The organism is Lysinibacillus sp. 10T31 (genome assembly GCF_056394365.1).
The window spans coordinates 1-57,671 of record NZ_JBFTHS010000024.1 but is presented as its reverse complement, the minus strand read 5'-3'; the positions used below and the strand labels follow the sequence as shown (position 1 = coordinate 57,671).

The window sequence follows — 57,671 nt, the reverse complement described above, 5'->3', positions numbered from 1 at the left end:
TTCCGTTCCGATTGGACGAAGTACTTGTGCTAAAAGGATGTTTTGTCAAGAAGGAGTGATCACAGGACGTGTTGCAACGTATTAAATGGCTAAGTTGTAACAAATATTAAAAAGAATAAATTAATGAAAGAATGAAAAGAAAAATGAAACTATTTTTCCATTTTACCGTATAATCATTATTAATGAGAGGATGTGGGTGTAATGTCAGTTGCGATAGCTGGGATTATTGCAGGAGTAGTTATTTGTTTAGCAGGTATTTTTACAGATACACATACAAAAAAACAAAAAATTAAATTGAAGGCTATTGAGAAGGAAGTGGAGCTAGAGAAGCTCAGATTAGAAACGTATACGATGGAAACAGAAAAATTACGTCTAGAATTAGAGCAATCCAAAGTGTTATTGTTAGAGGAAAAACAAAACTCAACCAAGTAACTTGGATTACATGTGAAAGACTATTTCAGAAATGGCACTTTTCCGCTATAATGGAAATACGTCGCTAGAGGGGAAGAAGACCGCATGTCTGATTATGAACAGTTTATAGAAGGTATAAAGCGCAAAACAGGAATAGATTTAGCGCTATATAAAGAAGCACAAATGAAAAGACGATTAACATCTCTGTATGAGAAAAAGGGACATCGTAATTTTGTGGACTTTCTAAAGGCACTTGAGCAAGATCGTGATTTAATGAATGAGTTTTTAGATCGTATGACAATCAATGTATCCGAATTTTATCGCAATGGGAAGCGCTGGGAAGTGTTGCAGAAAAAAATATTTCCGAGATTACTGCAATCTAATAAGCGTTTAAAAATTTGGAGTGCTGCTTGTTCAACAGGTGAAGAGCCCTATTCTTTAGTCATGGTATTATCTCAATTAGTGCCATTATCTCAAATTCAAATCATTGCTACTGATTTAGATGAGAATGTCATTCAAAAGGCGAAATTAGGTGTGTACCCAGAGCGCTCATTAGCAGAAGTGCCAAGTGATATTAAAGCCAAGTATTTTGAGCAAGAAGGTTCCTTTTATAGGGTTAAGGATGAGATTAAACGTTGTGTGACTTTTAAGAAGCATAATTTACTTAATGATCGTTACGATTCTAATTATGATTTAATTGTTTGCCGCAATGTGATGATTTATTTTACTGAAGAAGCGAAAGATCAGATTTATACTAATTTTAGTAAAGCATTACGCAAGGACGGGGTTTTATTTGTCGGCTCAACAGAGCAAATCTTTAACCCATCTCGTTATGAATTTGAAGTCGAGGATACATTCTTCTATAGACGAAACTAATTAATAATATGAGAAAAGCATTCGTACAAAGACAATATGAATGTCATGTACATATTTTCAAGGCTTTAGACATAATGAATCGTACGCTTTTCGCTTGTTATAAGCAAAAAGCGTATTTTTTATTAGCTATCTCGCATCAAGTTTATTTAGGCTCCAACCTAAAAAATTTAGCGGAAGCTTAGGTAGGGGATTAACTGATTGGTAAATACTAATAATAAATGGAGATGAAGAACCTATCTTTTTCTAAATGAATCGTTCAGAATATTCGAATTTAAAGAAGTGCTCTAAATTGACATTAAAAGTTCTTGAAAATAAAAGTTGTTGGAACAATTCGGAATTTACGAACAATTAAGACGAGTCTTGAAAGACATTTGCAAAAGGACTGTTTTTTTAGAGAATATATGTTATAGTGAAAAATACATACTTTAGCGAGTTGAAGGGAGAAAGCGTTTATGCGTTACTTAACAGCGGGAGAGTCACATGGACCCCAATTAACAACAATTATTGAGGGCCTACCATCGCTCTTACCAATTACAGCAGAAAAAATTAACCACGATTTAAAACGTCGTCAAGGAGGACATGGACGCGGCCGCCGTATGCAAATCGAAACGGATACAGTGGAAATAGTCGCTGGTGTTCGGCACGGACAAACACTTGGTTCTCCCGTAGCACTTGTAGTCACAAATGATGACTGGAAGCACTGGACAAAAATTATGGGAGCAGAACCGTTAGCAGAAGATATGAATCCTGAAGATATCAAACGTCAAATTTCACGTCCTCGTCCAGGGCATGCAGATTTAGTAGGTGGCATGAAATACGGACACCGTGATTTACGTAATGTGCTAGAGCGTTCCTCTGCGCGGGAGACAACTGTTCGTGTAGCAGTAGGTTCTGTTGCAAAAGCGCTATTAAATGAATTAGGCATTTCCATTGTGGCACATGTAACAGAAATCGTTGGTATTAAGGCAGACACTTCCTTAGTGGAAGGGAAATCTGTAGATGAAATTCGTGCAATTGTTGAAGCGGATCCTTGCTATTGCGTTGACCCAGAGGCTTCTGCAAAAATGGTGGAGGCAATTGATGAAGCGAAAAAAGCGGGTGACTCAATTGGTGGTGTTGTTGAAGTCATCGTTGAAGGGATGCCAGCTGGTGTCGGTTCATACGTTCATTATGACCGTAAGTTAGATTCGAAATTAGCAGCTGCCATGTTATCTATCAATGCATTTAAAGGTGTTGAATTTGGAATTGGCTTTGAAATGGCGCGCCGTAAAGGCTCTGAAGTACATGATGAAATCATTTGGTCAGAGGAAGAAGGCTATACACGTGCAACAAATCGACTTGGTGGTTTAGAAGGTGGAATGTCTACTGGAATGCCTATTGTTGTACGAGGTGTAATGAAACCAATTCCTACACTATATAAACCGTTGCAAAGTGTTGATATTGAAACGAAAGAGCCATTTAAAGCTAGTGTAGAGCGCTCGGATAGCTGTGCAGTACCTGCAGCGTCAGTTGTTGCTGAGCACGTTATTGCCTGGGAAATAGCTAATGCAATCTTGGAACAATTCCATAGCGATCAATTACCTCAACTAAAAGCTCAAATCGACGAACACCGTCGTTATACAAAGGGGTTCTAATATATGCGAGTACCAGTAGCGACGAAATCACATCAATATGAGGTTGTCCTTGGTCATAATTTTTTAGCAGAAGCAGTAAAAGCATTTGATAATAAGCTTCAAAAAGCTGATAAGCTCATCGTTTTTACGGATGCTAATGTGTGGGCGGCGCAAGGAGATTATTTCAAGGCCAATTTCCCTTATCATTTTGAGGTTTTCATCTTACCAGGTGGTGAGGCATGTAAAACTTTCGAACAATACAATGCAGCGCAAACATTTTTACTTGAACAAAAATGCTCACGTAAATCATTTGTTTTTGCATTTGGTGGTGGGGCTGTCGGTGATTTAACAGGCTTTGTTGCTGCCACTTATATGCGTGGGGTGCCGTTTATTCAAATCCCAACGACTATTTTAGCACATGACTCTGCGGTAGGCGGTAAAACAGCTATTAACCATCCACTAGGTAAGAATATGATTGGTGCGTTTTATCAACCTGAAGGAGTTATTTACGATACTTTATTTATCGAAAGCTTACCTGAGCGCGAGGTACGTTCAGGAACGGCAGAAGTGATCAAGCATGCGATGATTTCTAATGCAGCGTGGTTAAAGGAATTAATGGCTGCAGAGACAGTTATTCATTTCAACACAGAAGAATTAGCAAAGCAGCTTAGAAAAGGAATTGAAGTGAAAGCGCAAATAGTAGCAGAGGACGAAACCGAGCAATCCGTGCGAAAATATTTAAACTTAGGTCATACTTATGGGCATGCCATTGAAGCGGCCGCTGGTTATGGAAAAGTAGCGCACGGAGAGGCTGTCATGATTGGTCTCGTATATTGTTTATTATTAAGTGAACGATACGGTGAATTAGACCGTAACTTCACTACAGCATTTTTGCAGTTTGCGGTGAAGAATGGCTATCCATTTGAAGCTGTGAAAGAGTACTCCTTTGAACAGTTAACAGAGTATTTAATGAAAGATAAAAAAGCGGAGTATGGTATTTTACAATTTGTATTGTTGGATAAAATTGGTAAACCATTCATGCAACCAATTGATTTAGCGGAGTGCAGAGAAGTAGATGCCGAATTCCGACAGCTATTAGCGGAGGTGCTTGTATGATTCGTGGACTTAGAGGAGCAATTACAATTGAATCTGACAAGCCAGAGCTTGTATGGGATGAGACAGCAAGATTAGTGCGTGAAGTAGTAGTAGCCAATAATGTGGAAGTAGATGATATTGCTTCTATACTAATATCCACAACACCTGATATTACGTCAGCATTTCCGGCACGCGCTGTACGGTTAATGGACGGGTGGCAATATGTACCTGTCATGTGTACGCATGAAATGGACGTGCCGAACGCATTACCACTTTGTATTCGTGTATTAATACATGCGAATGTGGAAGTGGCACAGAAGGATGTAAAACACTTGTATCTCAATGATGCGGTGAAATTAAGACCAGATTTAGCCCAAGCTAAATAAATAGAGGAGATGTTTGAGATGAAATGGAAACAACAATTGGCCGGTATGCAAGCATATAAGCCTGGTAAACCAATTGAAGAAGTACAACGTGAATATGGCTTAAAAGAAGTCGTAAAATTAGCATCTAATGAAAACCCATTTGGATGCTCACCTAAGATAACTGCTTATTTACAAAATAATTCAGTAAATCATGCTATCTATCCAGACGGCTATGCGCAGAATTTACGTACAGCTGTTGCAAATCATCTAGGTGTCAAAGAAACACAGCTTCTTTTTGGTAACGGCTCGGACGATATCATTGCAATTATTACTCGTGCATTGTTGTATCCAGGTGTAAACACAGTGATGGCAGACCCATCCTTCTCCCAATACTGGCACAATGCTGAAATAGAAGGCGCAGAGGTACGCAAAATTCCTTGTATCGAAGGTGCACATGATCTAGATGCAATGGCAGCAGCAATTGATGATAATACATCGATCATTTGGGTTTGTAGTCCAAATAATCCAACAGGTGTGGTGATACCTGATGTTGAATTGCGTGCATTTTTAGCTAAGGTTCCAAGTGATGTGCTAGTAGTATTAGATGAAGCATATATCGAATACGTAACGCATCCTGGTCACAAAAATACTCTACCTTTAATAGACGAGTTTCCAAATGTACTATTAATGCGTACATTCTCAAAAGCATATGGTCTTGCTTCTTTCCGAGTTGGTTATGCAATTGGGCAACCAGAAGTAATTGCAAAGCTTGATCCAGTAAGAGCGCCATTTAATAATACAATTTTAGGTCAAGCAGTGGCGGCAATCGCTTTAAGCGATCAAGAATATGTAAATGCTTGCCGTGAAGCAAATGAAAAAGGTAAAAAACAATATATTGAATTCTGTGAGAAACATAATTTGAAATACTTCCCTTCTGATACGAACTTTATTTTCTTTAATACGAATGCTGATAGTGATGTTGTTTTCAATGAGCTAATGAAACGAGGCTTTATAGTCCGCAGTGGAAATGCGTTAGGATTACCTGGATTTCTCCGCGTGACAATCGGAACAGCAGCTCAAAACGAAGCGTTGTTAGGTCACCTTGAAAACGTCCTAAAAGAGCAAGGGGTTTTGGCATGACACGCAACGTGCTCGTTATTGGGCTAGGCCTAATTGGAGGCTCGATCGCCTTGGCATTGCAAAAGGCACCAGAAACAAAAATTATTGGTTATGATATGGATGCGAAAACTCGTGAACATGCGAAAACGTTAAATATAGTTCATGATATTGTGACAGATCCAATAGAAGTTGCGGCCGACGTAGATGTTATCATTTTTGGAACTCCCGTCAACGCAACGCTTGAATGGATGGAACAATTAAAAACATGGCCGTTAAAAAATAAAGTAATCGTAACAGATACAGGTAGTACAAAAAAGAAGATTATGCAAAAGGCTGGGGAACTACGTGAGCTAGGTATTACCTTTATTGGCGGACATCCAATGGCAGGCTCACATAAAAGCGGTGTTTTAGCTGCCAAGGCTCACCTTTTTGAAAATGCGTATTATATGCTAACACCGCTCGCCGGTGAAGAAATTGTCAATATGGCACAGCTTGAAAGTCTATTAAAATTTACTCATGCAAAGGTTGTTAGTGTATCTGCTCGTGAGCATGATCATATGACAGCTGTAGTTAGTCATTTTCCACATGTCGTTGCTGCTTCTCTTGTGCATCAATTGGGCGGAGAAAATGGTGAATATCCAATGACACGTTCACTTGCTGCAGGTGGCTTCCGTGATGTAACGCGTATTGCCTCGTCCAATCCGGTTTTATGGCGAGATATTACATTACAAAATCGAGATGAGCTTATTGCACAATTAGAAGGCTGGGAAAAGGAAATGAGTCGTGTTAAGGAGCTGCTTTTCAATGGTAGCTCGGATGACATAGAAACATACTTTGCGGTTGCTAAAGAGCTAAGAGATGAATTACCGATTAGTGCAGGAGCAATGTTCACATCATTTGACTTGTATGTTGATGTTCCTGACTATCCGGGGGTTATTTCTGAGGTGACAGGCTTACTTGCAGACGAAGCGATTAGTATTACAAATTTACGTATCGTAGAGTCACGAGAAGACGTTTTCGGGATACTTGTTATTAGCTTACAAAGTGAAAGTGACCGTGAACGTGCAGCAGCGTGTATACAAAAGCGTGCTAATTATGAAACATATATTTCATAGGAATGAATGCCTGTTTAAAAGAAAGCGTCGGAATTACGGCGCTTTCATCTTCATATTGGAGGGAAGAAAACGATGAGTGAAAAAGTATTACAATATGATAAACCTTCCTTACAAGGGACTTTAACGATTCCAGGTGATAAATCTATCTCTCACCGTTCCGTTATGTTTGGAGCTATTGCAACGGGTAAAACAACAGTTGACGGCTTTTTATTAGGTGAGGATTGTTTAAGTACAATTGATTGCTTCCGAAAGCTCGGTGTTAAAATTGACGTAGAAGGAACAAATGTATCCATTGACAGCCCAGGTATAGAGGGGTGGCAAGAGCCAACGGAGGTACTATACACAGGAAATTCTGGTACTACGACACGCTTAATGCTAGGGATTCTAGCTGGGTCTACTGTACATTCAGTAATAACAGGGGATGCGTCCATTGGAAAGCGACCGATGCGCCGCGTTATTGATCCGTTACGTCAAATGGGTGCACAAATTACTGGAAGGGCAGATGGGCAATATACGCCATTAGCCATTCAAGGAACGACAGTACAAGCTATTGATTACCACATGCCTGTTGCAAGTGCACAGGTAAAGTCAGCTATTTTACTTGCGGGTTTACGCGCTGAAGGGACTACAATTGTACGAGAAACTGAAATATCTCGAGATCATACCGAGAGAATGCTACGTCAATTTGGTGCGCAGGTTGATGAGGTAGAGGGTGTTATTTCATTAAAAGGAGGGCAAACTCTCACAGGGACGCATGTTTCTGTGCCAGGTGATATTTCATCTGCTGCCTTTTTCTTAGTAGCGGGAGCTATCTGTGAAGATAGTAAAATAACGTTAGAAAATGTAGGGATTAATCCTACACGAGATGGTATCATCGAAGTGCTTCATAATATGGGCGCATCAATAACAGTTATGCCGAATGAAGATAGCCAATCAGAGCCGACAGCAATAATTACAATCGAAACATCAACATTAGAAGGAACTACAATTGAGGGAGATATTATTCCTCGTCTAATCGATGAAATCCCGATCCTTGCTTTATTAGCAACGCAGGCAAACGGCAAAACTATTATTAAGGATGCCGAGGAGTTAAAAGTGAAGGAAACAGACCGGATAACGGCTGTAGTGGATGAATTGAAAAAACTAGGTGCTAATATTGAAGCGACTGAGGATGGAATGATTATTGAAGGGCCAACTCCATTACGTGGTGCTAGACTTCAAACCTATGGTGATCATCGTATAGGAATGATGGGCGCTGTTGCAGCACTTATAACAGATGGAGCTGTAATTTTAGATGACGCAGAATGTATTGCGGTATCTTACCCATCGTTTTTCGAGCATATAGAGGAAGTAAAGTAATGTCATATCTTCATTCAGTAGAAGAATATCACCTCTAGAGGTGGTATGATGAATGCTGTTGGGGTTCCTTTTAAGTGGATATTCCAAGCACCTACTGAAATAGAGGAACTCAGTCTAAGAACGCCACGTCCTGTGGCAATTTATCTGTGCGAAAGCGAAGCGGCAGCAACATGGTTTTATCTGTGCGAAAGCGAAGCGGCAGCAACATGGTTTTATCTGTGCGAAAGCGAAGCGGCAGCAACAACACACGACTGAGTGACCAACATCGTGTTGGCCTAAAGCCTCCGGCGGATGTCACGGATTTTCAAATGAATGAATTGTGCGGGCACAATTCAAAATCCGGACGCAATTTCGCCAAGGCGAAATTGATATTTGACTCTCCAAGTCTTTTGGGGAGTTTTTTCTTGTTTCGAGAGAAAATGTTTTGTAGCATAAAGATATTAATGAAAGAATAGGTGAATGACTGTGAACAATGCGATGACTGAAATGATGCAAGCACTTGAACAAGGGGACTTAGCATTAATTGAACAGCTACTTGAATCATTTTTAACGAAGGAGTTACCTGAGGACATTTATGCGCTAGCTGAAGTTTTTATGCAGTATGGATATATGAAGGAAGCTGACCGTGTACTGGAGCATTTACAATTTTTATTCCCAGAAGAAGCACAGTTGAAAATTGATCGTGCAAACGTCTTAATGGAACTTGGCGATGAAGATGAAGCGTTAGATTTTTTATTAGAAGTAGAGGAGTCAGCTCCAGAATATCCTCAAGCATTATTAGTATTAGCGGATTATTATCAAATGCAAGGATTATTTGAAGTAGCAGAAATGCGCATCAATGAGGCACTAACTATATTACCAGAGGAGCCATTATTACAATTTGCTAAAGCGGAGCTTTTATTTGAAACTGGTCGTTTTTTAGAGGCTTCGAGACTATATGAAGAATTGTATCAACAACAAGTTGAATTTGCTGGGGTAAGTCTTACTGAACGACTTGCTGAGGTGTATCGTGCAGGAGCTGCCTATGAAACGGCCTTAGATTACTATTTAAAAGCTTTGGAAGATGAAGTAAAGCCAGATGTTTTATTTGGTGCAGCGTATTCAGCCTTTCAATCACAAAAATATGAAATGGCCATTAAACAATTAGAGGAATTAAAAGAATTGGACCCAGATTATTTCTCTGCCTATTTATTGCTTGCTGAAAGCTATGCAATGACGGAGGACAATAAAAAAGCATACGCTGCCATTTTAGAAGGATTAAAGCGTGATGAATACGATAAGTCCTTATTCTTATTCGCTGGTAAAATGGCTTTGAAAACTGGTTTGCCAGCTGAGGGCGAGCAGCATCTACGTGAAGCCATTGCTTTAGATCCTGAATACATGGAGGCAGTATTAGCATTAATCTCTGTGTTGGACCAGCAAGAGCGTCATGAGGATGTAATAGAATTATTTGAAACGTTGCAAAAAAATGATTTTGAATGGAGCACCTTATACCCATTTGCTGCAGTTGCATATGAAAATTTAGAATTGTACGACCGTGCATACGAATTTTACCGTTTGGCATATAATGATTTTAAGGAAGACGCAGCATTTTTAGAAAAATATGTTTATTTCTTATTAGAGGAAGGAAAGCGTTCAGAAGCTAAAGAAGTACTCGGTCAATTAATAACTATTCAACCGGGTGAACTGGAGTGGCAAGAGAAGTTAGAAACCTTAGAATTTGAGTAAAGGAGGGAGTGGGTATGACTGCTTCTGTATCAGTTGTCGATAAAAAAGCATTTGTTAGATGGTTTTTAAAAAATTATCAATTGAAACGTCGTGAGTGTGTATGGATTTTGAATTACTTATTAAGTAACGATGAGTTATTAAAACGAATTCGATTTGTTGAAGAAGCTCACTATTGCCCTAGAGCAATGGTAATGTCAACAGTTGACTCAACAGGTGTGCCGTTTCGTTTTTACAAAGGCAATGTAATGACAGCGGACGCTGAGAAATCCTTCCATGATTTACGTTTACATGAGAATGAAGATATGTATATACAATTGAATTTTCCGAACATACCACCAAGTGCACAATACTTAGCAGTTCTTGAAGAAAACCCTTATATGCCAGAAGCACTGATTGTTAGTGAAAAAGATCGTTTGCTGGCAGAAGAGCTGCTATCCAACAGCTTACTCGTATTCCAAGAAGAAAAATTACTCGCGCAAATTGATGAAGCCCTCGATCAGGGAGATGAAGAGCGCTTTTATGAATTGTCTAATTTGTTACAAGCTTTAAAGGAAACGGCTAATTTACGTTAGTTATAAGTAAAAATTGAATGTCCTTTATCTACCTCAATATGATAACATAACAAGTGAATGATTGTTTTCACTTTTTATTGGCTATCCTATTGAAGAGTGGAGAAGGGCATTTTTTTTATCTACATTCAGTGGTACCAAACACCTACTGAACAAAGATAACAATTACGCCAAAGAGAAATTGATTTATGCAATATGAGGAGGTTTGTGAGATGTATTTTAATGCAAGCGATGTGACATCGTTTATGGCACAGAAGGAATTTATCGATACAGCAATTGTTCCACTCGTAACCGTCGATTTAACTCCTGAAAAAATGAAACAGAGTGGTACAGAAGCGGATTTTTTGTTATCGCTTACATCTTTTATCGAACAACAGTTTAAAGGTCGTCTATTACTGATGCCACCATTTTCGTATAGTGCAACCTTAAAAAGCGAAGATATGCCGAGGCAATTAGAGGCACAATTACATAATGCTGGTTTTAAGCATGTGTTCTTCATTACTTGTGACCATTTTTGGACAAATATTGGAGATGAAGTAAATGTTATTTGGCTACCAGCGATTCCGTTAGAAAGTATGGATAAAGGCGTGAAAAACTCCATTCTCGAAGATCAATTGCGACAAGTAATTCCGATATTTTCGACCAAATGGACACAGATTTAACAATTTGTTTCAATAATTGTTCACATTCTCCAGCTTTCCACAGAATGCTATATTGACCAAGCTATGGACTTGATATATCATAGATATGTCCTAGTATTACTATTTGTAAAAGTATGTCCGTTGGACTGACCTTTAAGTTAGAGGGGGGAAAAAAATGAGTAATAATCGAGTTTCGCGTCGTCAATTCCTAAGCTATACACTAACTGGTGTAGGTGGCTTTATGGCGGCAGGTATGCTGATGCCAATGCTTCGTTTTGCAATAGACCCAGTACTACAAAAACATGGTGGTGGGGACTTTATAAAAACAGAGCATAAAATCGCAGATATTACTGACAAACCTATTAAAGTTGACTTAAAATTTGAACAAGTTGATGCATGGTACAAATCAGAAGTAACAAACGTAGCATGGGTTTTCAAACAAGGCGATCAAATCGTTGCATTATCTCCTGTTTGTAAGCATTTAGGATGTATGGTGAACTGGGGAGAAAATTCAGAATACCCAGATCAATTCTTCTGTCCTTGTCATGGTGGCCGTTACGAGAAAAATGGTAAAAACATACCAGGAACACCACCAACAGGTCCGTTGGATGAATATGAAGTTAAAGAAGAAGCTGGTTACTTATTGCTTGGTCCAACTAAAGCAAATACTCTAGTTTAGTAAGGGGGTACAAAACAGTGCTAAATAAAATTTATGATTGGGTCGATGAACGCTTAGATATTACACCTATTTGGCGTGATATTGCCGACCACGAAGTGCCAGAGCACGTGAACCCTGCACATCATTTTTCAGCATTCGTTTACTGTTTTGGTGGATTAACTTTCTTCATCACAGTAATTCAAATACTATCAGGTATGTTCTTAACAATGTACTATGTACCAGACGTAGTGAATGCTTGGAAATCAGTTTATTATTTACAAAACGAAGTAGCATTCGGTGAAATCGTACGCGGTATGCACCACTGGGGAGCTTCATTAGTAATCGTAATGATGTTCTTACATACACTTCGTGTATTCTTTACAGGTTCTTATAAGAAACCTCGTGAATTAAACTGGATGGTTGGTGTAGGTATTTTTGGTGTAATGATGGGTCTTGGCTTTACAGGATACTTATTACCATGGGATATGAAAGCATTATTCGCTACAAAAGTAGGTATCGAAATTGCTGCATCTGTACCGTTTATCGGTGAATGGATTAAAATCTTATTAGCGGGTGACTCAACTATTCTTGGTGCTCAAACGTTAACACGATTCTTTGCGATTCATGTATTCTTCTTACCTGCAGTATTGTTTGGGTTACTTGCAGCACACTTTATCATGATTCGTCGTCAAGGAATTTCAGGGCCGTTGTAATAGTTCTTGACGGTTCGATGATTTTTTAAAGGAGGGGACATAATGCATCGCGGAAAAGGAATGAAATTTGTTGGTGATTCTCGTATTAAAGCAAATCACAGAATGCCGAACGTTCCAAAGGATTATTCCGAATATCCAGGTAAGACGGAAGCTTTCTGGCCAAACTTCTTACTTAAAGAATGGATGGTTGGTGCTGTATTTTTAATTGCTTATTTAATATTAACAGTTGCACATCCATCACCACTTGAAGGACCAGCTGATCCAACAAGAGCATACGTGCCATTACCGGACTGGTACTTCTTATTCATGTATCAATTATTAAAATATTCATATGCTTCAGGCCCATATAATGTTATTGGAGCAATTGTAATTCCAGGTCTTGCATTTGGAGCGCTATTATTAATGCCATTTTTAGATAAAAGTCCAGAACGTCGTCCATCTAAACGTCCGTTACCAACAGCGTTTATGTTATTGACATTGGCAGCTATGTTTTACTTAACATGGGAAGCAGTTGCTAACCATGACTGGGAAGCTCAAAAAGCAATGGGTGCAATTGAAACAGAAGTTAAAGTTAATATTGATGAATCACTACCAGGTTATGCAATTTGGAATGGTGACGCAGGTGAACAAGCTAAAACTTGTATCGGCTGTCACGCGGCTGACTTAAAAGGTGGCCCAGCTGCTCCAAAATTACTTGGTAATGAGTTAACAGCTGAACAAGTGGAAGATATTATCCATAATGGTCGTGGCAACATGCCACCTGGTCAATTCCATGGTACAGATGAAGAAGCTAAGCAATTAGCAGAATTTATTGCGAGCTTAAAAGCTGTAGAATAAGTATAGTTTAAAAGAGTCAGGAAACTGGCTCTTTTTTTCTTCTTGCTTAATAAAGTGACTGTTACACCTTCAAAAAAGTTCCCGTAAAATATTTTACTTCTATAATATTTATTAGGATATACAAGCATCGAGTGTGATAGCGCCTTTGTGACCAACATCCTTTTGGGCCTAGTGGCATATCGGACGCCCCAGGAAATCGCCCAGTTTGAACGGAAATCAACCCTACATTGTGGATATGGGCAATAAAATACTGCCAATATTCATTATCGATAATCTTTGGCAAATTAAAGACTAATTTATACATAATAACAGTTAAAAAAGGCATCTTAGTAAAGACAGAAGATAAAGGAGTTTTAATTATGCAAATTACACGTGCAAACATCTGGTATCTCCTTACGCATAAGTCATTTTTAATACTATTACTTATTATCAATCTAGTAGGAACTATTTACGGTTATTATTGGTATGGATGGCAGCTAGCCATCACGAAGCCAATTTTTTATATTTTTGTGCCGGATAGCCCGACAGCCAGCTTATTCTTTTGCTTTGTATTGTTAGCCTGGATAATGGGGAAAAAATGGCCGCTAATGGAAGTGCTAGCACTTGTTACAATGGTGAAGTATGGAATATGGGCTGATGTTATGAATATTTGGACGTTGATTGAAACTGGATCTATTGGTTGGCAAGGCTGGATGCTTGTGGGTTCGCATTTTGCAATGGCTGCCCAAGCAATTCTGTATCTTGGTAAATATGTTTTTTCATATTGGCATATTGCCGTGGCAGCGGTATGGACATTGCATAATGATGTGATTGATTATGTATTTGGCCAAATGCCGATGTATCGTGATTTAGCAGATTATACAAGCTATATTGGCTACTTTACTTTTTGGTTATCGATTTCATGCATTTTTCTAGCCATCTTCTCAATTAGGTGGCGCAAATATTTGCCGAATTAGGTAAATGATTATAGAATTATAGTATCGAGGTAGAAAGGGGTTAGAAAATTGTCAACAAGTATGTATATTGTTTATTTTGCAATAATAATGCTACTGCCGCTTTACGCACAGATGAAAGTAAAGGGTACGTATAATAAGTTTGCAAAAGAACGTACAATGAAGGGACAAACAGGTGCAGAGGTAGCGCGTGCGATTTTAGATGCGAACGGCTTATACGATGTACGAGTTGTTCCAACACAAGGTGTGTTGTCCGATCACTATAATCCGGCAACAAAAACCGTTGCTTTATCGGAAAGTAATTTCTACGAAGCGAGTATTGCAGGTGCAGCAGTTGCTGCCCACGAGGTTGGACATGCTATCCAGCATAAAGAAGCTTATTCTATGCTGACATTACGCAGTAAGCTAGTTCCAGTTGCAAATATTTCATCAAATATGTCTTGGATATTTGTAATGATTGGTATTTTTGCAAGTAGTTCGAATATGTTACTTTTAGGTATCGTATTATTGGCAGCAGGTGTGGCTTTCCAATTAGTAACGTTACCAGTAGAGTTTGATGCATCAAAGCGTGCTTTAGTGCAAATGAATTCCCTGGGGATTATTACAAATGAAGAAGAACGCCCAGCACGAAAAGTGTTAAGTGCTGCAGCATTAACATATGTTGCCGCAGCAGCGGTAGCAGTATTAGAATTATTACGTTTAGTATTAATTTTTACAAATATGCGAAATGACGATTAATTAAAAAACTTGTTGTAGTGGTATTTCACTATAGCAAGTTTTTTAATCCGTTGAACTTCTTTCAGCAAGTCTTTGGTGCGAATGCGAAGCGGCAGCCACAAATGTCTTTTGTACCGAAAGCATAGCGACAGCAGAAATTATGCCGAGGCATAATTGATCTATGTTTACAATTTATTATATAGAAAAGCCTACTCTCACGAAAAAAATAAAATGTTTTTTCGTGAGAGTAGGCAGGTCGTAAATGTTAATGGAGCGGTTGTTTTTGATCGTCTAGCGTGAAGCCTTCTCCTGCAACATCTCGTACTTCTATAATAGATACGAAGGCGTGTGGATCAACCTCATGAACAATTGATTTTAAACGTACAACCTCATTGCTTCCAATGACACAATAAATAACTTCTTTTTGTTGCTTAGTAAAATGACCATGACCTTCAAGTATAGTAATACCGCGTTCCATTCGTAATGCGATCATCTCAGCAATGGTGCTAGATTTTTCAGATATAATAAGTGCTCCACGTGCTGCATATGCACCTTCTTGAACAAAATCAATGACGCGCGCGCCAACAAATACCGCAACGAGGGTATACATCATAGAGCGAGCATCTAAAAATGTTAGCCATGATAAGATAATGACAATTGCATCAAAGATGAACATCGTTTTCCCCATACTCCAGCCAAAATATTTATGCCCAAGGCGAGCCAAAATATCTACACCGCCAGTTGTACCACCGAAGCGGAAGACGATACCGAGCCCTAGTCCTACAAAAACTCCAGCAAAAAGAGCAACAAGTAAGAGATCGTCCTCTAAATGAATAGTAAATTGATACTTTTGGAAAACTTTAAGGAAAACTGAAACAGATAAAGTTCCGACAAGCGTATAAATAAATGATTTTTTCCCAAGTAAACGATAACCAATAATAAACATAGGAATGTTTAAGAGTAAATTCATTAAAGCAGGGTCCCAGCCAAGAGTAAAATAAAGTATGAGTGTAATCCCACTTAGGCCACCTTCACCGAGTTGATTTTGCATGTTGAAGTGGACGAAGCCGAAGCTAAAAATTGCAGCTCCGAGCATTATTGCGATGATATTGCTGATTTTGATCTGTTTTAGCATAGGACCTCCTGAAGTTCCAAACAAATGAAGTAGTACTATCTATTATCTGACATTTTATTGTTTTTGACAACAATGGTGTAAATTTTATACGATGGTAAGTAGGAGTGTGATTTAGATGACTGAACAAGTGACAATGCAAGCTTTACAGCAGCGTGTAGATGATTATATAGGACAATTTAAGGAAGGCTATTTCCCGCCATTCGAATTATTGGCACGTCTAACCGAAGAGCTTGGTGAATTGTCTCGCGAGGTGCAGGACGTTTACGGGCAAAAGAAGAAAAAGAGTACAGAGGAAGCAAACAGTATTGAAGAAGAATTAGGTGACTTTTTCTTTGTTTTAGTGTGCTTTGCAAATGCACAGGGCATTAAATTAGATGAAGCACTTTTACGCGTTATACATAAATTTGAAACAAGGGATAAAGATCGCTGGACTAGAAAGGATGAAGAATAATGTCAATTCGTGTAGCAATAGCAGGACCTAGGGGAAAAATGGGGGCTGAGGCTGTACATACGGTCATGAAGCATGACAAAATGGAATTAGTAGCTGTACTAGATTATAAGGAAGTAGGAAAAACATTAGCTGATTTGGAGATGTTTCCGGCAAGTTATACGGCCCCAATCTTTACAGATATGTCTGACCTTGTAGAGGCGACTGCACCAGACGTATTAGTAGATTTAACAAGCCCACATGCAGTATATAAACATACTAAAGAGGCCTTGAATTTAAATGTGCGACCTGTAATTGGTACAACAGGCTTTACAGATGAACAACTAGTGGAATTATCAGCAATCGCTAAAGAAAAGGATCTAGGCTGTATTATTGCTCCAAACTTTGCGATAGGGGCAATCCTTATGATGAAATTTGCTAAGGAAGCGGCAAAATATTTACCTGATATTGAAATTATTGAAATGCACCACGATCAAAAGCTGGATGCTCCATCTGGAACAGCTGTAAAAACGGCACAATTGATTCAAGAAGTGCGAACACAAAAGGTGCAAGGACATCCAGAGGAAAAAGAAACTATCGAGGGTGCACGAGGTGGAGAATTTGATGGCATGCGTATTCACTCTGTTCGTTTACCAGGTTTAGTGGCACACCAGCAAGTGTTATTTGGAGGAGATGGGCAGCTATTAACTATTCGTCATGATTCGTTAAACCGTAATTCTTTTATGTCGGGCGTAGCATTCTGCGTAGAAGAAGTCATGAAAATGGATCAACTTGTATATGGTTTAGAAAACATCATCTAAAGATTGGGATGGAAGCATTATGAAAATCGCATTAATTGCACATGATCGTAAAAAAGATAATTTAGTACAGTTTGCTATTGCATACCGAGATATTTTAAATGAGCATACGTTGTTTGCTACGGGTACAACTGGACAGCGAGTAATTGAAGCTACAAGCTTAGAAGTAACACGTTTTCGTTCAGGACCACTCGGTGGCGATCAACAAATTGGCGCAATGATTGCCAATAATGATATGGACATGGTCATTTTTTTCCGTGATCCATTAACAGCACAACCACATGAGCCAGATGTTTCTGCACTTATTCGTCTTTGTGATGTTTACCAAGTGCCACTGGCCACAAATATGGGAACAGCAGAAATATTACTAAAAGGCCTACAAGAAGGCTTTGTGGATTGGAGACTGATTCAAGAAAGACGAAATTAAAAAAAGACGTGATTTAGAAAGGATGATAATCGAATGAAAAAGCTAAAAATCGGCATTACCTGTTATCCAACAGTTGGAGGCTCTGGTGTTATCGCAACAGAATTAGGAAAAATGCTTGCAGAGAGAGGGCACGAGATTCATTTCATCACCTCAAGCGTACCATTTCGATTGAACAAAATTTATCCAACCGTCTTTTTCCATGAAGTAGAAGTTAGCAATTATTCAGTATTTCAATATTCGCCATATGATATAGCATTAGCGAGTAAAATGGCGGACGTGATTAAGGATGAAGAACTAGATGTGCTTCATGTGCATTATGCAATACCACATGCTGTCTGTGCTGTTTTAGCACGTGAAATGAGTGGTCGCGACATTGGGATAGTCACAACGTTACACGGTACAGATATTTCTGTGCTTGGGCAGGATTCCACTCTTTCACAGGCAATTAAGTATGGCATTGACAAATCTGATATCGTTACGACAGTGTCAGAGGCATTAAAGCAACAGACCTACGAGCTTATTGATACAGTAAAGCCGATTAATACGATTTACAACTTTGTTGATGAACGTGAATACTTCTCGCGCAATCCAGGAATCTTAAAGGAACAATTTGGAATAGGAGAAGATGAAAAAGTTATTATTCACGTATCTAACTTCCGTAAAATAAAAAATCTTCCGCATATAATAGACGCCTTTATGAAGATTCGAGCAAACATGAAGGCAAAGCTATTACTTGTAGGAGATGGTCCAGAAAAGCATCGTGTAATGGATCAAGTAAAGGAAAGTCCTTATATGGAGGATGTTCTATTTTTAGGCAAACAAGAAAATTTGGCTGAATTGTATGCGATAAGTGACCTTAAATTATTACTATCACAGCAGGAATCATTCGGGTTAGTTTTACTTGAAGCAATGGCTTGTGGTGTACCTTGTATTGGATCAGCTGTAGGCGGTATTCCAGAAGTCATTGAGCATGGTGTAGATGGCTATATAGTGGAATTAGGTGATACGGACGCAGTGGCAGAGTATGCCGTGAACCTATTGAATGATGAAGTGAAATTACAACGCTTCCGTGAAGCAGCTATCCGTGCTGTTGATGAAAAATTCCATTCATCTAAAATTGTAGAACAATATGAAAAATTGTATGAAAAGGTTGCTGAAAGAAATCATGCAAAACAATAAAGAATGGCAAGCAGCCTATTCAGTTATTGAACAACTAAAAAACGCAGGCTTTGAAGCAGTGATCGTCGGTGGTGCGGTACGAGATGCTATACTCGGTCGTCCTGCCCACGATGTAGATGTTGCAACAAATGCCATACCAGACGAAGTTAAGTCTGTCTTTAATCATACAGTTGATATAGGTATTCAGCATGGGACGGTACTCGTTATCGTACCAGCTGGATCAGTGGAGGTAACGACATATCGCACAGATGGAGAATATACGGATCACCGTAGACCAGAGGAAGTGCAATTTGTACGTTCGCTAAAAGAAGATTTACAGCGCCGAGACTTTACGATGAATGCCATAGCGATGCGTAGAGATGGCTCCTTTGTTGATTTTTACAGAGGACGCCAAGATATTGAGGCTGGTGTAATTCGAGCAGTTGGTGATGCGCAGAAACGCTTTTCAGAAGATGCATTACGAATGCTGCGTGCCGTACGTTTTTCAGCACAGCTCGGTTTTCGAATTGAATCAGAAACCATGAAAGCAATGCAGGACAAGGCTGATAATATTTCTTGGATTGCGAAAGAGCGTATTAAAGCAGAGCTCGATAAGCTATGGGTAGGGAAAGATGTTTTTAATGGTATAAGAAAGCTTGAGGAAAGCAATTTAGTAAATTATTTGAATGGTACTTTTCAAGCTAATGACTGGTATGATTTTAACACGCAGGACAAGCTAATAGGCTGGGCATATTTTGGGGTGTTACAGGGTGAACATTGGCGAGAAGTGCTAGGCGAATATCGTTTATCGAATAAGGAGATGGCGTTTGTAAAAGCTGTATTCGAATCTTTAAAAGCTTTAAAAAACGGCTGGACGAATATGGATTACTTTTTGTATACAGCACAGGAACTCGAGACAGCTTGTTATTTTGCGGAGCTGAGACAGCTTGATGTTCAAATGCCGCAACAAAGTATTCTTGAGATACAGACAACTCTTCCTATTAGACATAAACAGGAGCTTATTGTAAAAGGTACGGATTTGTTAAAATGGTCCGGAAAAAAAGGTGGACCATGGGTAAAAGAAGCGTTACAGGCGATGCTTGAAGCAGTTGTCAATGGCAAGCTTCAAAATGAACGACAACAGATAAAAAATTGGATAGAACACGATTATTTCAAAAAAGAATGATCAACCTTGATTGTATAACAAGGAGCCAACTCAAAAAATGAATGAGTTGGCTCTTTTTAATCTAACATCAATTTTCCCTAAAAGATATTTGATGATAGATTGTGGTCAATTGTCATAATTTACAGTATGATTAATACAATTGTATCAATATTTCATAAGCAAATAAAAATATAGTAGAGTTTAATAAAGGATTGATTAGCATGAGTATTTCTATGAAGGATGAAATTTTAAAAAGAATATTAGCTGCTAATGGTGAGGCCGTTTCGGGTCAGGAGCTAGCAGATTCCCTTGGAGTATCACGTACAGCTATATGGAAACATATGCAGTCGCTACAAGAGGAAGGCTATACATTTGAAACTGTAAAGAAAAAGGGCTATGTACTAACTGGTGTGCCAAATACCTTAAGTCCAACTCAAATTGAACTATTTTTAAATACGGAACGTTTTGGACGTGAAATTCATTATTTCGATGTTGTAGATTCGACACAAATAATCGCTCATAAGCTTGCACAGGAAGGCGCTCCGCATGGCACTATTATTATCGGGGAGGAGCAAACTGCTGGTCGTGGTCGTATGGCGCGTCCATGGGAATCTGCGAAAGGCACAGGTATTTGGATGACCATTATTGTAAGACCAGATGTTACGCCTCAGCAAGCTTCTTCGTACACACTTGTCGTAGCAGTTGCGGTTACGATGGCTATTAAAACATTATATAAACATATTGAACCAGCCATTAAATGGCCAAATGATTTGCTCATTAATGGTAAAAAATGTACCGGTATATTAACAGAAATGCAGGCTGAGGCAGACTGTGTACAAGCACTGCTAGTAGGCATAGGTATTAATGCAAACCAAGTTGAATCAGATTTCTCCCCAGAAATTGCTGATATAGCTACATCTTTACGGTTAGAAGCGGGTGAGGAAATTAATCGTGCAGCCCTTGTTGCATCTATTTTACAATATTTAGAACAATTCACGGAATTATACGTGAAGGAGGGCTTTGCTAGTATTAAAAAGCTATGGGAACAAATGTCATGTACCATTGGACAACGTATTGAAGTAACAACTTTACGCGGGCGCTTTGAAGGCATTGCCAGTGGAATTACAGATGAAGGTGTACTACAACTAACAGAGGATGATGGGACAGTCCGAACAATTTATGCTGGAGATATAAAGATTTTATAGAACATACAAAGAACGTATATTTTCGATCTGAGAATATACGTTCTTTTATATTTTTCGAGAAAAAATATTTAAATAGCTCTCTATTTTATTTTTTCAGTAACCTTATTAACATCATTCCATACGTAAATAAGCTCTTCTACTATTTTTTCACCAATTTTTATTTCTATGTTATTGACATATTGTGCACCATAATATTCATAAAAATCACGTGTTTTATTTTCTGCTAATACTTCAACAAATACTTTTTCGTATCCTTTTTGTTTAAAATAGGCGAATATTTCTTTGAGTAGTTGCTTCCCGATTCCCATTCCTTGATATTCTTCTAAAAGATAGATAGAAGTTAAATCAGTTGCATTCGGTACTGAATTAGTTTTTCGTGTGCCACCAGTTGCAAAGCCGATTATTTCATCTTGTTCATTTTCCGCTACCAGTACATAATTCGTAGCATCTGAAATATTCTTCTTCCAAAGTTCTGTTCGCTGCTCGTAAGATAAATTATTCAAAAAATCATCTGGAAGAATGCCTATATAAGTTGTTCGCCAACTATCCACATGTACTTTTCCTATACCTTGAGCATCTTCAATGTTAGCTTTTCTAATTTTCATATTGCTCACCTCAATAATCGTATTTTATATCTAAGACGATGCCGTAACTGACCTGATTCACCTCAGATATTGCCTTCACTTACAAGAACCGATTGCTCTGATGAAGATTCCTATCCATCTGCTCAAATTAAATTTTTATTTCTAAAATATGGGTACAGAATCATTGCGCAATAAACGGGAAATTCTTACTAATGTTCAGAGGGAAGAACTGAATCAAATAAACTAAAAAGGCAGAATCACAAGTGTATAAATGCTGCCTTCATAGTGTTGGAAATCTAATTGGTCAAAGAAATCTTTATGATGTTGTGGCTCTTTTAATGAAGATAAGTTCTGTCTTAGGCTACTCACCATAATCGAACAAATGTGGCATTTAATAGTGATGCAAATATTGCTGTTACACTTTTGCACATAAAAACAGCGTGTTGAAGTTTCATTTTATCATTATAATTTAGATTGAAATGCCAAAAGATACATGCTATGTGAAAAAGTTGATTGGAGTGGAGGCTGGGCGACTCCTCGGGGATCAGCGTCACAGATGAGACCCTGGAGCGAGCAACGCGAGTGAAGCGGCTCATCGGACGCCCCCAGGAAAGCGCCCAGCCGGAACGTAAATCACCCCCCCCGTTTTGCCAAGAGCCCTTTATTTAAACCTTAACTGTAAGTCACCATGTGAAAGTGTTGCTTTTAATTGGTTATCACCGTTATAAGATTGCGATACCTTGCTGTTTTGATCCGCGTTATCAACAGTAAGATCCCCGAAATCAGTTTGTAATTCAAAGCCAAGTTCACTTTTTTTATTTTGTAAATGAAGTGTAGCATCTCCAAAATCAGACGTAATAGTGGATTGACCATTTAATGTTCCATCTATGTTAATATCACCATGTTCACTTTCGGCAACAAAGCCATTACTTGAAAATTGTTGTAGCTTCAAATCACCAAATGATTGTGTAATCTCTGTTTTACTACCAGTAGTGTCTTTAAATAGTATGTCTCCAAAATCTTCAATAAGATTTAGCTCCTGATAATTCAGACCACGAATAGTTGTATCCCCAAAATTACTATTTAGGACAACGGTTTTCAATTTTATATCTGAAGGTACATAGATTTTGATAGAAGGAGTTCTGAAGCTACCTAATCCGAATTGAAAACGATTTTTCTTCTTAACCTTTGTTTCAACAGTTAATGTATTATCTTTAATACTGTACGTCACATCATCATCTTTAATAACATTTGTTTCTAATGCATAACGATCACTAGTCACAATTTCAACATCTCCATAGTGATTGATAACATTGAGATTAGTGAAATCATCTAGTTTATAGGAATTGTTTACTAGGTTATTGTTCTCTGGCAATTGGAAGCCTTCATCTGTTAACTCAATACTCCATTTCCCCCCAGAAAAATAACCAACTATAGCTAACAGTATGCCGAAAGCAATCATAGTAATGGCAATATGGGTATGTCGAGACGTCATTAATATCCCTCCTTCCGTTTCTTCGTCATTTTATGAAATAGTTTACCTAATGCTTCAACACAAACAACAACGATTGTTTTGATCAAACGAGCCACGATTGGGAAAAGTAGGATGCCCAAACCTGTTACGATAAAGCCCACACCCATAAAGAGAAGCGCTGTCGGCCAGTGCTGAGTTAAAATGAAGAAGCCTGAAATAAGTGCAACAATTCCACCGAATAAGATACTAAGTACAGTTGCGATAATCGCAATGATAACACTGAATATAACTGCTCCAAATGAAAAAATAAGTGCTATAGCAACTACAAGTAACGGTAATGAAAGTGGGGCAGATATTATTGCTAGAATGATAAGCCAAATCGCAGACACATTCTTCTTAGTCGAAGTTGAAGTTGCTTCTAAATCCTTTAATGCATAGTCCGCCATTATTTGTGATGCAACATGAGAAGGGGAGCCTAGTTGTTGAATGACCCGCTGTTCATTTTCCTCTCCTGCTTCATCGAAATATTCCTCATAATAGGCAAGCGCAGCATCAATCTCATGCGCTGGAAGACGTTGTAATTTCCCCCGTAGCTTTTTCAAAAAGCTTGCTCTATTCATCAAATTTCCCTCCTATAAGTACACAATCAACCATTTCTTTATACTGTTGCCATTCTTTTAATAGTTCCAGTAATCGTATTCGACCTTGCTCGGTAATTTGGTAATACCGTCTATTTCTGCCTTGATAGGGCTGATCGTAGGTTGTTAAGTAATTTGCTTTTTGTAAACGACGTAATACGGGGTACAGCGTAGATTCTGATATATCCATCACGGATTGTATTTGCTGTGTTAATGAGTAACCATAAGCATCCTCTTTATCGACGATGGCGAGTACACAAGCGTCAAGTAAAGCTGAGCCAAGTTGAAATGTCATCTTCTCTCACCTCACAATGTATTACCTATACAAGATTTTATATTATACGTCGTATAGTATGATGGAAGTATATTACATATCACGTTGAATTGTCAAATTTTATTAAAAAGTTCAAGAGGAAAGGTGACGGTAGTGTCATTTTTTATTGACAATAAAAGGAATATTGATTACGATAAAAATGACAATGGTGTCACTTTAAATGTTTGGAGGTAGAAATAATGCCAAAGGTAAGCAATGAATATGTACAGGAAAAGAAAAACAGCATTTTAGAAGCAGCCATAGCAGTATGTAAAGTGAAGCCTCTCTATGACATTACGATGAGGGATATTATTAAAGCGTCAGGGGTAAGTCAGGGTGGGATTTATCGTTATTATTCAGACTTGGATGAAATACTTATTGAGGTTATTAATCAAGTAAATGCTAACGCAGACTATAAAAATATTATCGATGGAATTACGGGTACGAGTAACTCTCCCTCAAAAACAATCATAAAATTATTTAGTTTTCTTGGAGAGTACATAAAGGAAAACGTATCAACAGTTGGGAAAATCCAATTGGAGCTTACGATTTTATGTGCTAACAATCCAGAAAGAGAAAAGAAAATTTTATCGAACATTTATGAGAATGAAAGTGGGCAATATTTGATACAACAAATTTTTCATTCAATCCATAAGGGTATTTCTTCAGGATGCTTTAAGCCTGATATATCGATAGAGGATTTATCTACCTTTATGATGACATCCATTGATGGCATTGTGAGAGACGTTGTCTTGCAAAAATGTTACGGGATGTTCTCAAATGATCAAGTGCAGTTTGATGAGATTCGACTGATGAATACACTTTGCAAATCCGTATTATTACTATTGGGTACGAAAGAAGGGGAGGATTAAAGTTGGGAATAGAGATAAGAAGATTTCTATTTTATACCTTTGCTACGTCTTGGATAATATGGGGCATTTTAACCTTATTAACACAGCTAAATTTGCTGAAGTTTGGCAATGCAACATCAATGCTTTTATTTATTCTCGGCGGAATTACTCCAGCAATTTGTGAGATTTGGTTGAAAAAGAAATATTCGACTAAAGAAGAGTTCAAATCATTTATCCATAATGTGAAAAATCCTAAGCATCCTGTTTCTTGGTACCTATTTGCAATCGTATTGGCATTTACTGCTTGTTTTTTACCAACTCTATGGGGTGGAGCGACTATGGAGAATCCAATGTATTTTGCGTTACTTGAATTGCCGATTATGATTATTGGTGGAGGACTAGAAGAAATTGGCTGGCGTGGTTTTTTACAGCCTACATTACAAAAAAGATGGTCTCCTTTCACCAGTACCATTATTGTGGGCGTTATTTGGGCAGTCTGGCATCTGCCATTATGGTTTGTCATTGGATCAAATCAAATGAACATGAACTTCATATGGTTTTCTCTAACAGCTTTAGCGCTATCCTTTTTATTGACAATCATTTACCTCTCCACTAAAAGTATTTTTCTTTGTATTATTTTCCACGCTTTAATTAATTCATTTTGGGATGTTTTTGTACCAGTTACAAATGTAACGTCTGGTTTATTTACATTTTTATTTGCCATGTTTCTATTTACAGTGTTTGAAGTTTATCGAAAATCAAACTTTCAGAAACGAATGGTTTGAATTTGATCATATTTATTCATCGTAATTATTAGAAAATAATATTTGAAGATTACTAGGGGAATCTGTTATAGTATGTGCGAAGGGCAGTATCCTTTTGTGAACGGCACCTTCAAAACGTAAGCACTTTTTACAATAAATATCTGCCTTGATCTTTTAATGACAGGGACGGAAGAAAACAAGCGTTCAAAAATATAACTTGATTCAATGGAATGGGCAATTCTCTTAAAGAGATTTGTTTCCGTATCCCTTTATTAAGTTATGGCCTCTACTCAAGAACAAGAGGTGATTTTTGATGACGAACGAAACTTTACCCTTCTGTCCATTTTAGGAACAGAGGGGTTTTTCTGTTTTCTTTCCTTAAAAAAGGAGGACTACATGATGAAAACAACTTCAGATTTTTTAAAGATGAAGGCAACAGGTGAGAAAATCGTTATGCTCACTGCATACGATTATCCTGCTGCAAAATTTGCCGAGGAAGCAGGCGTCGATATGATTCTAGTGGGAGATTCACTAGGTATGGTAGTACTAGGCTATGATTCTACAATGCCCGTAACTGTAGCCGATATGGTTCACCATGCAAAAGCAGTACGCCGAGGGGCCAAGGATACGTTTGTTGTTTTGGATATGCCATTTGGTTCGTATCACGGTGATGTACACGAGACGTTGAAAACGGCAGTATCTATGATGCAAGAAACAGGAGCAGATGCATTAAAGTTAGAGGGTGCAGACGATGTTCTACCAGTAATTCGTAAATTAACGTCAGCTGGCATTCCCGTGGTAGCTCATTTAGGTTTACTACCTCAATCAGCAGGAGTGCTTGGTGGCTATAAGGTTCAGGGTAAAACAGCTGAACAGGCAACGAAACTCATTGAAGATGCAAAAAAATGTCAAGAGGCTGGAGCATGTGCAGTCGTCTTAGAATGTATTCCGCATCAGCTAACAGAGATGGTATCCGCTAATCTTATTATTCCAACGATCGGTATTGGAGCTGGTGTTGAGGCTGATGGGCAAGTGTTGGTTTATCATGACATGTTAAGCTACGGTTCACATCATGTACCAAAATTTGTGGAACAGTTTGCTAATATGGGCCAAGAAGCAAGCAGTGGAATTGCTCGTTACGTCGAAGCGGTAAAGGCATGTACATTCCCTGCGCCGAAGCATTCCTTCACAATGAAAGAGGAAGCATTGGATCAGTTATATGGGGGCGTAAAGTAATGAAAGTCGTCACTACAATCCAAGCGCTAACCGTAGAAATCCAAGCAGCTAAGCAAGCTCAAAAATCAATTGGACTCGTTCCAACAATGGGTTATTTACATGAGGGTCATTTAACGCTAGCAAAAACAGCTCGTGACGAAAATGATTTAGTCATTATGAGTATCTTTGTAAACCCAACTCAATTTGGACCAGACGAAGACTTTGAAAGCTATCCGCGTGATTTGCCACGGGATACTGCTTTGGCAGAGTCTGTCGGTGTAGATATTGTTTTCGCACCGAGTGTTGAAGAAATGTATCCGCATGATGGTGGTATTCGTATTCATGCGGGTGAACAAGCAACCATTCTTTGTGGAGCGAGCCGTCCAGGACATTTTGATGGCGTTTTACAGGTCGTATCGAAACTATTTCACCTAGCACAGCCGACACGAGCTTATTTCGGTCAAAAAGATGCACAGCAGGTTGCTATTATTGACACGATGGTACGCGATTTTAATTTCCCATTGGAAATGCGAGTAGTACCCATTGTACGGGAGGAGGACGGTTTAGCGAAATCCTCACGTAATGTCTATTTAAGTGAAGCGGAGCGTCTTGAGGCACCAGCAATTAATGAAGCACTACAGCTTGCTCGTGATAGCTTTTTAACGAAAAGGGATGCAGCGAATGCGCTTGCTAAAGCAAAGGCCCACATTACAGCACGTACACGTGGCCATATAGACTATATTGAGCTATTAGCTTATCCAGACTTAATACCAGCAACTGCTGAAATGGAACAAGTGCTTTTAGCAGCAGCCGTTTATATTGGTAAAACTCGATTAATTGATAATTGTATCTTTAATGTGAAAGAAGGATTATAAATATGTTACGAATGATGATGAACAGTAAAATCCACCGTGCTACAGTGACACAAGCAGATTTAAACTATGTTGGATCTATTACGATTGATGAGGATATTTTAGATGCAGTAGGGATGCTACCAAACGAAAAAGTGCATATCGTTAATAACAACAATGGCGCACGCTTTGAAACATATATTATTGCAGGGGAACGTGGATCAGGCGTTATTTGTGTGAACGGTGCAGCAGCACGCCTAGTACAACGTGGAGATATTGTGATTATTATTTCTTATGTGTATGTAGATAATGCAGAGGCAAAAGATCATAAGCCGACAGTAGCTATTATGGGCGAAGGTAATACAATTAAAGAAATGATTGCCTATGAGCCAGAAGCAACAGTGATGTAGTAAAGAGGAAGCGTGTACAAATTGTACATGCTTCTTTTTGTGTTTAATCTAAAGAGGCGAAGGGATGCCGTTGAGCAAAATTTGTGATAAAATTCATCTATCTAATGTGAACTGTGAGTTGAGATGTATGATGGAAAGTCAAAAGTATGCAATTGTTGATTTAGAGACGACAGGTCATTCACCGGCAAATGGGGACCGAATGATTCAAATAGCAATTGTTATTATGGAAGATTGGAAAATTGAGCGCACCTTTACGAAGTTTATTTATCCAGGTAAAGCTATTCCAACTTTCATTCAGGATTTAACGCATATTACGGATGAGGATGTAAAGGATGCCTTGCCGTTTGAGGCACATGCCGACTACATATATGAACTGCTTGCTGATTGTGTATTTGTCGCGCATAATGCGGATTTTGACTTATCCTTTTTACAAGCAGAGTTTAAACGTGCAGGTTTACCAAAATGGCAGGGTAAAAAGATGGACACTGTTGAGCTTGCCAAAATATTGTTCCCTATGTCACTCGGCTTTAAGCTAGGTGATTTAGCGGCAGATTTAAATATAGAGCTAACAAATGCACACCGAGCAGATGACGATGCCCGAGCAACTGCTGAGCTCTTTATACATTGCTGGAAGGAGCTGCTTAGTCTCCCTCAGCTAACTCTTGAACAAATGCATAAACGTTCATTCAGATTGAAATCAAATTTATCCCAACTTTTCTTTGAAGCTCTTCAAATTAAACGACAGCATGTAACTGCTAATGAGAATGTCTCCTACTATCGCAATTTGGCTATTTGTGATGGACGAAAAAAGCATACAAATAATGCGGAAATTGTATCATATCCACAAACAGCAGCTGACAAAACGGCATTAATGACAAAGGCTATGTCAAATTTTGAGCAACGACCGGCGCAATTTGAGATGATGGACACTATTTGGCAAGCGCTAAATGACAAAAAGGAATGCGTTATTGAGGCTTCAACAGGCATTGGTAAAACAGCAGGCTATCTACTTCCTGCGATTTTATATGCTCGAGCAGCCGATAAAAAAATTGCGATTAGCACATATACGTCACACTTGCAGGAGCAGCTTGTTGAGGAAGAGCTACCAAAGATTGAAAAAATCCTTGGCACTAAAGTAAATATTGCTGTTCTTAAGGGCATGCAGCACTATATTGACGTTGCACGCTTTGAGCAATGTATGGCTTATGCTGATGAAACTTATGATGATACATTTACGATTTTGCAGATTCTCGTCTGGCTGACTAAAACAGAAACAGGTGTGCTAAGTGAGCTCAATGTATCTGGTGGTGGACAACTATTTTTAGAGAAAATCCGCAAAATGCCTGATGAAAAACCTTCAAAGGGCTTTGACTTCTATGAGCAAGCGTTAAAAAATAGTGAATTTGCTGATTGTATTGTAACCAATCATTCTATGGTACTCAGTGATTTAGTACGTCAAACACCGATCTTTACTCAAATTGACGGATGGATCATTGACGAAGCACATCAATTTATACAATCTGCCATGCAGCAGGACGAAGTTGTTTTCTCCTATACGCAGTGGAAGTATATTTTCGGTCAAATAGGAACAATGGAGGAAACTGCTTTGTTCCAGCAATTTAGTCAGGCCGCTAAGAAAAAACAACGTGTTTCTATGCAAAGCTTACAGCGACTAGATGCACAATTTATACGTCTACAACGGACATTCGATGAAACCATTCTGCGGGCTGTTCAAAAAATGCAGCAACAAATAAAAGGGAAACAAGCTAGTAGTAAATGCACTTTGTTTTTAGAGGATGTATCGCTAGCAAAAGAACCGCTTCTACAAGTAAGTAAGCTCACGCAGCAGTGGCTGGATCTTGCGACAGAAGTAGGGCAGGCTTTTGAAAATAATATTGAGCAATTAGATAAAAATGAGCTCTATATATTATCGGAATGGCATTATTGGATCCGTGAATTAAAAGTGAAAATCGCTGAATGGGAGGAAATTTTCCTTTCGCCACAGGATGATAATTCAGTGTGGTTAGAATTTGATTTACGGAGCGTTCCAGGGAGCTTGCAAGTCTTTAAAAAGCCTGTTAATGTCACGCCAATCATTGAAAAAGTACTGGCACCGCTTCGGAAGCAAGCAAGTATTGTGTGGACTTCAGGAACTTTAACTGTACCAGGCAATGAGCGTTTTGTGACACGTCAACTCGGTATTTCCGATAGTGTGCAAGTAATAAAGCTACAGGCGCCTCCATCTTATTATGCAGGAGCGAAGGCATTTATTGTCACAGATATGCCCGATATTCAACATGTGTCACAGGATGAATATATTGAAGCGGTCGCCCATGCCATTACACGTACAGTGCGGATGACGGAAGGACGTTGTTTTGTACTATTCACCGCACAGGACATGCTTCGAAAAACAGTGGAGCTTATTCAAGATAGTGAACTCCTTGATGACTATATGCTATTTGCACAAGGGGTAACAGGTGGTAGCCGTATGCGAATCCTGAAATCATTCCAAAAATTTAGCCATGCCGTTCTTTTTGGTACAAACAGTTTCTGGGAGGGTGTAGACGTTCCGGGTGACGCACTTGCATCGGTTATCGTTGTACGCCTGCCGTTCTCCTCACCAGAAGAGCCTGTATTTAAGGCACGAGCAAAGCACATTACCGCACAAGGTCGCAATTCCTTCAATGAGCTATCACTACCAGAAGCCATCATGCGTTTTAAACAAGGCTTTGGTCGTTTAATCCGTTCATCACAGGATAAAGGAGCCTTTATCGTTTTAGACCGCCGCATTTCAACAAAGTCGTACGGTAAGGAATTTATCAAGGCGTTACCACCGATTGATGTTAAGAAATTGCAGCTACCTGAGTTGTTAAAGGAACTTAATAATTGGCAGAAGTAGATGGAACCCCTTTACTGGTCAAAACCTTAAAAAGCGTGAGAAATCAATGTCTAAAGTTGATTTCTCACGCTTTTCTAATGTGAAATTTTATTAGCTTGCCTATAGATATTACTTAGATAGTGAGTCTAGGATCGACTATTACAATCATTAGATTCACTTTCTTTAGCAAAAACCTATCTCAATTTAGATAAAGGGTGTAATGGTAAAAACAATACCATGTCAAAAAAGATTAATTTTTTACTTACAATTTCCCCTAATCCTAAATTTAATTTTAAAAAATTCGTACCAGGGAATACCAATAAAGAATAGTGACAATAGAAGAAGAAAAAGAAAATCATCTGTTTGGACACCATCTGCAAAAAGGATTAGTGATATGGCTAAAAATGCTAAGATCCTAATGATTATTAGTTTTTTCATAAAATACTCCCCCTTCTTTTTGTAGAATGATGTAAAAGATTTTTGGAAAAAAAGGTATTTATATCATTTGTTGACTATTCACATTTATTATATATAATATTTTTTTTAGTTAATTATTTTTGATTTGGAAACTAAATAAGTTAGCGTTAAGTACTATTTCAGATATATAGTTCATCACAATTTTGGTTGCTTCTTCCGAGTCATAGCTTTTTCTGTTATTTAAAACATTTGTAAACATCCCTTGCCAAATTAAAATGGTTAATTCATTGATTGAATCAACATTTCCCTCATTTAGGTACCCTTCTTTTAAAGCGATTTCTAACATGGAACGGCCCCGTTTTGTCATATTATGTTCAAATAGGATGGATGTTAAATCTTCTGGAATGTTAATTAAATCATTGGGATAGATTTGATAATAATGTTGTAGTAATTTTTCTGGAGTTTCACCTAAGTCCATAATAAAAACAGCATGGAAAATTTGTGGTTTTTGAAAGGAATGTTGGCAAAAGCATTCCCAAGCCAATAAATATTTTTCAATTGGATCCTTACCTTTTTGAATGTAAATGGCGACTTCATCGGTGTAACTTTTCATAAATTTCATGGAAGCGAAAAAGATGAGATGCGAGATTTCCGAAAAATAGTTATAAATTGTTGCACTATTATAGCCTGCTTTATCTGCAACTTTTCTGATTGTCACATTTTCTAGCCCTTCATCTTCAATAATCTCTGCTGTTGCGTCCACAAAGTATTTCCACATGCGGCTCATTTGTATTTCTTTCTTTTTCACAGTACTCTCTCCTATTTAGGATTCATTTAATAGTTGGCTATATTTTTTCCCATAATTGCTAAATTTAATCTTGATTATATCATAACTATAATGATCTCGATGTTGAATGTGAAAGGTATTAAAATCTGAATATTCTAAGTTGTTATTCTAATTACCGAGTGATATACTGGGCGTAAACATTTAATAATCATGATTATTAAATGATCATGATATATTTAGCGATTATGATTATAAATTTTATATCTCAAAGGAGGATTCCGAAATGAGCAAAAAAATCATTACACAATTTCCGTATACATACCAAACCATTGAAAATACGTGGATTGTGTTAACAGACGGCACAAAACTTTCAAGTCGTATTTGGCTACCAGAAGTTGAGAAAGGTCAGAAAGTGCCAGCAATTTTGGAGTATATTCCTTACCGCAAAACAGATGGAACAAGGGCAAGAGACGAACCGATGCATGGATACTTTGCGGGACAAGGCTATGCGGTGGTTCGGGTAGATATGAGAGGTTCTGGGGAGTCTGATGGCTTATTAAAAGATGAATATTTAAAGCAAGAGCAAGATGATGCCCTTGAAGTACTGGAGTGGATTGCAAGCCAAAGTTGGTGTAATGGGAGTATTGGAATGATGGGCAAATCGTGGGGAGGATTCAATTCTCTTCAAGTGGCAGCGAGAAGACCCAAAGCGTTAAAAGCAATTATTACAGTAGGCTTTACAGATGATCGTTATAACAATGATATTCATTATAAAGGTGGCTGTCTCTTAAACGATAATTTCTGGTGGGGATCTATTATGTTAGCATATCAGCTTAGACCTCTTGATCCTCATATTGTCGGGGAAAGCTGGCGTGAAAAATGGTTGGAACGATTAGAAAATATGCCATTATGGATGGCACAATGGATGGAACATCAGACAAGAGATGAGTATTGGAAACATGGATCAGTTTGTGAAAATTATGATGAAATTGAGGTTCCCGTTTTTGCGATTGACGGATGGGAAGATGCGTATTCGAACACAGTATTAAGTTTGATGAAAGGACTCTCTGTTCCTAGAAAAGGGATTATTGGACCTTGGGCACATGTATATCCGCATGATGGTATCCCTGGACCAGCAATGGGCTTTTTACAAGAGGCAGTGAAATGGTGGGATTATTGGCTAAAAGGAATTGACAATGATGTTATGGATGGTCCGATGTTAAATGTATGGGTAGAAGAAAGTATGCCGCCTTCTGCAAGTAAAACAACAAGTAAGGGATATTGGGTTGGACTTGAATCATGGCCAACAACGGAAGATAAGGCAAAGGTATATCAATTGACGTATGGCAAATTATTTGAAGGAATTAATGTTAAAGAAGAGCAAGTATTGTTGAAAACACCATTAAATCATGGCCTTTTATCTGGTGAGTGGATGGGGGCTGGTGTAATCGGAGAAAGTCCTACAGACCAACGTTTAGATGATGGTATGGCTATGATATTTGAAAGTGAAGTTTTAGAGAAACCATTAGAAATCGTTGGTTATCCAAGATTGGAAGTAGAATTAATGAGCGACAAATCAAAGGCGATGCTTTTTGCCCAACTATCAGATGTTGCACCGGATGGAGCTGTTACCCGCGTTTCCTATGGCGTGATGAATTTAACACATTTAAATGGACATGATCGTGTAGATTTATTAACACCGGGTGAAAAAGTAAAAGCGTTTGTTGATTTAGATTGTTGCGGGCACAAATTTAAAGAAGGACATCGTATACGTTTATCACTTGGTACAACGTTTTGGCCAATGTTTTGGCCGATGCCAGAGGATGCAAAACTTACATTGAATCTAGAAACGGCTACGTTTTCTTTACCAATCTTTCAAGGTAATCAAGTTAGTGGACCAAATATGAATCCAGAAAGTGCGTCATTAACACCGATCACAATTCTTCAAGAGGGGAGAGTCGATCGTTCTATTTCGTATGATATTTTAAGTGATACGTGGACATGTATAACAGATGGTGTTGGCGGAGTATTTGGAGAAGGCATCTATCGCTTTGATGAGATTGATGTGACAGTTGAACACAATTTGAAGAGAGAATTGACATTAAGTAATACTAATCCACTTTCTGCTCAATATAAGATTTATCAAAAAATGAAAATAGGTCGTGACGGTTGGTGGATTGACGCTAATATTACGATTACTAAAACATCGGATCAAGAAAACTTCAGAATTGTCGGGGAGATGGATATTAAAGAAAACGACAATTTCGCCTTTCATAAGAAGTGGGATCAAAAAATTGAACGTTTTGGATTGTAAATAACATGTAAGGGGAAAAACAGATGGAAGCTAAATTAAAGAAGAACACAGCAACGTTAGTTATACTGGCTGTTTCAGGTGCCTTAATTTACGCATTGCCCTATTTTAGAAACTATTACTATGATGTTTTTCTAGAAGCATTTCAATTAACCAACACGCAAATGGGGACACTTGGAAGTGCCTATGGAGTTTGTTGTTTGATTTCCTATGTATTCGGTGGATATTGTGCAGATCGTTGGAAAACGAAATATTTATTAACCATTTCCTTGTTTGCTACGGGATTATTAGGTTTTACTTTATTGTTGTATCCTCCTTATCCTGTGTTACTACTAATTCATGCGGCTTGGGGAATAACGTCTATTATGACGTTCTGGGGAGCACTAGTAAAAGCTATACGCTCGCTAGGTTCAGAAAACGAACAAGGAAAAGCATTTGGATTTTTTGAAGGGGGAAGAGGAATAACCAATATCGTTCAATCTGCTGTGATTTTAGGGATTTTTGCTTTTTTTGCAAAGCGAATGAGTGATAAAATGGCTCTATCGGCCGTTATTGGAGTTTATTCGGTGATTTGTCTCCTTTTGGGAATAATGATTATGTTACTTTACAAAGATTCAAGTAACGAAAATACTCAAGCCAATGAAGTTGATAAAAAGTTTAATTGGACGGTACTTTGGAAAATTCTTAAAATGCCAACGACTTGGTTAGCAACGATACTTATTTTTACATCCTATGCGATGATTATTAGTTACTATTATATTACGCCTTATGCGACAGCTGCTTTTGGTGCTTCTACGTTAATTGCTGCTGCTTTAGGCTACTTTTCACAATATTGCCGCCCAATTGGAAGCTTTGGTGCAGGGATTATTGGGGATCGGATAGGCGTTTCGAACATGGTTTTAATAGGATATTTTATATTAACTATTGGATTAGTTGGTCTCATTATTCTACCTGGAAAAGCTTCTTTAATCCTAATGTTGCTAATTTTCATTGCGATTATTTATACGTCAATGTATGCTTTGCAAGCATTGCACTTCGCAATATTAGTGGAAGGAGATTATCCTGTAGAAACAACAGGAACGATTTCGATGCCACTAATGATTATTGGTTATAGTGGAGAAATCTTTATGCCACTTATTGCAGGAGCTTGTTTGGATTACTGGGATGGAACGACGGGGTATAAAGTATTCTTTACAATTCTATTGGCCCTAGCGATTATTGGATTGATTACCGTTGTAATTTGGCAAAGAGTAACTCGAGAAAAGCGAAAAGAAATTGCAATGCAAAGAACAATAGCCAAGTTACAAGAAATATAAAAGATTAATAGAACAGCGATCAACAGATTGCTGTTCTATTTTTTTTCTGAAAAAGATGACCTTATTGCAATGGTTTATGCCACCCTGTAAGTAAATCTGGGAAAGATTAAGCAGAAAATATGGACAATTTTATTTAAAATTAAATGTAGAATTTATGAAGAGTCTCAACCACTGAATATCAAGTTACATGGTTTTATGGACCGTTCTTCTTAAAGCCGTGTAGTAACATTGGCATCAAAAAATTCAACACAATTTCTGCCTCGTTCCTTTGCTTGATACAAAGCTTTATCACATCTTGATAATAATGTATTTCGTGTATCACCATCTACATAGCTAGTTACACCGAAGCTACTAGTTTTTCGTTGCACAACAGGGAATTCATGATTTTCTAATAGTTGACGAAGCTTTTCAGAAAGCTTTACTGCGTCATCTAGTGTAGTTTGAGGACAAATAACTAAAAACTCCTCTCCACCCCATCTTCCAATTGTATCTTGTTCTCGAATAGTATTTTGCAATATCTCTGCTACGTTCATTAAAACTAAGTCGCCTACTTGATGGCCAAACTCATCATTTACTTCTTTAAAATAATCAATATCTAGTAGAATAATAGAGAACGGAATCTCTTGATGTTGAGCATGTTGAAATGCTTCTTCTAACACATCATCTAACCTTACACGATTTGGAATTTGAGTTAGGCGATCTGTATTTGCTAATTTTTCAAGTTCAATTTTTGCTCTTTCTAGCTCTTGTGTTCGTTCTGTTACTTTATGTTCGAGCGTTTCATTGAGCGTTTGTTGCATTTCCTGATGCTCTTTTTTAATAATATTGATTTTATCGCCTAATGCTAATGACAAAAATATAGATTCAAAAATAGCACCAATTGCAGGGATATCCTCAAATATAACTGGATGGAATGGAATAATACTTAAAAAAGCCAATGCTTGTACAATGATGGAACCAAGCAGAACGGTCCAACCTACCATATAAAATCTAGCCATTTTCTGACCTTTTAACAACACAAATATTCCCGATAACCAAAGGAAAATAAAGACAACTACAGAAAGAATAATTGTTAAATTATTTGCAATCGCAACATCAGGGACAATGGATGAAACAATTAAAGAAAGTATAGTGATCCATAATAGAAAATTCCCGATTTTGTGGAAGCGTGGTAAGTATTTTTTTAGTTCAAGAAACTTTTCACTAAATAAAATCATACATATAAGTAAAATATTTCCGCTTATCGCTGCGGATTTTAGAAAAAACCATTTAGGCAAAAGTTGACCTAAGAGTTCAATATCTAAAGAATTCAAAGTAGCTTGATAGAGAATAAAACTAAACATATACAAAACATAGTAAAAGTAAGCCTTATCTTTTAACGAAAAAAATAAAAATAAATTGTAAATTAAAAGTGCAGACAAGAATCCATAAAAAATTCCTGTTAAATATTTATAATCAATAATTTTATTGATAAAGCCATCCGTTGTAAAAAGATAAGAAATTGAATTTAGTGGTAATTTACCGTCTAATTTTATATAAATTTCTTGAACAGATGGATCTTGGATTTGAAATAAATTAGAGCGATAATGAATGCTTTGATCGTCAATATTTGAAATTCCTCTTTTTTGAACACTATAGGTTCCATCTTCTTCCACTAAATACATTTCAATGCTATCTAGCTTGTCTGTTACCTCTAACCAGTAAGACTCCTGTTTATCCTTTAATATTTCATCGGTATCTAATCGTAGCCAAATTGTATCCTTCGTATGCCAAAAGAATAAAAAATTCTCTTTACTAGTGACAAACGAATTGTCATATGTACCACTTAATAAATCTTCGATCGTAATTTTTTTCGACTGATCACGGAAAATATCATAATGCTTTCCCAATATAATAGGTTCTGATAGTTCTTCAGCATGACATGGTAAGCTGAATTGTGTAAAAGTAAATATGAGTACGATAAGAAAATAAAATATCAGTTTAGTTTTTATAATTTTATTCTTCATCATGTATTTTTTCTCCTATCCTAATTCCTAACCTTCAGTTACTAGTAAGGATGCTAATTAAAGGTAAAATAAGGTATTCTAAAAATAGAGTATTATGTAAATATATCACACTTTATTCTATGTTTAGGATTTTTGCGAATAAAAAGAAGATAATTCGGTTAGGAATTCTTTGATTATTTTCAAAGACCATAAGAGCAAGAATGAGGACGAAATGAATGTGTTTTTCTTGATAATATGATGGCTAATAAGTAATAAGGAGGCATCGTGATGTCAAAAATTCAGGAATTTAATGAGCTACATTCAGCTAAAGAACTATTATTTATAGGAAATGCGTGGGATTTATTATCTGCGTTAACTTTAGAAAAAGTTGGTTTCAAAGCGATTGGTACAACAAGCTGGGGAATTGCCAATTCACTAGGGTATGCAGATGGTGAGTTAATTGATTTTGATCGACACTTAGCCATTATTAAAACAATTGCAGACAATGTGAAAATACCTGTTTCCGCAGATATTGAGGCGGGATATGGACAAGATCAGAAAACAATTTTAGAAAATGTTTTAAGGACGGCGGATCTGGGAGTTACAGGTATCAATATAGAAGATTCACTCAAAAAACAAAAAGGATTACGAAATCTAAATGAGCATTGTAAACTTCTAGCGGAAATGAGAACGATGTTAGATAATCACGGTTATAAAAATTTCTTTATTAATGCTAGAACAGATACGTATTTTCTGATGCAGCATCCATTTATAGAAACTATGAATAGAGCAAAGGCTTATGTGGAGAGCGGAGCAAGTGGCATATTTATTCCAGGATTAACAGATGATGAGGAGATAAGAGAAATAACTTTGAATATAGATGCACCCATTAATCTACTTTCTTTACCTGAGCTGACGGATTGTAATAAGCTTAAAGAATTAGGGGTAAAACGTTTTAGCTTCGGCAATGCACTATCAGACAAAATAATAGCTTATTTAAAAATGAATGCTAGCCAATTACTGGAGAAGCAAAATACGGCGTTTTTATATGAGAACTAGGCTGCAAAGGGGATGGAATAGTGAACAACAAAATCAATCTTTCATTTGAGGAAATGTGGGAGAAAATTATGGCCTGTAATCAAACATATGATGGGCTATTTTATACGGCTGTAAAGACTACTAAAATCTATTGCCGTCCTTCATGCAAATCGAGAAAGCCGAAAAAAATAAATGTAGAATTTTACGACGATATTCAAAAGGTTGAGAGTGCTGGATATCGAGCATGTAAAAGGTGCCAGCCTGAAGTGGAATTCTCTCCGCATACTCAACTCATCAAAAAAGTAACAGCCTATTTAATAAATGAGTATAAACAACGATTAACATTACAGGATATTGCTAATTATGTGGGAATAAGTCCCTTCCATCTTGAACGCCTATTTAAACAAGAAACTGGTGAAACACCGCGAGCTTATTTAGAAAAAATAAGAATAGATAAAGCCGTATATTTTTTAAAAAATACAAGCTATACAAATCTTGAGGTTTGCTATGAAGCCGGATTTCAAAGCCCATCAAACTTTTATAAAGTGTTTCGGAACTTAAAATATTGTTCACCAAGTGAATATCGAAACCTTGTGAGGAGTTAAGGACATGAATTGGATCAATAACGAAACCTATATTGTGATTAATCCACCTGCAGCATTTAATTATACTGAGTGCCTAATATTCTTAAATAGATCTAAACAAGAGGTGCTGCATCGAATAAAAGACAGTTATATATATAAATTGCTTCAAGTCGATGGACAAAATATTTTATGTAAAATAGGGCATCAATCAAATTCTATCAAAGTCGAATTTCCAATACACGTACCATCTGAAAGCGCCTTAGAAAAAATTGCACAGTACATTTGGCAATGGTTTGATTTAGAAAGAAATCTGAACAGTTTTTATGAAATGGCTCAAGAAGATAAAATTTTGCAGCCAATTGTTAAAAAATATTATGGTTTACGAATAATAGGCATGCCAGATTTATTCGAAGCACTCATATGGGCCATTATCGGACAACAAATTAATTTAACATTCGCATACACATTAAAAAGACGATTTGTAGAACAATTTGGAGAAAGCTTAACATTTGAAGGAGAAACTTATTGGCTGTTTCCAACATATGAAAGAGTTGCCGCTATTCAGGTGGATGACTTAAGAAATTTGCAATTTACACTTAGAAAATCTGAGTACATTATAAATATTGCAAAAATCATGACAAGCGGACAATTAACAAAAGAAAAATTACTTCAACAGGAAGATTTTTTAGCAAGCAAAAATTTCTTAATGTCAATTCGAGGTGTTGGTGCATGGACAGCTGATTATGTGCTGATGAAATGCATACAAGATCCAACCGCGTTTCCTATTGCAGATGTGGGTCTTCATAATGCCTTAAAAAATCAATTAGCATTAAATCGTAAACCGACTGTTGAGGAAATCAAGAACATTGCAACACATTGGAAAGACTGGGAGGCTTATGCCACTTTTTATTTATGGAGGTCACTATACGATGCAACAATATAAATTATTTTATCACTCTCCTATCGGCATTGTTGAAATAGTAGGTTCTGATACAGAGATATATTCAATAATGTTTTCAGAGCAAGATCAAATTTTAAATATTCCTCAAAAAGAAGCACCTCAAGTCTTATTTGATTGTCAACAACAGCTACATGAATATTTCATCGGTGAGCGCCATGAGTTTACATTTTCCTATACTTTTGAGGGAACGAGTTTTCAAAAAGAAGTTTGGACTGCTTTAACAAGTGTTGCTTACGGCGAAACAGCAACATATAAAAAAATTGCGGCTTCCATTGGCAATGAAAAAGCTGTGAGGGCTGTAGGAAGTGCAAATGGCAAAAATCATTTAAGCATCGCCATTCCTTGTCATCGAATTATTGGCTCAAACGGAACATTAACAGGCTATGCAGGAGGGATGTGGAGAAAGGAATGGCTACTACAACATGAAAAATTGAATAGTAAGGGAATTAAGAACTAAATTTATGATGATCATCCCTACGTTTAGGTGTTAGTTAAGCCATTTGAAAAATGGTTTTATCCCTAACGTTCCTTTGTTTGTAACATAACTTTGCCTAGAAATACGTTTTGTATAAATAAGCGGCTATTGCTAAAAATAAGACCGTCAAAATGGGTGATTTAATTACTCGATAAGTATTTGTAATTTTACCACTTGTTATGACAGTTTTTTTGCAGTATCGACGCTTTTCATACATGTGAAGCATGAACTTCAAATGTATAACTGGCTTCGTATTTACAAATAAAGGAGGTGGAAACGTGAGCGTAGTTTATAGAATTGCTTTAGTGTTAGTCATCATTGGCGCAATTAACTGGGGACTCATAGGATTCTTTAGATTTGATTTAGTTGCCTATTTGTTTGGTGGACAAACAGCAGTATTGTCCCGATGGATTTATGCATTCATTGGATTAGCAGGACTAATATCCTTGCCAATTCTTGTTATGCGATTTGATGAGGACGAAGATCTTGTTCCTGATCCTGATCTTAATCTTGATCATGATCATCGTACTCGCATAGACAGAAATCCAAGCTATGGTATGGAGTTTGGTGATGAAGCAGATTTTACTGCATTAAAAACAACTAATGTGCTAAAAGAAGAAAAAAAGGATTCACATAGCAAAAATAAAAATAAGAACAAAAATAAAAAATAACCTCGAGTTTATCCCTAAAAAAACTGATGACCATTGAACTGCCCCGTAAAAGTTAGACACCACTCTAACTTTTACGAGGGCACTGAAAAACTTACGTTTTCATAAAAGCGAACCTTTTTCAGATAAAAATAAGGCACTTCTTGTTCAATTTTGAACAGGAAGTGCCTTATTTCTGTCTCTATTCCTTATTCATTTTCGTTTAGTAGCTAATTGACAGCGAATATTGTTGTAGTACCTTAAATTTCCATGCCAAATAGACTCGCAGTCGATGCAGTATCGTACCCGTCTCCGTTTTTTAATTCACTATTCTTCGCTTCTACTTTGTAGCGATTTGCGGCTAATTGCTTAAATGATTCCGTATTTTGAAATGCCTCTTGTTCGGCATGTGTATCCGACTTTTAATAATAAGTACTTAAACATACGAATTGGAGGAATGGCATTACGTCCATTGTCTACACAATATTTTGTTTTTAACTCTTCTAAAATGAATGAAAAATCAACGAGTTCATTGATTTGGCGAAGTATATTATCTTTTGGCACAATAATATCGTAGATCGCCATATATGGACTTACATTAAGGGTTTCTTGATTTGAAATCATCCGGGGCACCACCTGCACATTAATTCTTTTATTATAAAGAAAAGCGTGACTAAAAAAATAGTGTGATACATTGCGTTGTTTGGAGAAGCATCGCTCGACTCCTGCGGGAAAGCGAGACAGACGAGACCCCGCACGAAGCGAAGCGTAGGAGGAGGCTCGGCGCTCGCCCGCGGAAAGCGAGCGGAATGCTTCGGAAAACAACAGTAGAGTCACAGTGCCAAATGAAAAAAGCGGGGTATTCAACGATTTAATCGTTGAATACCTCGCAATGTGAGAAGATATAGACTTTTTCAGTGCCCTCAACTTTTACGGGGGTTTTTTTATGGCAAAAGTAAGTCCTGAACAACGTATTCAAGCAGTCCAACGATACTTAAATGGAAATGAACACAAACAAACTAAATTTGGATTTAAGAAGGGAAATCTTATGGTGATAAAATTTATTGATGCGTCAACACATCTTCAATCAAAAATGCGATGTAGAGATTAGTTTTTGTAAATGGGTTACTTAAGTCCATATCTAATAGCGTTTCTATTTTTTTTATTTTATACAGTACTGTATTGCGATGAATAAATAGACGCTCACTAATCCTACGGGTACTTCCGTTTTCATCGAGATAAATGCGTAGAAATTGTACATAATCTGAGTTATTCAATTCATCATAGCGATAAAGCTGACCTAAGATGTCTTGACTATATGATTTGATCAATGTTTGATTTTGCACGGCCATGATAATTTTATAGGCACCAATTTCTTTATATTTATATAGGAAACGATTGTTATGAAGTTTTGCTAATTGGATTACTGTTAATGACTCATCATAGCTTTTGCGAACATTTTCAAGCTCTTTGTGATAATTACCTTTACCAATGATAATATCCAAGTAACCATTTTTTTGCGTTATTTTGTCGTAAATTTCTTCAACAACTTTTGAGAAGGGAGTATTTGGTGTATTGATTTGTGCTTTGTCGATTAAAAAGATGAGGTGATTTTTATGCTTTAGTTTTAAGAAGCGTTTATATCTATTTTGAAATGCAAATTGGATCATGACCTCGTAGCGGTCAATATTAGCTTGTGAACCATTTGTTGTACATGAAATGATGGCTAGTTCTCTACCTTGTGGAAAACCTAGTAGTGCTAATTGATCTTTAATATAGTTGGTGTTTTGTTTGTAGTGAAAAAGTAAGTTATAAAGAACCTTTTCTTCGATAGAAAGCTCTTGATGGTGATTGGCGATAAATTGAAATGTTGTTTTTAATAGATCTGCTATTCGATAATTCCATGGCATGTGAAAAATAGGGAAATCATGTTCGTTGGCAAAAGAGATGACTGATTCTGGTATATTTGGAATATATGGTCCGGTATTAATAATGAAACCGGCTACTTTTTTAGTGAAAGCTAGTTTTACAAGTTGCTCTAAGGAATCACCATCAGAAGATAAATTAATACCTGTAGTCACGACTAATTCATTAGGTCTGCAAAACATAATTAAATCGATGCTTTCTACTACGTTAATCCCTGTAACTCTTCGAAACGTTCCGTTATGCCCAGCTACTAATGTTAGCATTGGGAATTGAACTCCCTCTACAATTTTGCGAATTGTCCCCATTTTCTCCCCCCTTATTATGAACATAACTTACCATATATTATGTGCAGATGCACATATTTTTTTAGTTTACTATCTATATCTCATAATTTTTATCTTTTATAGAATGTGTATAACTACTGTGAAAGAGAGGAATTGCATATGTATAAGTGTAATAGTAGACGATTGCAAGAGTTAATTGAACAATTTAGTCAATTTGGAGCTACTGAAAATGGTGGCGTAACTCGTTTGTCTCTTTCGAATGAGGATGTATTAGCAAGAAACTATTTTTGTGAGTGTTGTGAAGAATTAGGGATGGACATCAAAGTCGATGATATGGGGAATATCTATGCCATTCTACCTGGGAAAAAGGATGTTCCTCCAATTGTTATGGGGTCGCATTTAGATTCCGTTGAAAAGGGTGGGAAATTTGATGGTGTATTAGGCGTTTTAACGGCTATAGAGGCCATTAGAACGTTAAAGGAAAACGAGATTGAGCTAGATATCCCTATAATGATTGTGAATTTTACGAATGAAGAAGGTGCTCGTTTTGATCCAGCCATGATGAGCTCTGGTGTTATCTCAGCTAAATTTGAAAAAGAAAAAATGTTGCAATCTATCGATAAAAATGGTACTAGTTTCAAAGAAGCACTGCAAGCAAGTGGTTATGAGGGAGATCAAGAAAGTCGTTTAAAGGAAGCACTTGCTTATATCGAATTGCATATTGAGCAAGGACCTGTTCTAGAGGCGAAGCAATTGGAAATAGGCGTTGTTGAAGGTGTATTAGGCATGGTGTGCTATGAAATTACGGTTACAGGGCAGTCCAATCATGCTGGAACGACACCAATGACCATGCGTCAAGATCCGATGATCGTAACTTCAAAAATCATTACGTATTTACATGAAGAGCTCGGAAAAATTGATGAACAGTTAGTGTTTACCTTCGGCAGAATGAATGTTTCTCCAAATATTCATACCGTAATACCGAACAATGTGACATTTACGATAGATTCACGTCATCAAAAACCAGAGATCATGCAAAAGGTTGAGGACATACTGAATAATCTTCCTACAGAGGATATGGGCTGTAGCATTAAGCCAGTTAAGCTATGGGGTAGAGATACAGTCTATTTTGAACCTCATATTTGTAATGAAGTGGAAAGGGCATGTCAAAGCTTCGGCTATACTGCGCACCGAATGTTTAGCGGGGCAGGGCATGATGCGCAATATATTGCAAGCATTGTTCCATCAGCGATGATTTTCGTACCAAGTATTAATGGTAAGAGTCATTGCGAGGAAGAGGAAACAACATTTGGGGATTGCGCGAAAGGAGCAGATGTATTACTTGAAACAGTGTTGACGCTGCAAACAAATTTCAGTATTGGGGAGACATACACGTTACATTAAGGTAGTTTCCTAACAGTGATATGATTGAGCATTCTCCATTATTTTACGAAGGGTGAGGGGCAGAATGAAAAAAATTATTAAAGGTGGACGAGTAGCGACAGCTGCAGATATTTTTGAGGCAGATATTTTAATTGAAAATGGAAAAATTGTTCAAATTGGCAAAAATCTATCCGACATTGGGGCAGAAGTTATTGATGCAACAGGTAAATATGTGATGCCAGGAGGAATTGATCCGCACACACATTTAGATATGCCATTTAACAATACTGTGACTGATGATGATTGGAAATCTGGTACCATTGCAGCGGCTTTTGGTGGAACGACCACTATTTTGGACTTCTGCTTAACGGCTGGCGAGGATAAACTTTCAACTGCAGTTGAAAAGTGGCATGACAAGGCGAAAGGGAAATCAGCTATCGACTATGGATTCCACTTAATGATTGGTGATTTAACCCCTGAAACAGAAGCCGAATTGCCACAAATCTTAGAGCAAGAGGGCATTACTTCTGTCAAAGTATTTATGGCTTATGCGAAAGAATTTCAAGCCTCAGACCGCACCCTTTTTAAAGCTTTTAAAATAGCGAAAGACCTAGGTGCTGTTGTTATGGTGCACTGTGAAAATGGTTCTGTTATTGATGAGCTTGTAGAAGAGGCGCGACGTGCAGGTCATAAGGAGCCAATTTATCATGCGCTCACTCGTCCAGCTGAATTAGAAGGCGAAGCGACAAAACGTGCGATTGAGTTAGCCCATATTGCTGGCGCAACCCTTTACGTTGTACATGTAACTTGTAAAGAGGCAGTAGATGAGATCATTGCTGCGCGTGAAAAAGGCTATGACGTTTATGGTGAAACATGTCCACCATATTTAACTTTGGATCAATCTGCTTTAGCACAACCAGGTTTTGAGGGTGCAAAATATGTCTGGTCCCCACCACTTCGACCGAAATACCATCAGGATCATTTATGGAATGCTCTAAAAGCAAAACAACTACAAACAATTGGCTCTGACCAATGCTCGTTTAGTTTTAAGGGTAAAAAGCAGTTAGGAATAAATGATTTTTCTAAAATTCCTAACGGTGGGCCTTTTATTGAAGATCGCTTTAGTATTTTATATTCAGAAGGTGTTGCAAAAGGAAAAATTTCTATCAATGAGTTCGTCGATATGATTTCCACAAGTGCAGCAAAAATATTTGGTTTATTCCCACAAAAAGGAACGATTGCAATCGGTTCTGATGCCGATATCGTTATTTTTGATCCTGAGGTAAAACGAGAAATTTCGGCGAAAACACATCATATGAACGTGGATTATAACCCATATGAGGGATGGGAAGTAACAGGTGAACCAGTGAGTGTACTAGTACGTGGAGAATATGTCATTAAAAATAAAGAATTTGTTGGTGTACTAGGTAGCGGGCAATATATCAAACGTGCATTAAAAACAACCGCTGCAGAAGCACTAAACATTTAGTTTGTATTATGACCGATTGCTTTGGATGGAGAACAGAGCAATCGGTCTAGTAATATCTTCATTTAGCTACAGAAGACTATCTAGATGAATGTTGAATGTGGCTTTTTTTCAATGGTTCTAGCATCAATTACACCAAGGTGCAATAAGAAGGAAAAAATGAACACATGAGGGGGATGTGGAAATGGCTCCGAATAAAGAAAATGGAATGTCCCAGCAGTTAACACGTAATTTTATGGAATTGACTAGCAGGATGACAAAGAATGAAGCAATAGAGGAATCCAATCGTTGTCTCTATTGCTACGATGCACCGTGTATTAAAGCCTGTCCAACGAGTATTCAAATCCCGAATTTCATAAAAAAAATTGCTTCTGGTAATATGAAGGGCTCTGCTACGACTATATTAGAAGCAAATCCAATTGGTGCAAGCTGTGCAAGGGTTTGTCCAACGGAGGAACTATGTGAAGGGGCGTGTGTGTTAAATTCCTCAACAAAGCCAATTAAAATCGGAGAGCTACAGCGCTATGCAACAGATTGGGCAATGGCAACAAATGCTCAGCTATTTAAGCAAGGGCAAAACAATGGACAGAAGGTAGCGATTATTGGTGCAGGTCCTGCTGGTTTATCGGCTGCTCGTGAACTAAGTCGATTTGGTTATCAGGTCACTATTTATGAAGCTGAATCGAAAGCTGGTGGTCTAGGAAGCTATGGTATTGTGTCGTTCCGTTTACCAAATGAAGTCGTTGATTGGGAAATTGAACAAATCGAAAAGCTTGGTGTGGAGATCAAAACAAACACAACTGTCGGTGTAGATATTTCTGCTGAAGAAATTTTGGAGCAATATGACAGTGTTATTTTAGCAGTTGGTATGGGAGCTGTGCCTAATCTGGGCATTGAAGGAGAAGATTTGGATGGTGTGCATGATGCGATAGAGTTTGTCAGAGAGACAAAAATGGGACCGCTTACAAAAGATATTGTTGGGAAGCGAGTGGCTGTCATTGGTGCGGGAAATACCGCGATTGACGGTGCTACATGTGCAGTGCGTTTAGGTGCTGAAAATGTTCAAATTCTTTATAGAAGAACTCAAAAAGAAATGACTGCTTACAAATTTGAATATGAATTTGCCAAGCAAGATGGTGTGGAGTTTAAATGGCTAACAGCACCGAAAAAAATTATTGGTAATGAGTCAGGTGAGGTCGTAGGTATCGAATGTACGAAAATGAAGCTCGGTGAAGCAGGTGCTGATGGTCGTCAAAGACCTCAGGAGATCGATGGGTCCAATTTTATTATCGAAGTGGATGCTGTTATTAAAGCAATTGGGCAAACGCGTTTTGTGTCATTGATTGAAGCTTTTGGCTTACAGCATACAAATGGCGTTGTCGATATTGATGAAACGACAATGCAAACTTCTAATGACAAAGTATTTGCGTGTGGAGATGTCGTCTTCGGAAATGGCAAGGGTGAGGCGATGGTTGTAACCGCTGTACAGCAAGGTAAAGACGCAGCAAAAAAGATCCATGAACGTTTAAGAAAACCTAGTGAGATTGCATAAGGGAGGAACTAATATGGCAGACTTACGCATTGACTTAGCGGGCATCAAATCGCCGAATCCATTTTGGCTTGCGTCAGCACCACCAACGAATTCAGGCTATCAAGTACAACGCGCATTTGAAGCGGGGTGGGGTGGCGCTGTATGGAAAACATTGGGAGATCCGATTTTGAATGTTTCTTCACGCTTTGCAGCTGTTAGCTTTAACGGACAAAGGGTAGCTGGCTTCAATAATATTGAACTGATTACGGATCGTCCGTTAGAGGTAAATTTGCAAGAAATTTATGAAACGAAAAAAAGGTTTCCACATCACGCAATTATCGCTTCCTTAATGGTGGAGCCAAAGCAAGAAAAGTGGCATGAGATTGTTAAACGAGTAGAAGATGTGGGAGTTGATGGTCTTGAGCTTAACTTTGGTTGCCCACATGGGATGGCAGAACGAGGAATGGGGTCTGCCTCTGGTCAAGTACCTGAGTTGGTGGAAAAGCAAACGTACTGGGTGAAAGAGGCTGCGAAAACGCCAGTAATTGTGAAGTTAACACCTAACATTACCGACATTACGGTAACGGCAGAAGCAGCTACAAGAGGTGGAGCAGATGCCATTAGTATGATTAATACAATTAACAGCTTAGCTGGTGTTGACTTAGATACATGGAATACAGTGCCTCATGTAGCAGGCAAGGGTGCTCATGGTGGCTATTGTGGTCCTGCCGTTAAACCAATTGCACTCAATATGGTTGCAGAGTGTGCTCGTAATCCTTTAATCAATCTTCCGATTTCGGGCATTGGTGGTATTTCCAACTGGCAAGATGCTGCTGAGTTTATCTTAATGGGAGCTACGGGCGTGCAAGTTTGTACAGCAGCGATGCATCATGGCTTTAGTATTGTTGAGGATATGATCGATGGACTCAATAACTATTTAGACGATAAAGGCATTGCCTCTGTCATGGATTTAGTAGGTCGCTCAATTTCCAGATATTCTAATTGGGGTGACCTGGACTTAAATTATAAAATCGTAGCTGAAATTAATAACGACGTTTGCATTAACTGTAACAAGTGCCATATTGCATGTGAAGATACATCACATCAATGTATCGATTTATATACAGAAGATGGTCGCCCAATGCTGAAAGTTCGAGAAGAGGACTGTGTAGGCTGTAATTTATGCTCAATCGTTTGTCCTGTAGATGGTGCTATTAACATGGTTGAACGCAAATCTTCAGTTCCGCCTATGACTTGGAATGAACGTCAAACTCTAATTAGTAGTCTATCTAAGTAAAATGTCTAAAATCAATTTCGCCTCGGCGTAATTGTGTTTGGAGACTTAATCTACATTCGTCTCACTACCTTCTAAGGTGGGAGAAATTTGTCGAATGAAGATGAACTGAAATTCCACCTTCCTTCAGCATTTTCGTTGAAGTAAGGAATAACCTCATGTAAGTTGTCACGGAAATTTGATAAAAGAAGGAGAGATTATATGGAACGTGATGGGAATTATTTAAAATCCCCAGATTTACTTCCAGTGACACATCAACAAAGAAATATTGGAACATTTGGTTTTGCAGTAATTTGGATAGGGATGGCAATTGTATTAGCGGCTTTTGCAATCGGTGGCTCGGCAATCATGAGCTTACCATTGCCAATGGTGATTTTAGCAACGTTGATTGGCTCTTGTCTAATTGGTGTATTTATGACGTTAATTGGTGATATAGGCATTGAACATGGCTTATCTTTCCCAGTATATATGCGTGCTCCGTTCGGTACATTTGGCACACATATCCCGTCACTTGTACGCGGTGTAACGGCTGCATGTTGGTTCGGTCTGAACACTTATTTTGGAGCATTAGCGATAAACGGCATTTTGAATTTACTTTTTAGTTTTGATAATTGGTTTATCTGTTTCATTGTCTTTGCAGCACTTCAATTATTTAATACATCACTTGGGATTAAATCTATTGAACGTTTTGCAGATTTGGCAGCGCCAGTTATTATTTTAATTTCCTGTTGGATGTATTATACACTGGCAGATCATGCTGTAGCTCAAGGGAAAAATATTTGGACGTGGGTGGAATCGCCGACAACAGGATTTACAGCCTTCACTGCATTTATGGTAGTGATTATGGCGAATATGGGATTTTGGGCGACACTAGCAGCCGATATGCCTTCACTTTCAAGGTTCTTTAAAGCACCGAAAAATGAACGCAATTGGTTCAAACGCAATAAAACACAGCTAGTTGGCTCATTAATCGTCATGCCGATTACAAATACTTTCATTGTGACAATTGGTGCTGTGTGCTATATGGCTGTTGCTTCTGCTGATCCTATCAATGCTTTACAACAAAGTGCAAGCGGTTTTATTTTAGGCATTTTATTGTTAATGATTGTATTAGCACAATGGTCAACGAACACCTCTGCAAATGTTATACCAGCCGCAACGATCTTCTCAAATATCGGTGGTCCAAAAGTGCCGTTTTGGGTTGGGGTTGTTATTGCAGGAATAATTGGTATTCTAGCACAGCCTTGGAGTTTATTTGATGTGTTAGTCAATGCACTTCTAATTATCGGTGGGATTTTAACAGCAATCGTTGGTATTTTATTTGCTGATTATTATTTAATCCGTAAACGTCGCGTGCATGTAAAATCACTTTATGAATTAGATGGTCAATTTAAATATTGGAATGGCTTTAATATTGCTGGTTTACTAGCTTGGATTATCGGTGGTGCAGTGGCAAATATTTTCTCCACTTATTCTTCATTAATAGGGTTCTTTGTAGGAGCACTTGTATATTATGTATTAGCGAAGTATTGGTGGTTCAAAAAATACCCTCAAGCTGAGCTAGAAGATCCAAGCGATGCAAAATATTTAGGGATTACAGCTGGACACAACTTGGATGAACTATTTGGACAGCAACAAACGCCTGCTCCAACTGTTGTTCCAGATGAGAATGATGTCGTTGAACAACCAGATCCGCTGTTAGATATAAAAGGTGCTGAGTAAAGTGAATCGTGGGGTTCTTCTTCATCGCCTACTGATTATTAGTCTTCACCAATCGGGCTTTTACGGGCAGTTAATCTCCCGCCCTAATTTCTTTGCTTTCGCCGAAATTTGATGTGTGGGAGTCTTGTACCCGACGCTTCGCTTTCGGTACAGACAAATTATTGCCGTTAAAGCGGGATGAATAAAACACCAAACGTATTTTCAAGAGGTTGATAACGGAAAGGTGGAGTGATAGCATGTCAGAACATCAACAAAGCACAGAGGAAATAAAAAAAGTGGATCATTATTTAGATAGCGGCTTTAAAATAAAATATGTTTATGAAAATCTAAGTGGAATGTTTGTAGAATTTGCGCGTCAAGAAGAGGTTATTCTGCTGCAAATTCTAACAGCAGATGCACGCAAATATTTCTCTGCAAAGCTCCAAGAACAGACGTTATTACAGTAATAAAGTAAACTCTATTCCAGTGATGGAATAGAGTTTTTTTTAAGTAATAAAATATTTTTTTAAGTAATAAAATAGGTTTATATTCTAAGTTGATCCGATTACGGCTAAAGCAAGATAAAAATTATTACTACAACAGCTACTCCAATTGTAATAACAGCTAAAGTGATGGATAGACCAAGCGAAGTGGTGGATAGAACTGCTGAAATGATGGATAGAATCTCCGGAGTGGTGGATAGAACCGCCGAAATGATGGATAGAATCTCCGGAGTGGTGGATAGAACCGCCGAAAAGATGGATAGAACCGCCGAAATGATGGATAGAACCTCCGAAAAGATGGATAGAACCGCCGAAATGATGGATAGAACATTCAAAATGATGGATAGGGCCCCCGAAAAGATGGATAGAACCCCCGAAAAGATGGATAGAACCGCCGAAAAGATGGATAGAACCGCCGAAAAGGTGGATAGAACCGCCGAAAAGATGGATAGAACCTCCGAAAAGATGGATAGAACCGCCGAAATGATGGATAGAACATTCAAAATGATGGATAGGACCCCCGAAAAGATGGATAGAACCCCCGAAAAGATGGATAGAACCGCCGAAATGATGGATAGGACCCCCGAAAAGATGGATAGAACCGCCGAAATGGTGGATAGAACCGCCGAAAAGATGGATAGAACCCCCGAAAAGATGGATAGAACCTCCGAAAAGATGGATAGAACCCCCGAAATGGTGGATAGAACCGCCGAAAAGATGGATAGAACCGCCGAAAAGATGGATAGAACCTCCGAAAAGATGGATAGAACCGCCGAAATGATGGATAGGACCCCCGAAAAGATGGATAGAACCATCAAAATGATGGATAGACCCACCGAAGTGACGGATAGGACCTCCAAAATGATGGATAGAAGCACCAAAATGACATATGAACACCAAAATGCTTAGAATCCTTGTTCTATTATTGCTATAATCGTGTTTTTCCTAAAAATACAATTGTATTTTTCAAAAGAATTTATTATTATAATAAGATAATTCATCGTAGAAAGAACTTCAGAAAGAGGCGTAATTTAGTGGCAAATAAAGAGTTAAAAAGGGGATTAGATGCACGGCATATTCAAATGATTGCTCTTGGAGGTACTATTGGCGTAGGCTTGTTTATGGGTTCGGCTAGCGCCATTCAGTGGACAGGGCCTTCTGTACTCCTTGCATATGCTATAGCAGGTATTTTTATTTTTTTCATTATGCGAGCAATGGGAGAAATGCTTTATATGGAGCCAAGTACAGGTTCCTTTGCAACGTTTGGATATAAATATATACATCCATTAGCCGGTTATTTAACGGCGTGGAGTAACTGGTTTCAGTGGGTCATTGTTGGGATGTCAGAGATTATTGCAGTAGGAACATATATGCAATATTGGTATCCTGATTTACCAGCATGGATTCCAGGTTTAATTGCATTGGTGATTTTAGGCGTTGCCAACTTTATTTCTGTTAAAATGTTTGGAGAATTTGAGTTTTGGTTTGCCATGATAAAGATTGTGACGATTGTTTTAATGATAGTTGCAGGCTTTGGTCTTATTTTCTTTGGGATTGGTAACGAAGGTGTGGCAATCGGATTATCGAACCTTTGGAATCATGGAGGCTTCTTTACAGGTGGCTGGACAGGCTTCTTCTTTGCGTTATCATTAGTAGTTGCAGCCTATCAAGGCGTTGAGCTTATTGGGATTACGGCAGGAGAAGCGAAAAATCCTCAAAAAACTATTACGAATGCGATTCAAAGTATTATTTGGCGTATTTTAATATTTTATATCGGTGCAATCTTTGTCATTGTAACAGTTTATCCGTGGGATGAATTAGGTACGATTGGTAGCCCATTTGTTGCAACTTTTGCAAAGGTAGGAATTACCGCTGCGGCAGGAATTATAAATTTTGTGGTCATTACAGCGGCAATGTCAGGTTGTAATAGTGGAATTTATAGTGCGGGACGTATGATGTATACGCTTGCCATGAATGGACAGGCACCTAAATTTTTTGCGAAACTTTCTAGTAATGGTGTTCCTATTTTCGGCACAGTAGGCGTGCTAGTTGGTTTGGTCATCGGTGTTATTCTAAGTTATATAGCGCCAAAGAATTTATTTGTCTATGTATATAGTGCAAGTGTATTACCGGGGATGATTCCTTGGTTTGTGATTTTAATAAGTCAAATACGATTTAGAAAAATAAAAGGTGAACAACTGTCAAAGCACCCATTCAAAATGCCCTTTGCACCATTTACAAACTATATAACGATTGCCTTTTTAGTAATGGTGCTTATCGGTATGTGGTTTAATGATGATACTAGAGTTTCTCTCATCGTGGGAATTATTTTCTTAGCTCTTGTTATCATTAGCTATTATGTTTTTAGAATTGGAAAAGAACGTCCGGTTAATAAATAATGAAACGACTAAAGGGTGTATTTCTTCTATGAGATACATCCTTTTTGCTTTTGTAATAAAGGTATTGTCTTCTGCAAAAACGAGGGAGCTTCTGTTCGGACTTGGCGCTTTCTTGGGGGGTGTCGGGCTAACACGATGTTAGTCACGAAGGCGTTATCACAGGAAGTGATGATTTTAGGCTTCGTTCCTCTATTGCTAATCCCCAAAGAGTCGCCAAGTCTCCACTCCAATCAACCACTTAGCACGTCAATCTAATTTATAGTGATAAAAAGAAGCGACAGAAACGACGTAAGCGGAGAATTAGCTCGACGCTTACCCATAGAAAAGTGAGTAGCCTGGAACAGGAATTACCTCAATTTAATGTGTCACAACATTCACGAAGATTTCATTGATCATTTTGTTTTCAATACTACAAAAGGGACAATCCAATTATCAATGGAGTGTCCCTTTTAACTATTGTTCTTTACGCATAATAAAGCTTAAATGTCTGCCAGCCTGTTTATCTTGACGGTAGGAAAAACCATCTGGGCTAAGGAATGTGCACGTTGTATCAACCAAAATCTGCTCAGCAGGAATACCTGCAAGCTCACATTGTTTTTTGACAGTTTGCTGATTATCGATATGATATTTATTTGTTTGTGCATTGTAATACATAAAGTCCTCAGCATAGCCTAGGTTGTGGAATTTTTCATAAACATCTGCATCCACCTCAAATTTCTGCTGACTAAGTGCCATACCTATTTGTACGTGAAAATCTTGTGGATTACATTGCTCATGCTCCATCAAATGTTGGAAAAGCTTTGATGTGACTTCCTTGACAGTACCTTGCCAGCCTGAATGCACCACGCCAATAAGGCCATTGACTTCATTATAAAAAATGACAGGTACGCAATCTGCTGTAAAACTACATAAAAGTAAATTTGGCTCTAATGTATAAAGTGCATCGGTATTACTAATGGCATTGTCTATCTGCTCAGCGCCACGTCCTTTATCAGAAATCGTAACTTTATGGAAATTAGCACTATGTGTTTGTTGAGTGCAAATAAAATTATTTAAGTCACAATGTAAAGTAGCTGCTAATTTTTTTCGATTTTCTAGCACATCTGCTTCATTCACACATGTATGCAGTGCCATATTGTTATGTTCTAGTTCGATGTCATCCTTTAAGGTAGTGCCTGCGATAAATTGTTCGTTATCAAAATAAATTTTATTTTTCATATCATCACCTCGTCTTACTATATATGATTGGTTAATGAATGTATAGGCGCTTACTCTTAAGATTTTTAAGAAGTATTTACAAACAAACCCTTCTACAATTCTCTTGACATAAAGTATAGATTTCATCTCATATAGTATCGAAGAATGATAATTAGAGGGAAGGAGTTTTTAAGTATAACTCAAGAAAAAATCATATTGATCTGCCAATTTGGCATGTGGCTATTTTGGATTATTACATATATATTAATTATCAAACAAGGAATACGGGATAAGAGATATGGGATGCCTATGGCCGCAATTTGTGCCAATATTTCATGGGAATTTATTTTTTCATTTATGTACCCGCTAAATGACTTGCAAAGGATCCTTACTTTCCTGTGGTTTCTTTTGGATATCTTCATTCTTATACAATTTTTACTTTATGGATATAAGGAGTATAAAAAAATTATTCCGAGAAAGGTATTTTATTCATCTTTTTTTATAACACTCGTAGTAAGCTTTTTCATGATTTTAGCGATGATGCATGAATTCAAAGATAAGGCAGGCATATATGCTGCATTTTTCCAAAATCTGATGATGTCAGGGCTTTTTATCGCCTTATTCATACAAAGAGGGAACTTAAGTGGACAATCAATGGGCATAGCCGTTTGTAAAATGATAGGTACTGCGTTAGCAGCAGTTTGCTTCTATTTGTATTTTAGAACACCATTGATTACTATCATTTCGCTTGCAATCTTTATTTATGATTGGATTTATATTGTATTGATCTATAGATTTAATGTGAAATATGCAAAATAAAAACTTCCCTTCATCTATAAAGAATAGCACTCTACAAGGTCACTCAACTTTGTAGAGTGTTTTCATTTTATAAACAAATAAAAATGATGAAATGAAACACACTATCAGCAATACACGAATAAGATGTCTCTGTAGTATGACGATAGGGAAGGTGTTTTATTTGAATAAGAAGTGGATGACCACACTATGTATTATTTGTACAATTGGGCTAGTTGGCTGTCAGGGAAAATCTGCGGATGAGAAAAAACAAGAACAACAAATTCAAGAGTCAGAGCAAAAAACTGAGGGTTCAAAAAAGCCTGTAACCTTTGATCAACAACAAATAGAGCCCGTCTTTGTTGAAATTGTGGACCCTTCAACAAAAGCTATCATACAAACAATTTCACCGAAAGAAATGGACTATGAAAGTGATAGACAAACGTATACAAAACAAATTGAGCAATTAGCAAAAGATTTAGCGAGAGGGAATGAAAAAACAGTAGGCTATGATAAGCGTATGATACTCGATAAGCTGGACGATCAAGGAAAAGTAATTAAAGGTAGTCCTTTAATTGTTTTAAAAGAAAGTGAATTAGTAGAGAGAATATTAGAAGCATCAGCGACTGGTGGTAAAGTGGAAATGCCTCTATCTGTTACAGAAAGCGGCTATAATTTTGAAGACCTTCCTTATTTAGAAGACGTAGTTGTTGCATCCTATACAACTTATTTCAATACTCATGATGTAGGAAGAAATAAAAATATTGAACTTTCTGCGAAGGCAATCAATAATGTTATCGTTGGAAGTGGAGATAATTTCTCCTTTAATACAGTCGTGGGACCTAGGGATGAAGTAAATGGATATCAACCTGCACCAGAAATCATCAACAAAAAGGTAGTGATGGGCATTGGGGGAGGTATCTGTCAAACGTCTTCAACTTTATTCAACGCAGTTGATCAAATACCAGTAAAATTTGTAGAACGGCATCACCATTCTTTAGATGTTGGGTACGTTCCAAAAGGAAGAGACGCTACAGTTTCCTATGGTGGTTTAGATTTTAGATTTCAAAATACAACTAACGTACCATTTTTAATTAAAGCTAGCTATAGTAAAAATTCTCTTACAGTTGAGATAAGAACAGCTGAAAAATATGTAGAAATCTTGAAAAATCCATAGTATTTTTTCAAAGACACTTTCCGGGGTGTCTTTTTTTAGTTGGAACTGCAGAAAAGTTAATTTCGCTGTCGCACAGATTTGATGCAGTTTCGTATTATCCATATAAATTAGAGTGAAAGATTGACGGTTCATCGGATGCCCCCAGGAAAGCGCCTAGTCGGAACAAAAATCAACCCCTCGCTTTGCCGAAAAATCATACTACTTTATTTAATAGGACACCTTAATTTCAGTAACACAATATTTTTTTGGTTCTAAGTCAAATGTTGGGGTGATGTGATCTTTTAGCACGTTAACCCAGATGAACCCCGATATCTTTATACTTTAAATTTAATAAGATTTTTGCTCGAAAGTGATCGAAGCGTCGAAAGCCATATGCATTCCGTTTCATCACT

56 protein-coding genes and 1 pseudogene are annotated in these 57,671 nt (G+C 37.7%); 46 read left to right on the top strand and 11 right to left on the bottom strand.

All coding sequences use genetic code 11. The features are described from left to right. Positions 1-201 precede the first annotated feature (201 nt). From AC1DCY_RS15325 to AC1DCY_RS15245, 17 genes are all read left to right on the top strand, one after another. A complete protein-coding gene (locus AC1DCY_RS15325) occupies positions 202-432 on the top strand; it encodes a hypothetical protein (protein ID WP_477351463.1) in 231 nt (76 codons plus the stop codon). 84 nt (positions 433-516) lie between these two features. Further along, on the top strand, positions 517-1,287 hold the full coding sequence (locus tag AC1DCY_RS15320) for a CheR family methyltransferase (RefSeq protein ID WP_477351462.1): 771 nt from the start codon (positions 517-519) through the stop codon (positions 1,285-1,287). Between the two features lie 452 nt (positions 1,288-1,739). Then, entirely contained in the window at positions 1,740-2,921 is a 1,182-nt protein-coding gene (aroC, locus tag AC1DCY_RS15315; RefSeq protein WP_477351460.1) for a chorismate synthase, read from the top strand. A 3-nt stretch (positions 2,922-2,924) separates the two neighbouring features. After that, positions 2,925-4,016, top strand: a complete 1,092-nt coding sequence (aroB, locus tag AC1DCY_RS15310) for a 3-dehydroquinate synthase (protein WP_477351458.1) — start codon at positions 2,925-2,927, stop codon at positions 4,014-4,016. Further along, positions 4,013-4,381, top strand: a complete 369-nt coding sequence (gene aroH, locus AC1DCY_RS15305; protein WP_477351456.1) for a chorismate mutase — start codon at positions 4,013-4,015, stop codon at positions 4,379-4,381. Before aroB ends, aroH begins: the two co-directional genes overlap by 4 nt. Before the next feature lie 18 nt (positions 4,382-4,399). After that, positions 4,400-5,500, top strand: a complete 1,101-nt coding sequence (gene hisC, locus AC1DCY_RS15300; RefSeq protein WP_477351454.1) for a histidinol-phosphate transaminase — start codon at positions 4,400-4,402, stop codon at positions 5,498-5,500. Next, positions 5,497-6,594, top strand: coding sequence for a prephenate dehydrogenase (locus tag AC1DCY_RS15295; RefSeq protein ID WP_477351452.1), 1,098 nt, complete (start codon positions 5,497-5,499; stop codon positions 6,592-6,594). The genes hisC and AC1DCY_RS15295 overlap by 4 nt, the downstream gene beginning before the upstream one ends. 72 nt (positions 6,595-6,666) lie before the next feature. Next, positions 6,667-7,953, top strand: coding sequence for a 3-phosphoshikimate 1-carboxyvinyltransferase (aroA, locus tag AC1DCY_RS15290; RefSeq protein WP_477351450.1), 1,287 nt, complete (start codon positions 6,667-6,669; stop codon positions 7,951-7,953). Between the two features lie 48 nt (positions 7,954-8,001). Further along, positions 8,002-8,208 (top strand): hypothetical protein, encoded by a 207-nt coding sequence (locus AC1DCY_RS15285; protein WP_477351448.1) that lies wholly within the window; start codon positions 8,002-8,004, stop codon positions 8,206-8,208. A gap of 204 nt (positions 8,209-8,412) precedes the next feature. Continuing rightward, positions 8,413-9,681: a tetratricopeptide repeat protein gene (locus tag AC1DCY_RS15280; protein ID WP_477351447.1), complete on the top strand. Its 1,269-nt coding sequence runs from the start codon at positions 8,413-8,415 to the stop codon at positions 9,679-9,681. A gap of 14 nt (positions 9,682-9,695) precedes the next feature. Beyond that, entirely contained in the window at positions 9,696-10,253 is a 558-nt protein-coding gene (locus tag AC1DCY_RS15275; RefSeq protein ID WP_402994554.1) for a ReoY family proteolytic degradation factor, read from the top strand. 209 nt (positions 10,254-10,462) lie between these two features. Next, complete coding sequence (locus AC1DCY_RS15270) at positions 10,463-10,912, top strand: DUF2487 family protein (RefSeq protein ID WP_477351444.1); 450 nt, start codon at positions 10,463-10,465, stop codon at positions 10,910-10,912. A 154-nt stretch (positions 10,913-11,066) separates the two neighbouring features. Next, entirely contained in the window at positions 11,067-11,570 is a 504-nt protein-coding gene (locus AC1DCY_RS15265; RefSeq protein WP_134019573.1) for a Rieske (2Fe-2S) protein, read from the top strand. Positions 11,571-11,587: 17 nt separating this feature from the next. Continuing rightward, positions 11,588-12,262, top strand: coding sequence for a menaquinol-cytochrome c reductase cytochrome b subunit (gene qcrB / locus AC1DCY_RS15260; RefSeq protein WP_049666761.1), 675 nt, complete (start codon positions 11,588-11,590; stop codon positions 12,260-12,262). A 42-nt stretch (positions 12,263-12,304) separates the two neighbouring features. Further along, on the top strand, positions 12,305-13,099 hold the full coding sequence (locus tag AC1DCY_RS15255) for a c-type cytochrome (protein WP_477351442.1): 795 nt from the start codon (positions 12,305-12,307) through the stop codon (positions 13,097-13,099). Positions 13,100-13,458: 359 nt separating this feature from the next. After that, positions 13,459-14,055, top strand: coding sequence for a lipoprotein heptaprenylglyceryl N-acetyltransferase LhaT (gene lhaT, locus AC1DCY_RS15250; RefSeq protein ID WP_477351440.1), 597 nt, complete (start codon positions 13,459-13,461; stop codon positions 14,053-14,055). A 60-nt stretch (positions 14,056-14,115) separates the two neighbouring features. Beyond that, positions 14,116-14,790 carry a zinc metallopeptidase gene (locus AC1DCY_RS15245; protein ID WP_477351497.1) on the top strand — a complete coding sequence of 225 codons (675 nt, stop codon included), beginning with the start codon at positions 14,116-14,118 and terminating at the stop codon, positions 14,788-14,790. Between the two features lie 244 nt (positions 14,791-15,034). Here AC1DCY_RS15245 and AC1DCY_RS15240 read toward each other — a convergent pair whose 3' ends face one another. Next, positions 15,035-15,904 carry a YitT family protein gene (locus AC1DCY_RS15240; protein ID WP_477351438.1) on the bottom strand — a complete coding sequence of 290 codons (870 nt, stop codon included), beginning with the start codon at positions 15,902-15,904 and terminating at the stop codon, positions 15,035-15,037. A gap of 115 nt (positions 15,905-16,019) precedes the next feature. Here AC1DCY_RS15240 and AC1DCY_RS15235 point away from each other — a divergent pair, with 115 nt between their 5' ends. The 6 genes from AC1DCY_RS15235 to AC1DCY_RS15210 all read left to right on the top strand — a co-directional run bounded on the left by AC1DCY_RS15235 (position 16,020) and on the right by AC1DCY_RS15210 (position 21,104). Continuing rightward, positions 16,020-16,355 (top strand): nucleotide pyrophosphohydrolase, encoded by a 336-nt coding sequence (locus tag AC1DCY_RS15235; protein WP_376076427.1) that lies wholly within the window; start codon positions 16,020-16,022, stop codon positions 16,353-16,355. Beyond that, positions 16,355-17,152, top strand: a complete 798-nt coding sequence (dapB, locus tag AC1DCY_RS15230; protein ID WP_477351436.1) for a 4-hydroxy-tetrahydrodipicolinate reductase — start codon at positions 16,355-16,357, stop codon at positions 17,150-17,152. Before AC1DCY_RS15235 ends, dapB begins: the two co-directional genes overlap by 1 nt. 19 nt (positions 17,153-17,171) lie before the next feature. Continuing rightward, entirely contained in the window at positions 17,172-17,576 is a 405-nt protein-coding gene (gene mgsA, locus AC1DCY_RS15225) for a methylglyoxal synthase (protein ID WP_477351434.1), read from the top strand. A 33-nt stretch (positions 17,577-17,609) separates the two neighbouring features. Further along, on the top strand, positions 17,610-18,755 hold the full coding sequence (gene bshA / locus AC1DCY_RS15220) for an N-acetyl-alpha-D-glucosaminyl L-malate synthase BshA (RefSeq protein ID WP_477351432.1): 1,146 nt from the start codon (positions 17,610-17,612) through the stop codon (positions 18,753-18,755). Continuing rightward, positions 18,742-19,920: a CCA tRNA nucleotidyltransferase gene (locus tag AC1DCY_RS15215; RefSeq protein ID WP_477351430.1), complete on the top strand. Its 1,179-nt coding sequence runs from the start codon at positions 18,742-18,744 to the stop codon at positions 19,918-19,920. Before bshA ends, AC1DCY_RS15215 begins: the two co-directional genes overlap by 14 nt. 200 nt (positions 19,921-20,120) lie before the next feature. Beyond that, entirely contained in the window at positions 20,121-21,104 is a 984-nt protein-coding gene (locus tag AC1DCY_RS15210) for a biotin--[acetyl-CoA-carboxylase] ligase (RefSeq protein ID WP_477351428.1), read from the top strand. Positions 21,105-21,184: 80 nt separating this feature from the next. Here the strand turns inward: AC1DCY_RS15210 and AC1DCY_RS15205 are convergent, their stop codons facing one another. Further along, positions 21,185-21,709, bottom strand: coding sequence for an N-acetyltransferase family protein (locus tag AC1DCY_RS15205; RefSeq protein WP_477351426.1), 525 nt, complete (start codon positions 21,707-21,709; stop codon positions 21,185-21,187). A gap of 492 nt (positions 21,710-22,201) precedes the next feature. Here AC1DCY_RS15205 and AC1DCY_RS15200 point away from each other — a divergent pair, with 492 nt between their 5' ends. Next, positions 22,202-22,357: a hypothetical protein gene (locus AC1DCY_RS15200; protein ID WP_477351424.1), complete on the top strand. Its 156-nt coding sequence runs from the start codon at positions 22,202-22,204 to the stop codon at positions 22,355-22,357. On the opposite strand, the gene AC1DCY_RS15195 is transcribed toward AC1DCY_RS15200, so the two are convergent. The 3 genes from AC1DCY_RS15195 to AC1DCY_RS15185 are packed head-to-tail and all read right to left on the bottom strand — an operon-like array spanning position 22,350 to position 24,095. Continuing rightward, positions 22,350-23,183 (bottom strand): DUF4097 family beta strand repeat-containing protein, encoded by an 834-nt coding sequence (locus AC1DCY_RS15195; protein WP_477351423.1) that lies wholly within the window; start codon positions 23,181-23,183, stop codon positions 22,350-22,352. The two genes, AC1DCY_RS15200 and AC1DCY_RS15195, sit on opposite strands and share 8 nt — an antisense overlap. Continuing rightward, positions 23,183-23,782, bottom strand: a complete 600-nt coding sequence (locus AC1DCY_RS15190; RefSeq protein WP_477351421.1) for a DUF1700 domain-containing protein — start codon at positions 23,780-23,782, stop codon at positions 23,183-23,185. Before AC1DCY_RS15190 ends, AC1DCY_RS15195 begins: the two co-directional genes overlap by 1 nt. Continuing rightward, positions 23,775-24,095: a PadR family transcriptional regulator gene (locus AC1DCY_RS15185; protein WP_477351419.1), complete on the bottom strand. Its 321-nt coding sequence runs from the start codon at positions 24,093-24,095 to the stop codon at positions 23,775-23,777. The genes AC1DCY_RS15190 and AC1DCY_RS15185 overlap by 8 nt, the downstream gene beginning before the upstream one ends. 218 nt (positions 24,096-24,313) lie before the next feature. Here AC1DCY_RS15185 and AC1DCY_RS15180 point away from each other — a divergent pair, with 218 nt between their 5' ends. The 6 genes from AC1DCY_RS15180 (at position 24,314) to dinG (ending at position 31,103) form a co-directional block, all read left to right on the top strand. Then, positions 24,314-24,985 (top strand): TetR/AcrR family transcriptional regulator, encoded by a 672-nt coding sequence (locus AC1DCY_RS15180; protein ID WP_477351418.1) that lies wholly within the window; start codon positions 24,314-24,316, stop codon positions 24,983-24,985. Positions 24,986-24,987: 2 nt separating this feature from the next. Further along, complete coding sequence (locus AC1DCY_RS15175) at positions 24,988-25,749, top strand: lysostaphin resistance A-like protein (RefSeq protein ID WP_477351417.1); 762 nt, start codon at positions 24,988-24,990, stop codon at positions 25,747-25,749. A gap of 378 nt (positions 25,750-26,127) precedes the next feature. Beyond that, a complete protein-coding gene (panB, locus tag AC1DCY_RS15170) occupies positions 26,128-26,964 on the top strand; it encodes a 3-methyl-2-oxobutanoate hydroxymethyltransferase (protein ID WP_477351415.1) in 837 nt (278 codons plus the stop codon). After that, positions 26,964-27,818, top strand: coding sequence for a pantoate--beta-alanine ligase (panC, locus tag AC1DCY_RS15165; protein WP_477351413.1), 855 nt, complete (start codon positions 26,964-26,966; stop codon positions 27,816-27,818). Before panB ends, panC begins: the two co-directional genes overlap by 1 nt. Positions 27,819-27,820: 2 nt before the next feature. After that, on the top strand, positions 27,821-28,204 hold the full coding sequence (gene panD, locus AC1DCY_RS15160) for an aspartate 1-decarboxylase (RefSeq protein WP_100544567.1): 384 nt from the start codon (positions 27,821-27,823) through the stop codon (positions 28,202-28,204). A gap of 127 nt (positions 28,205-28,331) precedes the next feature. Then, on the top strand, positions 28,332-31,103 hold the full coding sequence (gene dinG, locus AC1DCY_RS15155) for an ATP-dependent DNA helicase DinG (protein ID WP_477351495.1): 2,772 nt from the start codon (positions 28,332-28,334) through the stop codon (positions 31,101-31,103). A 526-nt stretch (positions 31,104-31,629) separates the two neighbouring features. Here the strand turns inward: dinG and AC1DCY_RS15150 are convergent. Continuing rightward, positions 31,630-32,307 (bottom strand): TetR family transcriptional regulator, encoded by a 678-nt coding sequence (locus tag AC1DCY_RS15150; RefSeq protein WP_477351411.1) that lies wholly within the window; start codon positions 32,305-32,307, stop codon positions 31,630-31,632. A 262-nt stretch (positions 32,308-32,569) separates the two neighbouring features. On the opposite strand from AC1DCY_RS15150, the gene AC1DCY_RS15145 reads away from it, so the two are divergent. Both AC1DCY_RS15145 and AC1DCY_RS15140 read left to right on the top strand, forming a co-directional pair. Continuing rightward, a complete protein-coding gene (locus AC1DCY_RS15145; protein ID WP_477351410.1) occupies positions 32,570-34,600 on the top strand; it encodes a CocE/NonD family hydrolase in 2,031 nt (676 codons plus the stop codon). 23 nt (positions 34,601-34,623) lie between these two features. Beyond that, complete coding sequence (locus AC1DCY_RS15140) at positions 34,624-35,913, top strand: MFS transporter (RefSeq protein ID WP_477351408.1); 1,290 nt, start codon at positions 34,624-34,626, stop codon at positions 35,911-35,913. 209 nt (positions 35,914-36,122) lie between these two features. Here the strand turns inward: AC1DCY_RS15140 and AC1DCY_RS15135 are convergent, their stop codons facing one another. Next, positions 36,123-37,922, bottom strand: a complete 1,800-nt coding sequence (locus tag AC1DCY_RS15135; RefSeq protein ID WP_477351406.1) for a sensor domain-containing diguanylate cyclase — start codon at positions 37,920-37,922, stop codon at positions 36,123-36,125. Positions 37,923-38,186: 264 nt separating this feature from the next. On the opposite strand from AC1DCY_RS15135, the gene AC1DCY_RS15130 reads away from it, so the two are divergent. From AC1DCY_RS15130 to AC1DCY_RS15110, 5 genes are all read left to right on the top strand, one after another. Continuing rightward, complete coding sequence (locus tag AC1DCY_RS15130) at positions 38,187-38,957, top strand: isocitrate lyase/PEP mutase family protein (RefSeq protein ID WP_477351404.1); 771 nt, start codon at positions 38,187-38,189, stop codon at positions 38,955-38,957. A gap of 20 nt (positions 38,958-38,977) precedes the next feature. After that, positions 38,978-39,541, top strand: a complete 564-nt coding sequence (locus AC1DCY_RS15125) for a bifunctional transcriptional activator/DNA repair enzyme AdaA (protein ID WP_477351402.1) — start codon at positions 38,978-38,980, stop codon at positions 39,539-39,541. A 4-nt stretch (positions 39,542-39,545) separates the two neighbouring features. After that, positions 39,546-40,463, top strand: coding sequence for a DNA-3-methyladenine glycosylase family protein (locus AC1DCY_RS15120; RefSeq protein ID WP_477351400.1), 918 nt, complete (start codon positions 39,546-39,548; stop codon positions 40,461-40,463). Next, a complete protein-coding gene (locus AC1DCY_RS15115) occupies positions 40,450-40,938 on the top strand; it encodes a methylated-DNA--[protein]-cysteine S-methyltransferase (protein WP_477351398.1) in 489 nt (162 codons plus the stop codon). The genes AC1DCY_RS15120 and AC1DCY_RS15115 overlap by 14 nt, the downstream gene beginning before the upstream one ends. Positions 40,939-41,234: 296 nt before the next feature. After that, positions 41,235-41,627: a DUF378 domain-containing protein gene (locus AC1DCY_RS15110; RefSeq protein ID WP_477351396.1), complete on the top strand. Its 393-nt coding sequence runs from the start codon at positions 41,235-41,237 to the stop codon at positions 41,625-41,627. A 387-nt stretch (positions 41,628-42,014) separates the two neighbouring features. On the opposite strand, the pseudogene AC1DCY_RS15105 reads toward AC1DCY_RS15110, so the two are convergent. Further along, a pseudogene (locus tag AC1DCY_RS15105) lies at positions 42,015-42,227 on the bottom strand (transposase); the annotation flags it as partial. A gap of 437 nt (positions 42,228-42,664) precedes the next feature. Next, on the bottom strand, positions 42,665-43,834 hold the full coding sequence (locus AC1DCY_RS15100) for a PucR family transcriptional regulator (RefSeq protein ID WP_477351394.1): 1,170 nt from the start codon (positions 43,832-43,834) through the stop codon (positions 42,665-42,667). Positions 43,835-43,972: 138 nt separating this feature from the next. Between AC1DCY_RS15100 and AC1DCY_RS15095 the strand changes: the two genes are divergently transcribed. The 6 genes from AC1DCY_RS15095 to AC1DCY_RS15070 all read left to right on the top strand — a co-directional run bounded on the left by AC1DCY_RS15095 (position 43,973) and on the right by AC1DCY_RS15070 (position 51,675). Further along, positions 43,973-45,217 (top strand): allantoate amidohydrolase, encoded by a 1,245-nt coding sequence (locus AC1DCY_RS15095; protein WP_477351393.1) that lies wholly within the window; start codon positions 43,973-43,975, stop codon positions 45,215-45,217. 64 nt (positions 45,218-45,281) lie between these two features. Continuing rightward, positions 45,282-46,685 carry a dihydropyrimidinase gene (gene hydA / locus AC1DCY_RS15090; RefSeq protein WP_477351392.1) on the top strand — a complete coding sequence of 468 codons (1,404 nt, stop codon included), beginning with the start codon at positions 45,282-45,284 and terminating at the stop codon, positions 46,683-46,685. A 181-nt stretch (positions 46,686-46,866) separates the two neighbouring features. Next, positions 46,867-48,234 (top strand): NAD(P)-dependent oxidoreductase, encoded by a 1,368-nt coding sequence (locus AC1DCY_RS15085; protein WP_477351391.1) that lies wholly within the window; start codon positions 46,867-46,869, stop codon positions 48,232-48,234. Positions 48,235-48,247: 13 nt separating this feature from the next. Continuing rightward, entirely contained in the window at positions 48,248-49,510 is a 1,263-nt protein-coding gene (gene preA / locus AC1DCY_RS15080; protein ID WP_477351390.1) for an NAD-dependent dihydropyrimidine dehydrogenase subunit PreA, read from the top strand. Positions 49,511-49,708: 198 nt separating this feature from the next. Beyond that, positions 49,709-51,229 carry an NCS1 family transporter gene (locus AC1DCY_RS15075; RefSeq protein WP_477351388.1) on the top strand — a complete coding sequence of 507 codons (1,521 nt, stop codon included), beginning with the start codon at positions 49,709-49,711 and terminating at the stop codon, positions 51,227-51,229. A gap of 236 nt (positions 51,230-51,465) precedes the next feature. After that, a complete protein-coding gene (locus AC1DCY_RS15070; RefSeq protein WP_134019535.1) occupies positions 51,466-51,675 on the top strand; it encodes a hypothetical protein in 210 nt (69 codons plus the stop codon). 84 nt (positions 51,676-51,759) lie between these two features. Here AC1DCY_RS15070 and AC1DCY_RS15065 read toward each other — a convergent pair whose 3' ends face one another. Further along, on the bottom strand, positions 51,760-52,611 hold the full coding sequence (locus AC1DCY_RS15065) for a hypothetical protein (RefSeq protein WP_477351386.1): 852 nt from the start codon (positions 52,609-52,611) through the stop codon (positions 51,760-51,762). A 134-nt stretch (positions 52,612-52,745) separates the two neighbouring features. On the opposite strand from AC1DCY_RS15065, the gene AC1DCY_RS15060 reads away from it, so the two are divergent. After that, complete coding sequence (locus AC1DCY_RS15060; protein WP_477351384.1) at positions 52,746-54,110, top strand: amino acid permease; 1,365 nt, start codon at positions 52,746-52,748, stop codon at positions 54,108-54,110. 453 nt (positions 54,111-54,563) lie between these two features. Here the strand turns inward: AC1DCY_RS15060 and pgeF are convergent, their stop codons facing one another. Continuing rightward, positions 54,564-55,328, bottom strand: a complete 765-nt coding sequence (pgeF, locus tag AC1DCY_RS15055) for a peptidoglycan editing factor PgeF (protein ID WP_477351382.1) — start codon at positions 55,326-55,328, stop codon at positions 54,564-54,566. A 144-nt stretch (positions 55,329-55,472) separates the two neighbouring features. Here pgeF and AC1DCY_RS15050 point away from each other — a divergent pair, with 144 nt between their 5' ends. Then, entirely contained in the window at positions 55,473-56,126 is a 654-nt protein-coding gene (locus AC1DCY_RS15050) for a transmembrane-type terpene cyclase (RefSeq protein WP_477351381.1), read from the top strand. Between the two features lie 160 nt (positions 56,127-56,286). Beyond that, on the top strand, positions 56,287-57,279 hold the full coding sequence (locus tag AC1DCY_RS15045; RefSeq protein ID WP_477351379.1) for a VanW family protein: 993 nt from the start codon (positions 56,287-56,289) through the stop codon (positions 57,277-57,279). Positions 57,280-57,671 lie beyond the last annotated feature (392 nt).

Coding starts and splice junctions, on each gene's coding strand:
- hydA (WP_477351392.1), top strand. CDS start 45,282: ATGAAAAAAATTATTAAAGGTGGACGAGTAGCGACAGCTGCAGATATT.
- AC1DCY_RS15255 (WP_477351442.1), top strand. CDS start 12,305: ATGCATCGCGGAAAAGGAATGAAATTTGTTGGTGATTCTCGTATTAAA.
- AC1DCY_RS15185 (WP_477351419.1), bottom strand. CDS start 24,095: ATGACATTTCAACTTGGCTCAGCTTTACTTGACGCTTGTGTACTCGCC.
- aroH (WP_477351456.1), top strand. CDS start 4,013: ATGATTCGTGGACTTAGAGGAGCAATTACAATTGAATCTGACAAGCCA.
- AC1DCY_RS15115 (WP_477351398.1), top strand. CDS start 40,450: ATGCAACAATATAAATTATTTTATCACTCTCCTATCGGCATTGTTGAA.
- AC1DCY_RS15085 (WP_477351391.1), top strand. CDS start 46,867: ATGGCTCCGAATAAAGAAAATGGAATGTCCCAGCAGTTAACACGTAAT.
- AC1DCY_RS15235 (WP_376076427.1), top strand. CDS start 16,020: ATGACTGAACAAGTGACAATGCAAGCTTTACAGCAGCGTGTAGATGAT.
- AC1DCY_RS15210 (WP_477351428.1), top strand. CDS start 20,121: ATGAGTATTTCTATGAAGGATGAAATTTTAAAAAGAATATTAGCTGCT.
- AC1DCY_RS15130 (WP_477351404.1), top strand. CDS start 38,187: ATGTCAAAAATTCAGGAATTTAATGAGCTACATTCAGCTAAAGAACTA.
- aroB (WP_477351458.1), top strand. CDS start 2,925: ATGCGAGTACCAGTAGCGACGAAATCACATCAATATGAGGTTGTCCTT.
- mgsA (WP_477351434.1), top strand. CDS start 17,172: ATGAAAATCGCATTAATTGCACATGATCGTAAAAAAGATAATTTAGTA.
- pgeF (WP_477351382.1), bottom strand. CDS start 55,328: ATGAAAAATAAAATTTATTTTGATAACGAACAATTTATCGCAGGCACT.
- AC1DCY_RS15270 (WP_477351444.1), top strand. CDS start 10,463: ATGTATTTTAATGCAAGCGATGTGACATCGTTTATGGCACAGAAGGAA.
- AC1DCY_RS15100 (WP_477351394.1), bottom strand. CDS start 43,834: ATGGGGACAATTCGCAAAATTGTAGAGGGAGTTCAATTCCCAATGCTA.
- aroA (WP_477351450.1), top strand. CDS start 6,667: ATGAGTGAAAAAGTATTACAATATGATAAACCTTCCTTACAAGGGACT.
- AC1DCY_RS15135 (WP_477351406.1), bottom strand. CDS start 37,922: ATGATGAAGAATAAAATTATAAAAACTAAACTGATATTTTATTTTCTT.
- panB (WP_477351415.1), top strand. CDS start 26,128: ATGAAAACAACTTCAGATTTTTTAAAGATGAAGGCAACAGGTGAGAAA.
- panD (WP_100544567.1), top strand. CDS start 27,821: ATGTTACGAATGATGATGAACAGTAAAATCCACCGTGCTACAGTGACA.
- AC1DCY_RS15215 (WP_477351430.1), top strand. CDS start 18,742: ATGCAAAACAATAAAGAATGGCAAGCAGCCTATTCAGTTATTGAACAA.
- bshA (WP_477351432.1), top strand. CDS start 17,610: ATGAAAAAGCTAAAAATCGGCATTACCTGTTATCCAACAGTTGGAGGC.
- AC1DCY_RS15240 (WP_477351438.1), bottom strand. CDS start 15,904: ATGCTAAAACAGATCAAAATCAGCAATATCATCGCAATAATGCTCGGA.
- preA (WP_477351390.1), top strand. CDS start 48,248: ATGGCAGACTTACGCATTGACTTAGCGGGCATCAAATCGCCGAATCCA.
- AC1DCY_RS15195 (WP_477351423.1), bottom strand. CDS start 23,183: ATGACGTCTCGACATACCCATATTGCCATTACTATGATTGCTTTCGGC.
- AC1DCY_RS15180 (WP_477351418.1), top strand. CDS start 24,314: ATGCCAAAGGTAAGCAATGAATATGTACAGGAAAAGAAAAACAGCATT.
- AC1DCY_RS15285 (WP_477351448.1), top strand. CDS start 8,002: ATGAATGCTGTTGGGGTTCCTTTTAAGTGGATATTCCAAGCACCTACT.
- aroC (WP_477351460.1), top strand. CDS start 1,740: ATGCGTTACTTAACAGCGGGAGAGTCACATGGACCCCAATTAACAACA.
- AC1DCY_RS15245 (WP_477351497.1), top strand. CDS start 14,116: ATGTATATTGTTTATTTTGCAATAATAATGCTACTGCCGCTTTACGCA.
- AC1DCY_RS15295 (WP_477351452.1), top strand. CDS start 5,497: ATGACACGCAACGTGCTCGTTATTGGGCTAGGCCTAATTGGAGGCTCG.
- AC1DCY_RS15075 (WP_477351388.1), top strand. CDS start 49,709: ATGGAACGTGATGGGAATTATTTAAAATCCCCAGATTTACTTCCAGTG.
- hisC (WP_477351454.1), top strand. CDS start 4,400: ATGAAATGGAAACAACAATTGGCCGGTATGCAAGCATATAAGCCTGGT.
- AC1DCY_RS15050 (WP_477351381.1), top strand. CDS start 55,473: ATGATAATTAGAGGGAAGGAGTTTTTAAGTATAACTCAAGAAAAAATC.
- dinG (WP_477351495.1), top strand. CDS start 28,332: ATGATGGAAAGTCAAAAGTATGCAATTGTTGATTTAGAGACGACAGGT.
- AC1DCY_RS15325 (WP_477351463.1), top strand. CDS start 202: ATGTCAGTTGCGATAGCTGGGATTATTGCAGGAGTAGTTATTTGTTTA.
- panC (WP_477351413.1), top strand. CDS start 26,964: ATGAAAGTCGTCACTACAATCCAAGCGCTAACCGTAGAAATCCAAGCA.
- lhaT (WP_477351440.1), top strand. CDS start 13,459: ATGCAAATTACACGTGCAAACATCTGGTATCTCCTTACGCATAAGTCA.
- AC1DCY_RS15265 (WP_134019573.1), top strand. CDS start 11,067: ATGAGTAATAATCGAGTTTCGCGTCGTCAATTCCTAAGCTATACACTA.
- AC1DCY_RS15280 (WP_477351447.1), top strand. CDS start 8,413: ATGACTGTGAACAATGCGATGACTGAAATGATGCAAGCACTTGAACAA.
- AC1DCY_RS15275 (WP_402994554.1), top strand. CDS start 9,696: ATGACTGCTTCTGTATCAGTTGTCGATAAAAAAGCATTTGTTAGATGG.
- AC1DCY_RS15320 (WP_477351462.1), top strand. CDS start 517: ATGTCTGATTATGAACAGTTTATAGAAGGTATAAAGCGCAAAACAGGA.
- AC1DCY_RS15070 (WP_134019535.1), top strand. CDS start 51,466: ATGTCAGAACATCAACAAAGCACAGAGGAAATAAAAAAAGTGGATCAT.
- AC1DCY_RS15205 (WP_477351426.1), bottom strand. CDS start 21,709: ATGAAAATTAGAAAAGCTAACATTGAAGATGCTCAAGGTATAGGAAAA.
- AC1DCY_RS15190 (WP_477351421.1), bottom strand. CDS start 23,782: ATGAATAGAGCAAGCTTTTTGAAAAAGCTACGGGGGAAATTACAACGT.
- AC1DCY_RS15140 (WP_477351408.1), top strand. CDS start 34,624: ATGGAAGCTAAATTAAAGAAGAACACAGCAACGTTAGTTATACTGGCT.
- AC1DCY_RS15145 (WP_477351410.1), top strand. CDS start 32,570: ATGAGCAAAAAAATCATTACACAATTTCCGTATACATACCAAACCATT.
- dapB (WP_477351436.1), top strand. CDS start 16,355: ATGTCAATTCGTGTAGCAATAGCAGGACCTAGGGGAAAAATGGGGGCT.
- AC1DCY_RS15095 (WP_477351393.1), top strand. CDS start 43,973: ATGTATAAGTGTAATAGTAGACGATTGCAAGAGTTAATTGAACAATTT.
- AC1DCY_RS15120 (WP_477351400.1), top strand. CDS start 39,546: ATGAATTGGATCAATAACGAAACCTATATTGTGATTAATCCACCTGCA.